59 protein-coding genes, 1 tRNA gene and 1 riboswitch (1 of these 61 cut by a window edge) are annotated in these 52,301 nt (G+C 73.7%); of the genes, 25 read left to right on the top strand and 35 right to left on the bottom strand.

Annotation, left to right across the window (positions count from 1 at the left end):
• Positions 1 to 212: 212 nt before the first annotated feature.
• The 10 genes from RDV89_RS15375 to RDV89_RS15330 all read left to right on the top strand — a co-directional run bounded on the left by RDV89_RS15375 (position 213) and on the right by RDV89_RS15330 (position 9,849).
• A complete protein-coding gene (locus RDV89_RS15375; protein WP_315734246.1) occupies positions 213 to 608 on the top strand; it encodes a TOBE domain-containing protein in 396 nt (131 codons plus the stop codon).
• Positions 609 to 640: 32 nt separating this feature from the next.
• On the top strand, positions 641 to 1,399 hold the full coding sequence (gene modA / locus RDV89_RS15370; protein WP_315734244.1) for a molybdate ABC transporter substrate-binding protein: 759 nt from the start codon (positions 641 to 643) through the stop codon (positions 1,397 to 1,399).
• A complete protein-coding gene (locus tag RDV89_RS15365; protein ID WP_315734242.1) occupies positions 1,396 to 2,238 on the top strand; it encodes an ABC transporter permease in 843 nt (280 codons plus the stop codon). The genes modA and RDV89_RS15365 overlap by 4 nt, the downstream gene beginning before the upstream one ends.
• Complete coding sequence (locus tag RDV89_RS15360; RefSeq protein ID WP_315734240.1) at positions 2,235 to 3,239, top strand: ABC transporter ATP-binding protein; 1,005 nt, start codon at positions 2,235 to 2,237, stop codon at positions 3,237 to 3,239. Before RDV89_RS15365 ends, RDV89_RS15360 begins: the two co-directional genes overlap by 4 nt.
• A 29-nt stretch (positions 3,240 to 3,268) precedes the next feature.
• On the top strand, positions 3,269 to 4,315 hold the full coding sequence (glpX, locus tag RDV89_RS15355; RefSeq protein WP_315734238.1) for a class II fructose-bisphosphatase: 1,047 nt from the start codon (positions 3,269 to 3,271) through the stop codon (positions 4,313 to 4,315).
• A 37-nt stretch (positions 4,316 to 4,352) separates the two neighbouring features.
• On the top strand, positions 4,353 to 5,297 hold the full coding sequence (locus RDV89_RS15350) for an alpha/beta fold hydrolase (protein ID WP_315734236.1): 945 nt from the start codon (positions 4,353 to 4,355) through the stop codon (positions 5,295 to 5,297).
• A 248-nt stretch (positions 5,298 to 5,545) separates the two neighbouring features.
• Positions 5,546 to 6,859, top strand: a complete 1,314-nt coding sequence (locus RDV89_RS15345; RefSeq protein WP_315734234.1) for an extracellular solute-binding protein — start codon at positions 5,546 to 5,548, stop codon at positions 6,857 to 6,859.
• Positions 6,856 to 7,800, top strand: a complete 945-nt coding sequence (locus RDV89_RS15340) for a carbohydrate ABC transporter permease (RefSeq protein WP_315734233.1) — start codon at positions 6,856 to 6,858, stop codon at positions 7,798 to 7,800. The genes RDV89_RS15345 and RDV89_RS15340 overlap by 4 nt, the downstream gene beginning before the upstream one ends.
• A 5-nt stretch (positions 7,801 to 7,805) precedes the next feature.
• Entirely contained in the window at positions 7,806 to 8,651 is an 846-nt protein-coding gene (locus RDV89_RS15335; protein ID WP_315734231.1) for a carbohydrate ABC transporter permease, read from the top strand.
• 4 nt (positions 8,652 to 8,655) lie between these two features.
• A complete protein-coding gene (locus tag RDV89_RS15330) occupies positions 8,656 to 9,849 on the top strand; it encodes an ABC transporter ATP-binding protein (protein WP_315734229.1) in 1,194 nt (397 codons plus the stop codon).
• A 53-nt stretch (positions 9,850 to 9,902) separates the two neighbouring features.
• On the opposite strand, the gene RDV89_RS15325 is transcribed toward RDV89_RS15330, so the two are convergent.
• The 8 genes from RDV89_RS15325 to RDV89_RS15290 all read right to left on the bottom strand — a co-directional run bounded on the left by RDV89_RS15325 (position 9,903) and on the right by RDV89_RS15290 (position 16,518).
• The gene (locus RDV89_RS15325; RefSeq protein ID WP_315734227.1) at positions 9,903 to 10,559 is read right to left on the bottom strand and encodes a DUF1707 SHOCT-like domain-containing protein; all 657 of its coding nucleotides are present in this window, start codon (positions 10,557 to 10,559) and stop codon (positions 9,903 to 9,905) included.
• Positions 10,560 to 10,605: 46 nt separating this feature from the next.
• On the bottom strand, positions 10,606 to 12,300 hold the full coding sequence (thiC, locus tag RDV89_RS15320; RefSeq protein WP_315734225.1) for a phosphomethylpyrimidine synthase ThiC: 1,695 nt from the start codon (positions 12,298 to 12,300) through the stop codon (positions 10,606 to 10,608).
• Positions 12,297 to 13,148 carry a bifunctional hydroxymethylpyrimidine kinase/phosphomethylpyrimidine kinase gene (gene thiD, locus RDV89_RS15315; protein WP_315734223.1) on the bottom strand — a complete coding sequence of 284 codons (852 nt, stop codon included), beginning with the start codon at positions 13,146 to 13,148 and terminating at the stop codon, positions 12,297 to 12,299. Before thiD ends, thiC begins: the two co-directional genes overlap by 4 nt.
• Positions 13,145 to 13,798 carry a thiamine phosphate synthase gene (locus RDV89_RS15310; RefSeq protein WP_315734221.1) on the bottom strand — a complete coding sequence of 218 codons (654 nt, stop codon included), beginning with the start codon at positions 13,796 to 13,798 and terminating at the stop codon, positions 13,145 to 13,147. Before RDV89_RS15310 ends, thiD begins: the two co-directional genes overlap by 4 nt.
• Entirely contained in the window at positions 13,795 to 14,568 is a 774-nt protein-coding gene (locus tag RDV89_RS15305; RefSeq protein ID WP_315734219.1) for a thiazole synthase, read from the bottom strand. The genes RDV89_RS15310 and RDV89_RS15305 overlap by 4 nt, the downstream gene beginning before the upstream one ends.
• Complete coding sequence (gene thiS, locus RDV89_RS15300; protein WP_315734217.1) at positions 14,565 to 14,789, bottom strand: sulfur carrier protein ThiS; 225 nt, start codon at positions 14,787 to 14,789, stop codon at positions 14,565 to 14,567. The genes RDV89_RS15305 and thiS overlap by 4 nt, the downstream gene beginning before the upstream one ends.
• Complete coding sequence (locus tag RDV89_RS15295) at positions 14,756 to 15,886, bottom strand: FAD-dependent oxidoreductase (protein ID WP_315734215.1); 1,131 nt, start codon at positions 15,884 to 15,886, stop codon at positions 14,756 to 14,758. Before RDV89_RS15295 ends, thiS begins: the two co-directional genes overlap by 34 nt.
• Complete coding sequence (locus tag RDV89_RS15290; protein ID WP_315734213.1) at positions 15,883 to 16,518, bottom strand: thiamine phosphate synthase; 636 nt, start codon at positions 16,516 to 16,518, stop codon at positions 15,883 to 15,885. The genes RDV89_RS15295 and RDV89_RS15290 overlap by 4 nt, the downstream gene beginning before the upstream one ends.
• A riboswitch (TPP riboswitch) is annotated at positions 16,517 to 16,627 on the bottom strand. (Overlaps the previous gene by 2 nt.)
• Positions 16,628 to 16,707: 80 nt before the next feature.
• Here RDV89_RS15290 and RDV89_RS15285 point away from each other — a divergent pair.
• A complete protein-coding gene (locus RDV89_RS15285) occupies positions 16,708 to 18,435 on the top strand; it encodes a fumarate hydratase (protein WP_315734211.1) in 1,728 nt (575 codons plus the stop codon).
• 4 nt (positions 18,436 to 18,439) lie between these two features.
• Here RDV89_RS15285 and RDV89_RS15280 read toward each other — a convergent pair whose 3' ends face one another.
• Both RDV89_RS15280 and RDV89_RS15275 read right to left on the bottom strand, forming a co-directional pair.
• Complete coding sequence (locus RDV89_RS15280; protein ID WP_315734209.1) at positions 18,440 to 19,015, bottom strand: DUF1990 domain-containing protein; 576 nt, start codon at positions 19,013 to 19,015, stop codon at positions 18,440 to 18,442.
• A gap of 9 nt (positions 19,016 to 19,024) precedes the next feature.
• Entirely contained in the window at positions 19,025 to 19,462 is a 438-nt protein-coding gene (locus RDV89_RS15275; protein ID WP_315734207.1) for a DoxX family protein, read from the bottom strand.
• 59 nt (positions 19,463 to 19,521) lie between these two features.
• On the opposite strand from RDV89_RS15275, the gene RDV89_RS15270 reads away from it, so the two are divergent.
• The 3 genes from RDV89_RS15270 to RDV89_RS15260 all read left to right on the top strand — a co-directional run bounded on the left by RDV89_RS15270 (position 19,522) and on the right by RDV89_RS15260 (position 22,170).
• On the top strand, positions 19,522 to 20,184 hold the full coding sequence (locus RDV89_RS15270) for a spermidine synthase (protein ID WP_315734205.1): 663 nt from the start codon (positions 19,522 to 19,524) through the stop codon (positions 20,182 to 20,184).
• Between the two features lie 68 nt (positions 20,185 to 20,252).
• Complete coding sequence (locus RDV89_RS15265) at positions 20,253 to 20,750, top strand: DUF3592 domain-containing protein (RefSeq protein WP_315734203.1); 498 nt, start codon at positions 20,253 to 20,255, stop codon at positions 20,748 to 20,750.
• A gap of 16 nt (positions 20,751 to 20,766) precedes the next feature.
• On the top strand, positions 20,767 to 22,170 hold the full coding sequence (locus RDV89_RS15260) for a class II fumarate hydratase (RefSeq protein WP_315734201.1): 1,404 nt from the start codon (positions 20,767 to 20,769) through the stop codon (positions 22,168 to 22,170).
• On the opposite strand, the gene RDV89_RS15255 is transcribed toward RDV89_RS15260, so the two are convergent.
• The 5 genes from RDV89_RS15255 to RDV89_RS15235 form a co-directional block, all read right to left on the bottom strand.
• Complete coding sequence (locus RDV89_RS15255) at positions 22,115 to 24,313, bottom strand: heavy metal translocating P-type ATPase (protein WP_315734199.1); 2,199 nt, start codon at positions 24,311 to 24,313, stop codon at positions 22,115 to 22,117. The genes RDV89_RS15260 and RDV89_RS15255 overlap by 56 nt on opposite strands.
• Before the next feature lie 4 nt (positions 24,314 to 24,317).
• Entirely contained in the window at positions 24,318 to 24,596 is a 279-nt protein-coding gene (locus tag RDV89_RS15250; RefSeq protein ID WP_315734197.1) for a DUF1490 family protein, read from the bottom strand.
• A gap of 113 nt (positions 24,597 to 24,709) precedes the next feature.
• Complete coding sequence (locus tag RDV89_RS15245; protein ID WP_315734195.1) at positions 24,710 to 25,402, bottom strand: aggregation-promoting factor C-terminal-like domain-containing protein; 693 nt, start codon at positions 25,400 to 25,402, stop codon at positions 24,710 to 24,712.
• Positions 25,403 to 25,542: 140 nt separating this feature from the next.
• Positions 25,543 to 26,883, bottom strand: coding sequence for an RNA 5'-3' helicase PhoH2 (phoH2, locus tag RDV89_RS15240; RefSeq protein WP_315734193.1), 1,341 nt, complete (start codon positions 26,881 to 26,883; stop codon positions 25,543 to 25,545).
• A 303-nt stretch (positions 26,884 to 27,186) separates the two neighbouring features.
• Entirely contained in the window at positions 27,187 to 27,966 is a 780-nt protein-coding gene (locus RDV89_RS15235; protein WP_438823286.1) for an isoprenyl transferase, read from the bottom strand.
• 122 nt (positions 27,967 to 28,088) lie between these two features.
• On the opposite strand from RDV89_RS15235, the gene trhA reads away from it, so the two are divergent.
• From trhA to RDV89_RS15220, 3 genes are all read left to right on the top strand, one after another.
• Entirely contained in the window at positions 28,089 to 28,853 is a 765-nt protein-coding gene (gene trhA, locus RDV89_RS15230; protein WP_315734191.1) for a PAQR family membrane homeostasis protein TrhA, read from the top strand.
• Between the two features lie 91 nt (positions 28,854 to 28,944).
• Positions 28,945 to 29,667, top strand: a complete 723-nt coding sequence (locus RDV89_RS15225; RefSeq protein ID WP_315734189.1) for a hypothetical protein — start codon at positions 28,945 to 28,947, stop codon at positions 29,665 to 29,667.
• A gap of 45 nt (positions 29,668 to 29,712) precedes the next feature.
• A complete protein-coding gene (locus RDV89_RS15220; protein WP_315734187.1) occupies positions 29,713 to 30,180 on the top strand; it encodes a PaaI family thioesterase in 468 nt (155 codons plus the stop codon).
• 12 nt (positions 30,181 to 30,192) lie between these two features.
• Here RDV89_RS15220 and RDV89_RS15215 read toward each other — a convergent pair whose 3' ends face one another.
• Genes RDV89_RS15215 through RDV89_RS15205 form a run of 3 tightly spaced genes read right to left on the bottom strand, consistent with a single transcriptional unit; the run spans position 30,193 to position 32,677 of the window.
• On the bottom strand, positions 30,193 to 30,837 hold the full coding sequence (locus RDV89_RS15215; protein WP_315734185.1) for a class I SAM-dependent methyltransferase: 645 nt from the start codon (positions 30,835 to 30,837) through the stop codon (positions 30,193 to 30,195).
• The gene (gene truA, locus RDV89_RS15210) at positions 30,830 to 31,663 is read right to left on the bottom strand and encodes a tRNA pseudouridine(38-40) synthase TruA (RefSeq protein WP_315734183.1); all 834 of its coding nucleotides are present in this window, start codon (positions 31,661 to 31,663) and stop codon (positions 30,830 to 30,832) included. Before truA ends, RDV89_RS15215 begins: the two co-directional genes overlap by 8 nt.
• A gap of 9 nt (positions 31,664 to 31,672) precedes the next feature.
• The gene (locus tag RDV89_RS15205) at positions 31,673 to 32,677 is read right to left on the bottom strand and encodes a PfkB family carbohydrate kinase (RefSeq protein ID WP_315734182.1); all 1,005 of its coding nucleotides are present in this window, start codon (positions 32,675 to 32,677) and stop codon (positions 31,673 to 31,675) included.
• Between the two features lie 57 nt (positions 32,678 to 32,734).
• On the opposite strand from RDV89_RS15205, the gene RDV89_RS15200 reads away from it, so the two are divergent.
• Positions 32,735 to 33,091 (top strand): GntR family transcriptional regulator, encoded by a 357-nt coding sequence (locus RDV89_RS15200; RefSeq protein WP_315734180.1) that lies wholly within the window; start codon positions 32,735 to 32,737, stop codon positions 33,089 to 33,091.
• Between the two features lie 3 nt (positions 33,092 to 33,094).
• Here the strand turns inward: RDV89_RS15200 and RDV89_RS15195 are convergent, their stop codons facing one another.
• The 9 genes from RDV89_RS15195 to RDV89_RS15155 form a co-directional block, all read right to left on the bottom strand.
• Positions 33,095 to 33,328, bottom strand: coding sequence for a hypothetical protein (locus tag RDV89_RS15195; RefSeq protein WP_315734178.1), 234 nt, complete (start codon positions 33,326 to 33,328; stop codon positions 33,095 to 33,097).
• An 88-nt stretch (positions 33,329 to 33,416) separates the two neighbouring features.
• Positions 33,417 to 33,995 carry a 50S ribosomal protein L17 gene (gene rplQ, locus RDV89_RS15190; RefSeq protein ID WP_315734176.1) on the bottom strand — a complete coding sequence of 193 codons (579 nt, stop codon included), beginning with the start codon at positions 33,993 to 33,995 and terminating at the stop codon, positions 33,417 to 33,419.
• A gap of 106 nt (positions 33,996 to 34,101) precedes the next feature.
• Positions 34,102 to 35,118: a DNA-directed RNA polymerase subunit alpha gene (locus RDV89_RS15185; protein ID WP_315734174.1), complete on the bottom strand. Its 1,017-nt coding sequence runs from the start codon at positions 35,116 to 35,118 to the stop codon at positions 34,102 to 34,104.
• Between the two features lie 127 nt (positions 35,119 to 35,245).
• Positions 35,246 to 35,854, bottom strand: a complete 609-nt coding sequence (gene rpsD / locus RDV89_RS15180) for a 30S ribosomal protein S4 (RefSeq protein ID WP_315734172.1) — start codon at positions 35,852 to 35,854, stop codon at positions 35,246 to 35,248.
• A gap of 32 nt (positions 35,855 to 35,886) precedes the next feature.
• Positions 35,887 to 36,294 (bottom strand): 30S ribosomal protein S11, encoded by a 408-nt coding sequence (gene rpsK, locus RDV89_RS15175; protein WP_163772483.1) that lies wholly within the window; start codon positions 36,292 to 36,294, stop codon positions 35,887 to 35,889.
• 62 nt (positions 36,295 to 36,356) lie between these two features.
• Positions 36,357 to 36,731: a 30S ribosomal protein S13 gene (rpsM, locus tag RDV89_RS15170; protein ID WP_315734168.1), complete on the bottom strand. Its 375-nt coding sequence runs from the start codon at positions 36,729 to 36,731 to the stop codon at positions 36,357 to 36,359.
• Positions 36,732 to 36,903: 172 nt separating this feature from the next.
• A complete protein-coding gene (gene rpmJ, locus RDV89_RS15165; protein ID WP_315734166.1) occupies positions 36,904 to 37,017 on the bottom strand; it encodes a 50S ribosomal protein L36 in 114 nt (37 codons plus the stop codon).
• Between the two features lie 31 nt (positions 37,018 to 37,048).
• Complete coding sequence (gene infA / locus RDV89_RS15160) at positions 37,049 to 37,270, bottom strand: translation initiation factor IF-1 (protein WP_179429549.1); 222 nt, start codon at positions 37,268 to 37,270, stop codon at positions 37,049 to 37,051.
• A gap of 265 nt (positions 37,271 to 37,535) precedes the next feature.
• On the bottom strand, positions 37,536 to 38,639 hold the full coding sequence (locus tag RDV89_RS15155) for an LLM class flavin-dependent oxidoreductase (RefSeq protein ID WP_315734161.1): 1,104 nt from the start codon (positions 38,637 to 38,639) through the stop codon (positions 37,536 to 37,538).
• A gap of 127 nt (positions 38,640 to 38,766) precedes the next feature.
• Here RDV89_RS15155 and RDV89_RS15150 point away from each other — a divergent pair, with 127 nt between their 5' ends.
• From RDV89_RS15150 to RDV89_RS15135, 4 genes are read left to right on the top strand one after another with little or no spacing between them, the layout of a single operon-like run.
• Positions 38,767 to 39,075 (top strand): STAS domain-containing protein, encoded by a 309-nt coding sequence (locus RDV89_RS15150; protein ID WP_315734159.1) that lies wholly within the window; start codon positions 38,767 to 38,769, stop codon positions 39,073 to 39,075.
• Positions 39,076 to 39,101: 26 nt separating this feature from the next.
• On the top strand, positions 39,102 to 39,518 hold the full coding sequence (locus tag RDV89_RS15145; protein WP_315734157.1) for an ATP-binding protein: 417 nt from the start codon (positions 39,102 to 39,104) through the stop codon (positions 39,516 to 39,518).
• On the top strand, positions 39,515 to 40,813 hold the full coding sequence (locus tag RDV89_RS15140; RefSeq protein WP_315734155.1) for a PP2C family protein-serine/threonine phosphatase: 1,299 nt from the start codon (positions 39,515 to 39,517) through the stop codon (positions 40,811 to 40,813). The genes RDV89_RS15145 and RDV89_RS15140 overlap by 4 nt, the downstream gene beginning before the upstream one ends.
• A 9-nt stretch (positions 40,814 to 40,822) precedes the next feature.
• Positions 40,823 to 41,827, top strand: coding sequence for a cobalamin B12-binding domain-containing protein (locus RDV89_RS15135; RefSeq protein WP_315734153.1), 1,005 nt, complete (start codon positions 40,823 to 40,825; stop codon positions 41,825 to 41,827).
• On the opposite strand, the gene RDV89_RS15130 is transcribed toward RDV89_RS15135, so the two are convergent.
• The 7 genes from RDV89_RS15130 to eno all read right to left on the bottom strand — a co-directional run bounded on the left by RDV89_RS15130 (position 41,797) and on the right by eno (position 46,448).
• A tRNA-Leu gene (locus RDV89_RS15130) sits at positions 41,797 to 41,870 on the bottom strand. The two genes, RDV89_RS15135 and RDV89_RS15130, sit on opposite strands and share 31 nt — an antisense overlap.
• 47 nt (positions 41,871 to 41,917) lie before the next feature.
• Complete coding sequence (locus RDV89_RS15125; RefSeq protein WP_315734151.1) at positions 41,918 to 42,490, bottom strand: peptide deformylase; 573 nt, start codon at positions 42,488 to 42,490, stop codon at positions 41,918 to 41,920.
• On the bottom strand, positions 42,487 to 43,005 hold the full coding sequence (locus RDV89_RS15120; protein ID WP_315734149.1) for a glycine cleavage system transcriptional repressor: 519 nt from the start codon (positions 43,003 to 43,005) through the stop codon (positions 42,487 to 42,489). The genes RDV89_RS15125 and RDV89_RS15120 overlap by 4 nt, the downstream gene beginning before the upstream one ends.
• Before the next feature lie 22 nt (positions 43,006 to 43,027).
• Complete coding sequence (locus tag RDV89_RS15115; protein ID WP_315734147.1) at positions 43,028 to 43,942, bottom strand: Ppx/GppA phosphatase family protein; 915 nt, start codon at positions 43,940 to 43,942, stop codon at positions 43,028 to 43,030.
• The gene (locus RDV89_RS15110; RefSeq protein ID WP_438823285.1) at positions 43,939 to 44,511 is read right to left on the bottom strand and encodes a DUF501 domain-containing protein; all 573 of its coding nucleotides are present in this window, start codon (positions 44,509 to 44,511) and stop codon (positions 43,939 to 43,941) included. The genes RDV89_RS15115 and RDV89_RS15110 overlap by 4 nt, the downstream gene beginning before the upstream one ends.
• The gene (locus tag RDV89_RS15105) at positions 44,508 to 45,110 is read right to left on the bottom strand and encodes an FtsB family cell division protein (RefSeq protein ID WP_315734145.1); all 603 of its coding nucleotides are present in this window, start codon (positions 45,108 to 45,110) and stop codon (positions 44,508 to 44,510) included. The genes RDV89_RS15110 and RDV89_RS15105 overlap by 4 nt, the downstream gene beginning before the upstream one ends.
• A 60-nt stretch (positions 45,111 to 45,170) precedes the next feature.
• Positions 45,171 to 46,448 carry a phosphopyruvate hydratase gene (gene eno / locus RDV89_RS15100; protein WP_315734143.1) on the bottom strand — a complete coding sequence of 426 codons (1,278 nt, stop codon included), beginning with the start codon at positions 46,446 to 46,448 and terminating at the stop codon, positions 45,171 to 45,173.
• A gap of 140 nt (positions 46,449 to 46,588) precedes the next feature.
• Between eno and RDV89_RS15095 the strand changes: the two genes are divergently transcribed.
• Together RDV89_RS15095 and RDV89_RS15090 are read left to right on the top strand one after the other, a co-directional pair.
• Positions 46,589 to 47,236 carry a nucleoside triphosphate pyrophosphohydrolase gene (locus tag RDV89_RS15095; RefSeq protein WP_315734141.1) on the top strand — a complete coding sequence of 216 codons (648 nt, stop codon included), beginning with the start codon at positions 46,589 to 46,591 and terminating at the stop codon, positions 47,234 to 47,236.
• Positions 47,233 to 47,868, top strand: a complete 636-nt coding sequence (locus RDV89_RS15090) for a DUF2867 domain-containing protein (RefSeq protein WP_315734139.1) — start codon at positions 47,233 to 47,235, stop codon at positions 47,866 to 47,868. Before RDV89_RS15095 ends, RDV89_RS15090 begins: the two co-directional genes overlap by 4 nt.
• On the opposite strand, the gene mfd is transcribed toward RDV89_RS15090, so the two are convergent.
• Positions 47,834 to 51,433: a transcription-repair coupling factor gene (mfd, locus tag RDV89_RS15085; protein WP_315734137.1), complete on the bottom strand. Its 3,600-nt coding sequence runs from the start codon at positions 51,431 to 51,433 to the stop codon at positions 47,834 to 47,836. The two genes, RDV89_RS15090 and mfd, sit on opposite strands and share 35 nt — an antisense overlap.
• A gap of 333 nt (positions 51,434 to 51,766) precedes the next feature.
• Between mfd and RDV89_RS15080 the strand changes: the two genes are divergently transcribed.
• A protein-coding gene (locus tag RDV89_RS15080) for an HNH endonuclease signature motif containing protein (RefSeq protein WP_315734135.1) crosses the window boundary here: on the top strand, positions 51,767 to 52,301 show its start. It continues 626 nt past the right edge of the window; 535 of the gene's 1,161 nt are visible here — the first part of the coding sequence; it begins with the start codon at positions 51,767 to 51,769; its stop codon lies beyond the right edge, outside the window.

The following is a 52,301-nucleotide window of genomic DNA, read 5'->3' as shown; positions in this document are numbered from 1 at the left end:
ATCCGACGACAGCCCTACACCCGCCCCGCACCACCGGCAGGCCCGCCGACACCACCTCGCCGGGCCTACCGGCACGCCCAGCCCCTGCGCGTACCCCCCCCCCCCCCGACCACTGCCATCAGATCGCGCATCTGCGTCGCACAACATGCCCGACACCCGCGCCTGCGGTATCTCTGTCCGCACTCGCCCGCAGATGCGGCACTATTACGCCCATGGACACGTATCGCGTCGCCGAGGCGGCCACCCTGCTCGGCGTCAGCGACGACACCGTGCGTCGCTGGATCGACCAGGGTCGCCTGAGCGCCCGCAAGGACAGCGGCCGCACGGTCGTCGACGGCCCCGAGCTCGCGGCGTACGCCCGGCAGCTCACCGAGGCGGACCACGCGGCCGACGCGCGCGCCACCTCGGTCAGCGCCCGCAACCGCCTGCCGGGGATCGTCACCCGCGTCGTCGCCGACCGCGTGATGGCGCAGGTGGAGATCGCCTGCGGGCCGTACCGCGTCGTGTCCCTGATGAGCGCCGAGGCGGCCACCGAGCTCGGGCTCGAGCCCGGCGCCCGCGCCGTCGCCTCCGTGAAGTCGACCAGCGTCGTCGTCGAGCGTCCGTGAACCGTCCCGCCCCCAGGAGCACCGTGCCCACCATGCGTACCGCCCGCGCCCTCGTCCCCCTCGCCCTCCTCCTCCCCCTGGCCGCCTGCGGCGGTGGGGAGGACGCCGCCGGCGACGGCGACGAGCTCTCGGGCACCATCACCGTGTCGGCGGCGGCGTCGCTGACCGGGACCTTCACCGAGCTGGCCGAGCAGTTCCAGGACGAGCACCCCGACGTCGAGGTCGAGCTGGTCTTCGACTCCTCCGGCACGCTCGCCGACCAGGCGAACGAGGGAGCGCCCGGCGACGTGCTCGCCACCGCGGACACCGCGTCCATGGAGCGTGCGGTCGACGCCCAGGCCGGGTCGCCGGTCACCTTCGCGACCAACGACCTCGTGCTCGTCGCGCCGATCGACAACCCGGCCGGCATCGCCGACCTCTCGTCGCTGGACGACCCGTCGGTCACCTACGTGATCTGCGTGGAGACGGCGCCCTGCGGCGGCCTGGCGCAGGAGGCCCTCGAGGAGGCCGGCATCACCAACGAGCCCGCGAGCCTCGAGCCCGACGTCAAGGCCACCCTGTCGCGCGTGGTCGCGGACGAGGCCGACGCCGGCCTGGTGTACCGCACCGACGCGCTCGCGGAGGAGGATGCCGTCGTGAGCTTCGACCTGCCGACGCCCCTGGCCACGGAGTACCCGATCACCCGCCTCGACCAGAGCCGGAACCCCGACGCCGCCCAGGCGTTCATCGACCTCGTCCTCTCCGAGGTGGGCAGCTCGGTGTTCTCGGAGGCTGGCTTCGGCACCCCGTGAGCACACGGACCACCATCCGCACGACGAGCCGGTCCGTCCTCGGCCGGCCGCCGGCCCTCCTGTGGGCGCCGGCGGCCGTCGCCGTGGTCTTCCTCGTCCTGCCGCTGACGACGCTGCTGCTCGCCACGCCGTGGGGCACGTTCTGGCGCGACCTGACGGACCCCGACGTGCTCGCGGCGCTGCGTCTCAGCGCCCTGACCTCGGGCGCCACCGTGCTCGTCTGCATCGGGCTCGGAACGCCGCTGGCCTGGGTGCTGGCGCGGGTCCCGTTCCGCGGCCGCGGGCTCGTGCGGGCCCTGGTCACCGTCCCGCTCGTGCTGCCGCCCGTGGTAGCCGGCGTCGCGCTGCTGACCGCGCTGGGGCGCAACGGCGTGGTCGGCGGCCCCCTGCGCGAGCTGACCGGGGTGACCTTCCCGTTCACCACGACCGCGGTGGTCATCGCCCACACGTTCGTCGCCCTCCCGTTCTACGTGATCAGCGTGGAGGGCGCCCTGCGCAGCGCCGGCGAGGCGTACGACGAGGTCGCCGCAGGCCTCGGCGCCACCCGCTGGTACGCCTTCCGCCGCGTCACGCTGCCCCTCGCCCTGCCCGGCGTCGTCGCCGGGGCCGTGCTGGCCTGGGCCCGCTCGCTCGGCGAGTTCGGGGCGACCGTGACCTTCGCCGGCAACTACCCGGGCATCACCCAGACGATGCCGTCGCGGATCTACTCCGTCTACCTCGACGACCCGGAGGCCGCCCGGACGCTCGCGGTGATCCTGCTGCTGGCCTCGGTCGGCGTCCTCGCCCTCCTCCGCAACCGCTGGCTCTCGACCGGTACGGGCCCGGGGGCCGTCGCGTGAGCGGCCTGCGCGCCCGGCTGCACGTGCCCGGCCGGCTCGACGCCGAGGTGCTCGCCGAGACGGGCGACGTGCTCGCCGTGGTCGGCCCCAACGGCGCCGGCAAGACCACCCTGCTGCGCAGCATCGCGGGCCTGCTGCCCGGCAGCGGCGACGTCGAGGTGGCCGGCCGCTCCTGGACGCACCCGCCGCTGCTGCCCCGCGACCGGCGGGTCGGGTACGTCGTGCAGGGCCAGGCCCTGTTCCCCCACCTCAGCGCGCGCGAGAACGTCGCCTTCGGCCTGCGTGCCCGCGGCGCGCCCGCCCGCGAGGCCCGCGCCCGCGCCGAGGCCGAGCTCGAGCGCCTCGGCGTCGGCCACCTCGCGGGACGACGTCCCGGCGCCCTCTCGGGCGGTCAGGCGCAGCGCGTCGCGATCGCCCGCGCGCTCGCCACCGATCCCGACGTGCTCCTGCTCGACGAGCCGTTCGCGGGCCTCGACGTCGGCGTCGCCGCCGCGCTGCGCACGGAGCTGGCCCGCCACCTCGCCGACTTCGCCGGGGTCGCCCTGCTGGTCACCCACGACGCCGTCGACGCGCTCACCCTGGGCACCCGGATGCTGGTGCTGCAGGACGGCCGGGTGGCCCAGAGCGGTACGCCCGTCGAGGTCGCCGCGCGGCCGCGCACGGACCACGTGGCCCGCCTCGTCGGGCTCAACGTCCTGCGCGACGGCGAGTCGCTGATGGCCTTCCGCCCCAGCGCGGTCGTGCTGGCACCGAGCGAGCCCGTCGGGTCGGCCCGCCTGCGCTGGCGGGGTCGCGTCGAGCAGCTGACGCCGCACGGGGACGAGATCCGGGTGCAGGTGCTGACGCCCGACGGGGTCCGCGTGCTGGCCGACGTCACCGCGGCGGCCGCCGCCGAGCTGCGCCTGGCCCCCGACGTGGCGCTCTGGGCGGCGGCCAAGGAGACCGCCGTGACGCGCTACCCGGCGGCCCCGGCTCCCCGGGGGCCGGTCCAGTCCGGCTGAGCGGGGCGACCGGACGCTACGATCCGGCCATGGCGACTGACCCCTCCGTGGTTTCCGACCAGCCCGACCACCTGCGCGTCGAGCCCGAGGCTCCCGACCGCAACCTCGCGCTCGAGCTCGTCCGGGTGACCGAGGCGGCCGCGATGGCGGCCGGCCGCTGGGTCGGGCGGGGTGACAAGAACGGCGCCGACGGCGTGGCGGTCAACGCGATGCGGGTGATGATCTCCAGCGTCGGGATGAACGGCACCGTCGTGATCGGCGAGGGCGAGAAGGACGACGCCCCGATGCTGTTCAACGGCGAGCAGGTCGGCAACGGCACGGGCCCCGAGTGCGACGTCGCGGTCGACCCGATCGACGGCACGACGCTGACCGCCAAGGGCATGTCGAACGCGATCGCCGTGCTCGCGGTCGCGCCGCGGGGCTCCATGTACGACCCGTCGGCCGTCTTCTACATGGAGAAGCTCGTCACCGGGCCCGACGCCGCCGACGTGGTCGACATCCGGCTGCCGGTCGCCGAGAACATCGCCCGCGTGGCCAAGGCCAAGAAGTCGGCCGCCGAGGACGTCACCGTCGTGCTGCTCGACCGCCCGCGCCACGAGCAGATCGCCTCCGAGATCCGCGCGACCGGGGCCCGGATCAGGTTCATCACCGACGGCGACGTCGCCGGCGCCATCGCGGCCGCGCGCGTCGGCTCGGGCGTCGACCTGCTGCTCGGCGTCGGCGGCACCCCCGAGGGCATCATCACCGCCTGCGCGATCAAGTGCCTCGGCGGCACGATCCAGGGCCGGCTGTGGCCGACCTCCGACGAGGAGCGCCAGCGCGCCGTCGACGCCGGCCACGACCTCGACCCCGACAACGTGCTGACGACCGACCAGCTCGTCACGGGCGACGACTGCTTCTTCGTCGCCACCGGCATCACCGACGGCGACCTGATGAAGGGCGTGCGCTACCACGGCGGCGGCGCCGTGACGGACTCCCTGGTGATGCGCTCGCGCAGCGGCACCATCCGCCAGGTCAGCTCGGAGCACCGGATCGACAAGCTGCAGGCGTACTCGGCCATCGACTTCGAGCGCTGAGCCCGCGCGTGGGGGCGGCGTGGTCATAATCGGGCGCATGTCCGAGACCGACGCCGCCGGCACGCCGTCCGACCTCGCCGCGGTGCGCCGCTCCGAGGAGCTGTTCGCCCCGGTGCGGGCCGACCTCGAGCTCTGCTACCAGACGTACGGCGACGCCGCCGACCCCACGATCCTGCTCGTCATGGGGCTCGGCGGGCACATGACGTGGTGGCCCGACGGGCTGTGCCGCCGCCTCGCGGCGGCCGGCTACCACGTCGTGCGCTACGACAACCGTGACGTCGGCCGCTCCTCGCGGGTGCGCGAGCGGATGTCGAAGACGACGGTCGTGCAGGCCTTCCTCGGCCGGCCGGTCCGCACGCCGTACACGATGAGCGACCTCGCCGAGGACGGCGTGCTGCTGCTCGACCACCTCGGCGTGGACGCGGCGCACGTCGCCGGCGTGTCGATGGGCGGCATGATCGTGCAGACGATGGCGCTCGAGCACCCCGACCGCGTCCGCTCGATGACCTCGGTCATGTCGACCACGGGCAACCGACGCGTCGGGTGGCAGCACCCGCGGCTGCTGCCGACGCTGATCGCGCCGCGACGCCCGGACCTGGCGGCCTACATCGAGAACACGCTGCGGATGGCGCGCCTGATCGGGTCGCCGAAGTACGCCGAGAGCCCCGAGGCGATCCGGGCCCGCGCCGAGGAGACCCATTCCCGCGGGGTCAGCGGCGCCGGCATCCTGCGCCAGATGGGCGCCATCCTGACCCAGCCGGACCGGACGAAGGCCCTCGGCGCGCTGACGATCCCCGTGGCCGTGCTGCACGGCCGGCAGGACCGGATGGTGCACGTCTCCGGCGGCCGCGCGACGGCCGCCGCGGTGCCCGGTGCGCAGCTGACCGTCGTCGACGGCATGGGCCACGACCTGCCCACCGCGCTGCTCGACACCTACGCCGCCACGATCCTCGGCGCGGCCCGGCGCGCGGAGGCTCCCTGATCCGGGTTTGACCGCCTGACCTCGGGGTACAGGCGCTGGGCCTTCACGACGTCGGGGGCGCGGACCGCCGGATACTCCGGGGGTCCTGCGCGCGCCGCCGGCTCCATCGTTAGAGACGTACGTCACACTGAGCACGTTCGATAGCAGGTCGACGAAGGGTCCACACCGAATTCGCTGGTGCTGGACAAAGTCACGGCGAGGGGTCTAGACCTTAGGGCCCTACAACTCGATGGGGAGGAGTGGCGCACATGCGCGGGCCACGACGGGGTCTGTGGAGGCCCCTCGGCGTCGCCGCAACGATCGTGCTGGCAGCGAGCACCTTGAGTGCCTGCAGCGAGTCCGGCAAACCGACGCTGAACTGGTACATCAACCCCGACGGACAGGACACGTTGACGTCGCTCGCGGAGCAGTGCTCCACGGACGAGTACGACATCGCGATCCAGCTGCTCCCGACCGGAGCCACCGACCAGCGCACGCAGCTGGCACGCCGTCTGGCGGCGAACGACTCGACCACCGACCTGATGAGCCTCGACCCGGTCTTCGTGCCGGAGTTCGCGAACGCCGACTGGCTCCTCGAGTTCGAGGGCGACGCCGCGGACGCCGTGGTCGACGACGACGTGCTCGCCGGACCGGCCGACACGGTCCAGTGGGAGGACAAGATCTACGCCGCTCCGCAGTGGGCGAACACGCAGGTGCTGTGGTACCGCGAGTCGCTCGCCGAGGCGGCGGGCATCTCCGACGCCCTGCAGGAGGGCACCGCGACCTGGTCGCAGGTGATCGACGCCGCAGCGCAGAACGACGGCACCGTGGGCGTCCAGGCCGACCGCTACGAGGCGTACATGGTCTGGATCAACGCCCTGGTCCAGGGCGCCGGCGGCGACATCGTGAGCGACACGGAGGCCGGGGTCGACGCCCAGGTCGACATCGACTCCGACGCCGGTCGTGCGGCCGCCGAGGTGGTCGCCCAGCTCGCCGGCTCCCCCGCCGCCCAGTCGGACCTGTCCGTGTCGCGCGAGGGCACCTCGCTCGGCGCGATGTTCCCCGACGGCGGCGCCGGCGAGTTCATGACGAACTGGACGTTCGTCTACAAGAACTACGAGCCGAACGACACCAACGGCTTCACCGACGAGCAGTTCGCCGACCTCGCCTGGGCGCGCTACCCGCGCACCGTCGAGGGCGAGGAGTCGAAGCCCCCGGTCGGCGGCATCGACATCGGTGTCGGCGCGTACACGGAGCACCCGGAGTACGCCCTCGAGGCCGCGCAGTGCGTCACCACGCCGGAGGCCCAGCTCGCGCTCGCGGTCAACGACGGCCTGATGCCCGCCCGGTCCTCGGTCTACGAGGAGCAGGAGCTGGTGGACGCCTACGACCCGACGCTGCTGACGCTGTTCCGCGAGAGCATCGAGGACGGCGGGCCGCGTCCGAAGAGCGCGTTCTACAACCAGATCTCGGGGTCGGTGCAGAGCACGTGGCACCCGCCGGCGGACGTGGACCCGGAGCGCACCCCGGAGCGCTCGGCCAACTTCATCCGTGACGTCCTCGGCGGAAAGGCGCTGCTGTGAGCACCACGACGGCGCCCGCGGGCGCACCCGCCTCCCGCAAGGACAAGGCGAAGGCCAGCGACCGCGCGGTCGCGGAGAACCGGCTCGGGCTCAAGCTCGTCCTGCCGGCCCTCGTGGTCATGCTGTTCGTCACCGCGTTCCCGATGCTGCAGGCCCTGTGGCTGTCCCTGTCGAACTACGCCCTGACCGCGCCGGACGACCGGTCGTTCGTGGGCGCGCAGAACTACGTCACCGCCCTGACGGACCCGCTGTTCTGGCGCACGATGCTGGTGACCGTGGCGATCATGGTCGTCACCGTGTTCTTCGAGCTGGTGATCGGCTTCGTGTTCGCCCTGGTGATGCACCGGGTGATCTTCGCCCGCGGCATCATCCGGACCTCGATCCTGATCCCCTACGGCATCATCACCGTGGTCTCCGGCTTCGCCTGGCAGTTCGCGTTCAGCGGCACCAACGGCTTCGTCAACGCGTGGCTGCCGTTCGTGGAGGACAACTTCAACTGGTTCGGCGAGCAGTTCCCGGCCCTGGTCGCGATCTGCGTCTCCGAGATCTGGAAGACGACGCCCTTCATGTCGCTGCTGCTCCTCGCGGGTCTCGCGCAGGTCAGTGAGGACATGGTCGAGGCGGCGAAGGTCGACGGCGCCACGTGGTGGCAGCGGCTGTGGCGGGTGATCCTGCCGAACATGCGGGCCGCGATCATGGTCGCGATCCTGTTCCGCGCGCTCGACGCCTTCCGCATCTTCGACAACATCTTCGTCATGACCAACGGCGCGGTGAACACCGAGTCGGTCTCGTTCCTCACCTACCGACAGGTGATCGAGCAGTTCCAGATCGGCATGGGATCGGCGCTCTCGGTGCTGCTGTTCCTGTCGGTCCTCATCATCGCGTTCGGCATCGTCAAGCTGTTCCGCGTCGACCTGGCCCAGGCCCGAGGAGAGGGGTGACAACGATGGGGAACACACCGCTGCGCAAGATCGGCGTCGTCGTCGGCGCCGCCCTGATCCTGATCTGGTGCCTGCTGCCGGTCGCGTGGATCATCTCGCTGTCGTTCAAGTCGCAGGACGCCATCACCAACGGCTCGCCGGGGTTCTTCCCGGCCGAGGGCGGCTTCGCCGGCTGGGACAACTACGTCGCCGCCTGGGACAACGAGCAGTTCCGCCGCGCGATCTTCAACTCGATCGGCATCTCGCTGATCGCGACCCTGCTCTCGGTCATCGTGGCCACGCTGGCGGCGTACGCCATCGCGCGCCTCGAGTTCAAGGGCAAGAAGCTCGTGCTGTCGACGGCGCTGGCCATCGCCATGTTCCCGGTGGTCTCGCTGGTCGGCCCGCTGTTCGACATGTGGCGTGCCGTCGGGCTCTACGACACCTGGCCCGGCCTGATCATCCCGTACATGTCCTTCACGCTGCCGCTGGCGATCTGGACCCTGTCCGCCTTCTTCCGGGAGATCCCGTGGGAGATGGAGCAGGCCGCCCAGGTCGACGGCGCGACGTCGTGGCAGGCGTTCCGCAAGGTGATCGTGCCGCTGGCGGCGCCCGGCGTCTTCACGGCCGCGATCCTGACGTTCTTCTTCGCGTGGAACGACTTCGTCTTCGGCATCTCGCTGACGTCGACGGAGGCCGCCCGCCCGATCCCGGCGTCGCTGTCGTTCTTCGTCGGCAGCGACCCGTTCAACCGGCCGGCGTCGCTGCTGGCCGCCGGAGCCGTCATCGCGACGGTCCCGATCATCGTCATCGTGCTGTTGTTCCAGCGCAAGATCGTCGCCGGTCTCACCTCCGGCGCAGTGAAGGGATGAGCTCGTGGCCGGCATTCAGATGAACAACATCGTCAAGAAGTACGGTGACGGCTTCCCCGCCGTCAACGACGTCTCGATCGACATCGCGGACGGCGAGTTCGTGATCCTCGTGGGGCCGTCGGGATGCGGGAAGTCGACGCTGCTGCGCATGATCGTGGGCCTGGAGGACATCACCTCCGGCGACATGATGATCGGGGACAAGCGGGTCAACGACCTCGCTCCGCGCGACCGCAACCTCGCCATGGTGTTCCAGAACTACGCGCTCTACCCGCACCTCAGCGTCTACGAGAACATCGCGTTCCCGCTCCGGCTGGCCGGCGCCTCCGACTCGGAGGTCGACCAGAAGGTGCGCGACGCGTCGAAGACGCTCGAGCTGGACGAGCACCTGGAGCGCAAGCCCGGCAACCTGTCGGGTGGTCAGCGCCAGCGCGTCGCCATGGGTCGCGCCATCGTGCGCGACGCCGACGCGTTCCTCTTCGACGAGCCGCTGTCGAACCTCGACGCGAAGCTGCGCGGGCAGATGCGCACCGAGATCGCGCGGCTGCAGAAGAAGCTGGGCATCACCACGGTCTACGTCACCCACGACCAGACCGAGGCGATGACCCTGGGCGACCGGGTCGCGGTGCTCAAGCGCGGCGTGCTCCAGCAGCTCGCCACCCCGCGCGAGCTCTACGAGAACCCGGGCAACCTCTTCGTCGCCGGCTTCATCGGCTCGCCGCCGATGAACTTCCTGCCGGCGGAGGTCGACGGGACCTCGGTGAAGCTGCCGTTCGGCACGGTCCAGATCCCCGCGGAGAAGGCGGAGAAGGCCGCGGGCAAGGGGCTGCTGATCGCCGGCATCCGGCCGGAGGCGTTCGAGGACGCCGCGCTCGTCGACGCCTCGAAGGTGGCCGACGGCTCGACGTTCCGCGCCAAGGTCGAGGTCGTCGAGTGGCTGGGCAACGAGACGTACGCCTACCTGCCGTTCGAGGCCCCGCCGGAGGTCCAGAAGCAGCTCGCGCAGCTGGAGAAGGACCTCGACGGCGACTCGCTGCGCACGCAGCTGGTCATCACCCTCGACGGCGCCAGCCGCGTCAGCGAGGGCGACGAGGCCGAGATCTGGGTGGACACGTCGAAGCTGCACCTGTTCGACCCCGCCTCGGGCGAGAACCTGACGGTCGACCGCGCCCACGCGGGCCGGATCGTCGGCGACGCCTGACGGCGACGACGCACCGACGACGGCCGCGTCGTCACCGGGAGCGGCTCAGGGGCTCAGCCCTTGAGCCGCTTCCGCTTCTTCTCCCCCGGCATCGGCTTGCGGGTCACGGTGACGCCGCCCATGAAGGCGACGCCCTTGACCCGCACGGTCGGCGAGCTCGCGTCGAGCTCGGGGTCGACCTTGTCGCGGCTCTGCTCGAAGCCGCCCATGATCCCGATGCCGTCGACGACCACGTTCGTCCACGCGTTCACCGTGATGTCGATGCCACCCATGATCGTGTTCGCCTGGATGACCACCTCGGGCGCGCCGAAGCGCGCCTCGCGCAGGTCGATCTCGGCGCCGCCCATCAGCGTGAAGACGGAGTGGGAGTCGCCGACCTCCCAGACGCCCTTGCGCACGACGCCGCTCATCACCGCGACGCTCGTCGGGTGGTGCGGCGCGAACGGCACGGGCCCGCCGGGGCCCTTGGCGAACGAGACCGGCGAGGGCGCCGGCGGCGGCATGACGAGACCGCCGGGGCGCGGCGCCTCCCCCGGCAGGTCGGCGAGGATCGGCACGAGGTCGGCGTACACCTTCGCGCCGTACGTCGCCTCGAGGCGCTCGTCCAGCTCGTCGGGCTCGAGGCGTCCCTCCCCCGCGGCGTCCCGGAGCAGCTCGGCCACCTGGTGGCGGTCGGCGTCGGAGATGCGCAGCTGTGCCGGTTCCGTCATGAGAGTCAGCCTATGCCCGCCGACGGGCCCGACGTACTGACGGACGTCACGACCTCGGCGCTTCGCTCTCGACGTACACGGTGCCGCCGAGCTCGACGAACTCCGCGGCCTTGCGCCGCATGCCCTCCTCGGCGCCGAAGCGTTCCCGGACGTCCTGGCTGATCCGCATGCTGCAGAACTTGGGGCCGCACATGGAGCAGAAGTGGGCCGTGCGCGCCGCGGGCGCCGGAAGGGTCTCGTCGTGGAACGCCTGGGCCGTGACCGGGTCGAGGGACAGCGCGAACTGGTCGTCCCACCGGAACTCGAAGCGCGCCCGGCTGAGCGCGTCGTCCCAGTCGCGCGCCCGGGGGTGACCCTTCGCGACGTCGGCGGCGTGCGCGGCGAGCTTGTAGGTCACGACGCCGGTCTTCACGTCGTCGCGGTCGGGCAGCCCGAGGTGCTCCTTCGGCGTGACGTAGCAGAGCATCGCCGTGCCGTGCTGGGCGATGGTGGCAGCGCCGATCGCCGAGGTGATGTGGTCGTAGCCCGGCGCGACGTCGGTGGCGAGGGGACCGAGGGTGTAGAACGGCGCGCCGTCGCACCACTCCTGCTGGAGCCGGACGTTCTCCTCGACGAGGTCCAGCGGCACGTGGCCGGGCCCCTCCACCATCACCTGCACGTCGTGCTCCCAGGCCCGCCGCGTCAGCTCGGCCAGGGTCCGCAGCTCGGCCAGCTGGGCCTCGTCGTTGGCGTCGGCCAGCGAGCCCGGGCGCAGGCCGTCGCCCAGGCTGAACGAGACGTCGTAGGCGGCGAAGATCTCGCACAGCTCGTCGAAGTGCGTGTAGAGGAAGTTCTCCTCGTGGTGGGCCAGGCACCACCCGGCCATGATCGAGCCACCGCGCGAGACGATGCCCGTGACGCGCGCCGCGGTCAGCGGCACGTGGCGCAGCAGCACCCCGGCGTGGACCGTCATGTAGTCGACACCCTGCTCGCACTGCTCGACGACCGTGTCGCGGTAGACCTCCCACGAGAGCCGGTCGGCCTCCCCGTCGACCTTCTCCAGCGCCTGGTAGACCGGCACCGTCCCGATCGGCACGGGCGAGTTGCGCAGGATCCACTCACGGGTGGTGTGGATGTCGTCGCCGGTCGAGAGGTCCATGACCGTGTCGGCGCCCCAGGTGACCGCCCAGGTCAGCTTCTCGACCTCCTCGGCCACCGACGAGGTGACCGCGGAGTTGCCGATGTTGGCGTTGACCTTCACCAGGAAGCGGCGGCCGATCACCATCGGCTCCGCCTCGGGGTGGTTCACGTTGAGCGGGATGATCGCCCGGCCGGCCGCCAGCTCGCTGCGCACCAGCTCGACGTCGCAGCCCTCGCGGGCGGCGGCGTAGCGCATCTCGGGCGTCACGAGGCCGCGCCGGGCGTACGCCATCTGCGTCACTGCACGCCCCTCGCTCGCGCGGCGCGGCCGGCGTGCCGTGCCGCGCCACGCGGCGCTGGCGGCGCCGCGACGCAGGGCGGCGCGACCGTCGTCGAGGAGGGCCGTGGGGCGCCCGTCGTACGCCGCGGTGTCGCCGCGCGCGTCGAGCCAGGGCGTGCGCAGCGCCGGGAGACCGACCTCCGGGTCGGAGCCGGGGCCGGTGGTGCAGTAGCGGTCGAAGGTCTCGCCGTTCGTGAGGGCGACCCGCGTCACGGGCACGCGGAGGTCGTCGGGACCGGCCGGGACGAGCACGCGGGAGTGGGCGGGGTGGACGGGGTTCATCGGTCTCCTCCTGGGTGGGTGGGGGCGGACGTGTGCGCGACGGGACCGCGGCCGGCGCCGAGGCGCCAGGCGCGGGACCGCTCGAGGCGGGCGGCGGTGTACGACGCGGCGTCCTCGACCGCGGCGACGAGGTCGGCCGGGTCGTGGTGGCCGGGGCGGGCGGGTCCCCCGGCGAGGCGCGCCGCGAGGGCCGCGGCGAACGTGCAGCCCGAGCCGTGGTCGTTGCGGGTGTCGACCCACGGGTGGACGGCACGCGTCGCCGGCCGGCCGGGGACCGCGACGTGGTCGATGCACCGGTCGGGGGCCGCCCCCGGGGCGGGCCCGCCGGTGAGGACGACCGCGCAGCCCCGGTCGGCGAGGTCGGCCGCGAGCAGCGCCGGCGGCGTCGCGTCGCTGGGGTCGAGGCCGAGCAGAGCGCGGGCCTCGTCGAGGTTCGGGGTGACGACGGAGGCGTGCGGGAGCAGGTCGCGGTAGGCCGCGGCCACGTCCCGGTCCCCCAGCACCGCCCCGGAGGTCGCGACGAGGACGGGATCGACGACCAGCGGCCGTCCCGGCCGCGCCGCGAGCCGCTCCGCGACGAGCCGCACGGCGCCCGGTGAGCCCAGCATGCCGGTCTTGACCGCGGCGACGGGGAGGTCGCCGAGGACGGCGTCGACCTGCGCCGCGAGGAACGCGAGGGGCGGCACGTGCACCGCGCGCACCGCCGTCGTGTCCTGCGCGGTGAGCGCCGAGACCGCCAGCGCGCCGTGGTGGCCGTGGTCGGCGAAGGTCGCGAGGTCGGCCGCCACCCCCGCCGCGCCCCCGGAGTCGGTGCCCGCCACGGTGAGGGCGACCAGCGGCGTGCTCACCGCGCCCCCTCGACGGCGCGCAGGAGGGCACGGACGGTCGCGGCCGGGTCCGCGGCGCGCATCACCGCGCCCATCACCGCCACGCCGTCGGCGCCGGCCCGGACCGCGGCCGCCGCGGAACCGGGCTCGACCCCGCCGAGCGCGAGGACCCGGGTCGGCGAGCCGGCGCAGGCGCGGGCGGCCCCGGCGTACGCCTGCGGCGGGAGGGGCGGGCCGTGGCCCGGTTTGCTGGCGGTGGCGGCGAAGGGCGAGAGGGTCACGTAGGCCGCGCCGGCCGCGACCGCGGCACGCACCTCGGCGGGGTCGTGGCAGGACCGCCCGTGCGGGCCCCCGCCGTCGGGGACGGACTGGTGGGCGGCGAGGTGCACCCCGTGGGCCCCGGGGAGGAGGGTCCGGGCGCTGAGCACGTGGAGGGCGGGCGCTGCGCGTCCCGGGTCTGCGCGCCCGGGCGTCTCGAGCAGCCGGGCGACGAGCGCGGTGCGGTCGACGTCCGACAGGTCGAGCTCGCGGACCACCACCGTGCGCAGGCCGGCGACGACGCACGCGCGCACGGTCCGGACCAGGTCGCGGCCCGGGCGCAGCTGCGACCGGTCCGTCAGCAGCACGACGTCGGTGCTCGGCACGGGCGAGCCGTCGGGACCGCTGCTCACGTGCCCACCCGGCCCGTCAGCGGGCTGGAGGGGCGGGCGACCCCGCGACGCGGGATCCGGCCGGCGCCGGCGGCGAGGTGCCCCGCCTCCACGGCGAGGCGCAGGGCACGGGCCATCGCGACGGGCTCCGCGGCCCGCGTCACCGCGCTGGCGGCGAGCACGGCGTCGCAGCCGAGCTCGAGCGCCAGCGCGGCGTCGCTCGCGGTGCCGACCCCGGCGTCGAGGACGACGGGCACCTGCCCGGCCACGGTGGCGACCAGGCCCTCGATCGCGTGCGGGTCGAGGACGCCGAGGCCCGAGCCGATGGGCGACCCCAGCGGCATCACCGCCACGCACCCGGTGTCGACGAGGCGGCGGGCGACGCCGGGGTCCGCGGTGGTGTACGGGAGCACCGAGAAGCCGGCGCGGACCAGCGTGTCGGCAGCGTCGAGCAGCTCCACGACGTCCGGCAGCTGGGTGCGGTCGTCGAGGACCACCTCCAGCTTCACGAGGTCGGTGCCGAGCGCCTCGCGGGCGAGCTCGGCGGTGAGCACCGCCTCCCGGGCGGAGCGGCACCCCGCCGTGTTCGGGAGCAGCACCTCGCCGCGGGCGCGCAGAGTCGAGAGGAGCCCCCCGGACCCGGTGCCCGATGCGCGCCGCATGCTGACGGTCACCAGGCCGGGGCGGGCGGCGTCGAGCACCGGGCCGAGCAGGTCGGGTCGCGGGAGCCCGCCCGTGCCGAGCAGGAGGCGGGAGCGCAGCGGGACGCCGCCCAGGACCAGTCCGCTCATCCGCCCTGCACCGCCGTCACGACCTCGACCACGGCGCCGTCGCGCAGGGCCGTGGTGGCGTGGTCGGCGCGCGGCACGACGATGCCGTCGACGGCCACCGCGCAGCCCTGCAGGTCGCCGGACCGGGGGTCCAGGAAGGCGTCGAGGAAGTCCTCGACGAGGCCGGCGACGGTGGTGGCCGCCGTGGTCACGGGCGCTCCGTTGAGGACGAGGTCGGGCACGGGGTCGCTCCTTCGGTCGGTGGGCGGAGCCGGGCGGGGTCGAGGGCGGGCTCGACCCGCCCCGTCTCCAGGTGGTCGGCGACGAGCGCCGCGGTCAGCGGCGCGAGCAGGACGCCGTGGCGGAAGTGGCCCGCGGCGAGGACGACGCGGGGTGCGGGTGCCACGTCGGTCGCCGGCGCTGCGCCCACGAGCGGGAGGTGGTCGGGCGTCGCCGGACGGTCCCGGGCACAGGCCTCGACCAGCTCGGCGCGCTCGACGGCCGGCCACATCGCCCGGGCGGCGTCCAGCAGCCGGCCGACGCCGCCGACCGTCACGACCGGGGGCGCGTCGTGCTCCTCGCTGGTCGCGCCGACGACCACCTCGACGCCCGTGGTCGCTCCCGGACCGGGGGTCGTGCCCGACGCGGCGGCGGCCCGTGGCACGAGGTAGACGGGCTCGCCACGCACCCACCCCCGCACGACGCGACCGGGCGGGTCGTCGCTGCGCACGCGGAGGATCTCGCCGCGGACCCCGCGCACCAGCTGGTCGTAGGGCGCCGGGAGCCGCGCCCCGGTCGCCAGCACGACGACGTCGGCGGTCGGTGGACCGGCGGGGACCTGGGGCAGCACGGGCACGCGCTCGCGCAGGGCGGTCACGACGGCACGCGGGTCGACGGCGTGGTCGTCGGCGAGCAGCGCTCCGCCGGCGACCCGGCCGAGACCCGGCTCGGCGTCACGCACGGCGCGCGCGTCGAGGACGTCGACGCCCCGTCCCAACGAGCCGAGCACGGCGGCCTGCCTCTCGACCTCCTGCAGGTCGCCGTGGTCCAGACCGACGAGCAGCGTCCCGGTGGTGCGCAGCGGCACCCCGAGCCTGCGGGCGTACGCCGGCCACAGCCGCGCGCCGCGCACCCCGAGGTCGAGCAGCGCGCCCTCGCCCCACCCGACCTCGCAGGCGGGGGTCAGCATCCCGGCGGCGGCGTGCGACGCACCCGAGCCGGGGGCGGGGTCGACGACCGTCACGTCGTGGCCGCGACGCAGCAGCTCCTCGGCCACCGCGAGGCCGACAATGCCGGCGCCCCGGACGAGGACGCGCAGACCCGTGCGTGCCACCGTCATGCCAGCGCGGCGAGCAGCTCCTCCGCGGCGGCCACGGGGTCCGGCGGGCGCCAGACCGCACCGATGACGGCGACCCCGTGCGCGCCGGCCGCCACGACCTCGGCGGCCGTGCCGGCGTCGATCCCCCCGATCGCGAGCAGCGGCAGCAGCCCGCTCGCCCGCGTCACGGCGGCGACGCCCAGCGGCTCGGGGAGCCCGGTCTTCGAGGTGGTCGGGTGCACGGGCCCGAAGCCGGCGTAGTCAGCGCCCGCCTCCAGGGCGCGCGCCACGGCGTCCCGGTCGCGGCACGTCGCACCGACGAGGAGGTCGTCCCGTCCGCTCGCGTCGGCGATCCGACGCGCGTCGTCGACCGCGAGGTCGTCCGCGCCGAGGTGGACCCCGTCGGCGCCGGTGGCCAGGGCGACGTCGAGCCGGTCGTCGACGGTGACGCACGCGCCGTGCGGGCGCACCGCCGCGAGGGCGAGGCGCGTCAGCGCGACGAGCTCACGGGTGGTGGCGGCCTTGGCCCGCACCTGGAAGCCGTCGACGCCGGCTCGGGCGAGGTCCTCGAGGCGGGAGAGGTCGTCGGCGGGGCCGACCAGGAGGGTCAGACGCGGCACTCCGGCGGCCGCGTCGCTGCGAACAGCAGACACGAGATGCGCTCCTCACTTCCTGCGCCGGCATGACCCGGATCAGGTTCGACGGTCGGAGCGGCATCAGCCCCATCTCAGCCCACTGCCGTGGACTCCCGTGGTGGATGCCGAGGACCGTAGCACGCACGCCCCCCAGGGAAGGCAAGCCTTAGCGCAGCCCCCCGGTCGGGCAGGTCTAGCGTGACGCCCGTGACCACCGCAGCGACCCCCGCCGGGGCAGGTCCGGGCGACCTCGGCGACGACTTCCGCTACTCCGACCTACTGCCGATCGGGCCCGACACGACGCCGTACCGGCTCGTGACGACCGAGGGCGTCTCGACGTTCGAGGCCGGCGGCCGCACGTTCCTCCAGGTCGAGCCGGAGGCGATCCGACGCCTGACCGCCGAGGCGATGCACGACATCTCGCACTTCCTGCGCCCCGCGCACCTCGCGCAGCTGCGGCGGATCATCGACGACCCCGAGGCCAGCGGCAACGACCGCTTCGTGGCGCTCGACCTGCTGAAGAACGTCAACATCTCGGCCGGCGGCGTGCTGCCCATGTGCCAGGACACCGGCACGGCGATCGTGATGGGCAAGAAGTCCGAGGGCGTCCTGACCGGGGCCGACGACGGTGAGTCGATCAGCGCGGGCGTCTACGACGCGTACACGCAGCTCAACCTGCGCTACTCGCAGCTGGCGCCGCTGACGACCTACGAGGAGAAGAACACCGGCACCAACCTGCCGGCGCAGATCGAGATCTACTCGACGCCGCAGACCTCGGGCAAGCCGGAGTACAAGTTCCTCTTCATGGCCAAGGGCGGCGGCTCGGCCAACAAGTCGTTCTTGTTCCAGGAGACGAAGGCGATCCTCAACCCGAAGCGCCTGCTGGAGTTCCTCGACGAGAAGATCCGCTCGCTCGGCACGGCGGCGTGCCCGCCCTACCACCTCGCCGTGGTGATCGGCGGCACCAGCGCGGAGTTCGCGCTCAAGACCGCGAAGTACGCCTCCGCCCACTACCTCGACGAGCTGCCGACCGAGGGCTCGATGAGCGCCCACGGCTTCCGTGACCTCGAGCTGGAGGAGGAGGTCTTCAAGCTGACGCAGGGCTTCGGGATCGGCGCCCAGTTCGGCGGCAAGTACTTCTGCCACGACGTGCGCGTCGTGCGGCTGCCGCGCCACGGCGCCTCGTGCCCGGTCGCCATCGCGGTCTCCTGCTCTGCCGACCGACAGGCCCTCGGCAAGATCACGCCCGAGGGCGTCTTCCTCGAGCAGCTCGAGACCGACCCGGCGCAGTACATGCCCGACGCCGGCACGGCCGAGGACATCGAGGGCGGCGAGGTCGTCGCCGTCGACCTGAACCGGCCGATGGGCGAGATCCTCGCCCAGCTCTCCCAGCACCCGGTCAAGACGCGCCTCTCGCTCACCGGCCCGCTCATCGTGGCGCGTGACATCGCGCACGCCAAGATCCAGGAGCGCCTCGACGCGGGCGAGGAGATGCCCGACTACCTCAAGGACCACCCGGTCTACTACGCCGGGCCGGCCAAGACGCCTGACGGCATGGCCTCCGGCTCCTTCGGGCCGACGACCGCGGGCCGGATGGACTCCTACGTGAAGTCCTTCCAGGCCGCCGGCGGCTCCATGGTCATGCTCGCCAAGGGCAACCGCTCGAAGCAGGTCACCGAGGCCTGCGAGACGCACGGCGGCTTCTACCTCGGCTCGATCGGCGGCCCCGCCGCCCGTCTGGCGCTCGACTGCATCCGCAGCCAGGAGATCGTCGAGTACCCCGAGCTGGGCATGGAGGCGGTGTGGAAGATCGAGGTCGAGGACTTCCCGGCCTTCATCGTGGTCGACGACAAGGGCAACGACTTCTTCACCGACCCGTCGGGTGCCGTGACCGTGCCGCTGTCGGGGATCCGGGTGCGCTCGCGCGAGAAGTGAGGCGCTAGACCTCGCCCCGGACCTCGAGCGAGCGCAGGTAGCGCTCGACGACCCGCTGCTGGACGTACGCCGTCACCGGGCCGCCGAGGCGAGCCCACCGGGTGGCGGGGCGCGAGAACGCGCTCACCCGGAAGCGGACCACGCCGTCGTCGGCCAGGGTGAGGACGAACGCCTCCTCCCCCGCCTCGGGGTGCCCGGGCAGGGTGCCGTAGGCGAAGCCGGCCCGCCGCTCGTCGTCGACGACCGCGACCACGCGCGTCGGCGCGGCGACCGCGAGCCGGCCGCCGAGCAGGCGGGCGGCCCCGAGGTGGACGACCGCGACGGTACCGACCCGCAGCGCCGGGCCGTCCGCGAGGACCCGCAGGCCCGAGCGTCGCTGCACCTGCCAGTCGTCGAGCGCCGCACGGGCGGCCGCGAACGCCTCCGCGCCGTGGCCGACGACCCGCGCGCGGTGCAGGGAGGCGTACCCCTCCACGTCGGGCGCGCCCTCCAGGCTCCGTCCGACGAGCGACGCGTCGTAGGTCAGTCCGCGCAGCCGCAGGACGGCGGCACGGTCGGTCGGCAGCTCGTCGGACGACATGCGTCGAGCCTAGGCACGCCCCCGGTCGGCGAGCAGCGCGTCGAGCGAGAACCGGCCGGCCCCGACGGCGCCGACGAGCAGCGCGCCCAGGCCGATCACGGCGACCAGCTCCCAGCCGCCCTCGGCGGCCAGGACGGTGGTGCCCCGGTGGGCGAACCAGAAGGCACCGGCCATCACGGACGCGACCAGCACGGCCACGACGGGCGTCAGCAGACCGAGGACGAGGAGCAGACCGCCGCCGATCTCGACGGCCGCGGCGAAGGTGGCGGCCGGTCCGGCCGCGGGCACGCCCATGGCGTCGAACCCCTGGCCGGTGGCCTCGAGACCGTCGGTGCGGACCTTCTGCCAGCCGTGGGCGACGAGGACGACGCCGAGCCCGATCCGGGCCGCCACGAGCGCGAGGTCGCGCAGCAGGGGCGGGGCGGGCAGCACGAGACGACGAAGCACGGGAACCTCCGAGTAGGTTGACGTTTCAAGCGCCGACGCTACCCGTACGCTCAACCCCCGTGGAGCAGACCGGGACCGTCGCCAGCGCCACGTCGGAGCGGGGCGAGGTGGTGCTGCGTCGTCGCGACGACGGCGCCCACGAGCTGCGCGTCAACGGCGTCTTCGTGATGGACACGCTCGAGACGACCAGCGAGCGCCTCCTGGCCGAGGCGGCGCTGGCGGGGTGCTCCTCGCCCCGCCGGGTCCTCGTCGGCGGTCTCGGCCTGGGGTTCACCGCCCACGCCGTCCTCGCCGACCCCCGCGTCGAGCAGGTCGACGTCGTGGAGATCGAGCCCGCGGTCGTCGCCTGGATGCGCGACGGCACCGTGCCCCACGGTCCGGCGTACCTGGCCGACGAGCGGCTGCGCGTCGTCGAGGCCGACGCCGCGGTGGCGATCGAGGAGGCCGCGGACGAGGCGTACGACCTCGTGCTCCTCGACGTCGACAACGGTCCCGCGAACCTGGTGCACGGCCCGAACGCCGCGCTCTACACCGCTCCCGCCCTGGAGGCGGTACGCCGTGTGCTCGCGCCGGGCGGGACGGTGGTGGTGTGGTCCGCGGCCCGCTCGGACGACCTCGACGCGGCGCTGCGCGAGGTGTTCGGGACGGCCGGGAGCCGCGAGGTCGCCGTGCCCGACCACGGCCGGGTCGGGTCGTACTGGCTGCACCTGGCCTCCCGGTGAGGGCCCGACGGGGCGAGCGGTCGGTCCGGCCGGCCGCGCGGGTGCGCGCGGCGGGCACCCTGCGCTCGATGGGGTTCTGGGCAGCGACCCTGGCCTGCCTCGGCCTCGTGGTGGCGCTGTTCGGGATGGGGGTGGGCGTCGTGCTCCACGACGACCTCCGCGCGCACCTGACCGGGCGTACCCACGAGGTCGTCGCCACCGTCGACGAGCGCGTCGACGGCCCGACCCGCTGCGGGCGCCGCAGCGTGGGCGTGCGACGGCACTACGACGTCACGTGGACCGCCGACGGGGCCGTGCAGGAGGGCCGCTACTCCAGCTGCCGCGGCCTGCTGCGGCCCGGCACCGAGCTGACGGTCTGGGTGCCCGACGACGGCGAGCACGCCGTCCTGGTCGACGGGCGCGTGCGGGTGCGCACCGACCCGCCCTGGGACACCTACCGATGGGCGGTGTGGCTGCCTGCCGGCCTCGGCGCGCTCGGCGCGCTGGCGGGGTTCCTGCGCCGCAGGGACCGCGACGTGCCCCACCTCGTGGACGAGGCGGCCGGAGGATCCGCGCCACCGCGGTAAGGGTAGCCTCACGAGCATGACTGCTCCCGAGGTCGACAGCACAGAGTTCCGCACCGAGCACGACTCGATGGGCGAGGTGAAGGTCCCCCGCGACGCCCTCTGGCGCGCGCAGACCCAGCGGGCGATCGAGAACTTCCCCATCTCCGGCACGACGCTCGAGCGCCGCCACGTCCAGGCGCTCGCGCTGGTCAAGGCGGCCGCGGCCCGGGTCAACACCGACCTCGGCGTGATCAGCGCCGAGCAGGGCGCGGCCATCGCGGACGCCTGCGCCACGATCGCCTCCGGCGAGGTCGACGAGCACTTCCCCCTCGACGTCTTCCAGACCGGGTCGGGCACGAGCTCCAACATGAACACCAACGAGGTCGTCGCGTCGCTCGCCGACCGCGCCGGCGTGACCGTGCACCCCAACGACCACGTGAACGCGAGCCAGTCCAGCAACGACGTGTTCCCGACCTCGATCCACGTGGCGGCCACGCTCGCGGTCGTCGAGGACCTCGTGCCGGCCCTCGGGGTCCTGGCGACGTCGCTGGAGGCCAAGGCGCGCGAGTTCGCCGGGCTGGTGAAGTCGGGCCGCACGCACCTCATGGACGCCACGCCCGTGATGCTCGGCCAGGAGCTGGGCGGGTACGCGGCCACCGTGCGCTACGGCGTCGAGCGGCTCGAGGCCGTGCTGCCCCGGGTCCGCGAGCTGCCGCTGGGCGGCACCGCGGTCGGCACGGGCATCAACACGCCCGCCGGCTTCGCGGCCGCCGCCATCGCCGGCCTCGCCGAGGCGACGGGTCAGCCGTTCACCGAGGCCCGCGACCACTTCGAGGCGCAGGGCACCCGCGACTCGCTCGTGGAGCTGTCCGGGGCGCTGCGCACCATCGCGGTCGGTCTGACCAAGATCTGCAACGACCTGCGCTGGATGAGCTCGGGCCCCACGACCGGGCTGGCCGAGATCCACCTGCCCGACCTGCAGCCGGGCAGCTCGATCATGCCGGGCAAGGTGAACCCCGTGCTGCCCGAGGCCACCCTCATGGTCTGCGCGCAGGTGATCGGCAACGACGCCGCGATGACGGTCGCCGGGCTGTCCGGCAACTTCGAGCTCAACGTGATGCTGCCGGTGATGGGCCGCAACGTGCTCGAGTCGGTGCGGCTCCTGTCGACCAGCTCGGTGCTGCTCGCGGAGCGCTGCGTCGACGGGATCACGGCCGACGCGGAGCGGATGCGCCGCTACGCCGCGTCCTCGCCGTCGGTGGTCACGCCGCTGAACAAGTACATCGGCTACGAGAACGCGGCCAAGGTCGCGAAGAAGGCGCTCGCCGACGGCGCGACCATCCGCGAGACGGTCGTGGCGATGGGCTACGTGGAGCGGGGCGAGGTCACCGAGGAGCAGCTCGACGCGGCGCTCGACCTGGAGTCGATGACCCACCCGTGAGCGGTTCGACGCGGTAGCGGGTCACCCGCGAGGAGTTGGCCACGACCGCGATCGACGACGCGTTGTGCAGCACCGCCGCGAGCACCGGCGAGAGGCCACCGCCGGCGCTGACGGCCAGGCCGACCGCGTTCACGGCGATCGACATGCCGTAGTTCTGCCGGATGACGCCGACGGCTCGACGCGACAGGTCGCGCAGGTCGAGCAGACGGTGCAGGTCGTCACCCACGAGGGCGACCTGCGCCGTCTCCAGCGCGACGTCGGTGCCGCCGAGACCCATCGCGACCCCGACGTCGGCCAGGGCCAGCGCCGGGGCGTCGTTCGTGCCGTCGCCCACCATCGCGACCGTGTAGCCCTCGGCGCGCAGCGCCGCCACCACGTCCTGCTTCTCCTCCGGCAGCACCTGGGCGCGCCACTCGACGATCCCCAGCTCGGCCGCCACCGCGGCCGCCGTCGCGGGGTGGTCGCCGGTCAGCATCACGATGCGCTCGACGCCGTCGGCCCGCAGTGCCGCCACCACCGCGCGCGCCTCGGGGCGCACGGTGTCGCGCAGGCTCACCAGACCGGTCAGCCGCCCGTTGACCGCGAGCAGGAGCGGGGTCTCGGCCTCGTCCTGCAGCTGGCGGACCCAGCCGGCGGCGTGCTCCCCCACGCGTACGCCCTCGCGCTCCAGCAGCGCCTCGTTGCCCAGCAGCAGCGTCCGGCCGTCCGCGCGCGTGCGCATCCCCAGACCCAGCAGCACCTCGCACTCCTCGTGCGGCGGGATCGCGATGTGGCGCTCCTCGGTCGAGCGCACGACGGCCTGGGCCAGCGGGTGCCGCGAGTGGATCTCGGACGTCGCCACGTAGGCGAGCACCTGCTCGGGCTCCCAGTCGTCGACGAAGGAGACGACGTTGGTGACCACCGGGCGTCCCACGGTCAGGGTGCCCGTCTTGTCGAAGACGACCGCGTCCACGCGGGCCGCCGCCTCGAGGTGCGACCCGCCCTTGACGAGGATGCCGCGGCGCGCGCCGTTGCCGATCGCCGCACTGATCGCCGTCGGCGTGGCCAGGCCCACCGCGCACGGGCAGGCGACCAGCAGCATCGTCATCGCCCGTCGGACGTCGCGCGTGACGAGGAAGGTGAGACCCGCCAGTGCGAAGGACGCGGGCACGAAGCGGCGCGAGAAGCCCTCCCCGACCGTCTGGATCGGCGCCCGGTCCTCCTGGGCGGCCTCGACGCGCGTGATGATCCGTCCGATGGCGGTGTCGCGACCCACCGCGGCGGCGCGCACCACGACACGACCCTTCATCAGCACGCTGCCGGCGTGGACCACCGCACCGGCCGCGACCGCCACGGGCAGGGTCTCGCCGGTGATCGCGGACTGGTCGAGCACTCCCTCGCCCTCGAGGACCACCCCGTCGACCGGGACCGCGACGTGCTCGTGGACGACCACCTCGTCGCCGACCTCGAGCGTGTCGATGTCGACGAGGGTCTCGGTGCCGTCCGCCGCCCGCACCCACGCGTCCGCCTGCGTGCCGCTGAGCAGGTCGCGGATGGCGTTGCGGGTGCGTCGCAGGGTCAGGTCCTGCAGGTACTCCCCGATGTTGAGCAGCCACAGCACGGTCAGCGCGACCACGTTCTCCCGCAGCACCAGGCTCGCGAGCGTGGCGGCGGAGACCAGGGCGTCGGTGCCGGCCGCGCGGTCGCCGCGCAGGCTCCGCAGGCCCCCGCGCAGGAAGGGGTAGCCGGTGAAGATGGTGACCGCGGTGGCGAACGTGCGCGACGTCGGCCCGAGGACCGGCGGGCGCCGGACCACGTAGCGGCGGCCGCCGAGCAGCAGCAGGGCGAGGCCGCCGACGACCATGCGTGTCAGGTCGCCGTCGGAGATCTCCGCCGAGCGGGGGCGACGGGCGGGAACCGCGTCGGCCGGCGTGTCGACACCCGTCCGGACCGCCCGGCGGACCGCGTCGAGGTCGCACCGGCCCGGACGGAACCAGACCACGACCGCTCCCGTGCGGGGGAAGGCGTGCACCGCGCGCACCCCGGGCACCGCGTCGACCGCGTTCTCCACCGCGACGGCTCGCGCGTCGCAGCGGCGCAGTGCCGGGACGGCGTAGCGCACGCGCCCCGCGGCCGCGGCCAGCGCGACCTGGCGGACCGTCACCGGCTCAGTGCTCGTGGTCGTGGCCGCCGAGGTCGGCGCCGGGCGGCGGCACCTGCTCCCCCACGCGCTCGCGGGCCTCGGCGACGATGTCGCCGGTCGCGAGACGGACGCGCTCGGCGCCGGCCTCCAGCCGGCGCTTGCCGCGCAGGCCCAGGGCCACCGTCCCGACGGCGCCCTCGCGCACGGCGCCGGAGTCGGCCGCCTTCTTCACCCCGTCCCAGGCGGCGGCACCGACCAGACCGGTGACGAGCGTGGATCCGACCTTGCCCAGCAGAGCGAACATCCTGCACCTCCGTGTCGTGACCTCGGGCCAGCATAACGAGAAGCGTTCTCAACTCGCATGAGCGGGCCCGTCCGGGGCACCACGACGCGGCGGGACCACCGACGCGGCGAGGCTCAGTACCAGTTGTTGGCCTGGCTGTGCGCCCAGGCCGAGCAGGGGGTGCCGTAGCGGTCCTCGATGTAGCCGAGTCCCCAGCGGATCTGGGTGACCGGGTTGGTCTCCCAGTCGTCGCCGGCCGAGGCCATCTTCGACCCGGGGAGCGACTGCGGGATGCCGTAGGCCGACGAGGTCGGGTTGTCGGCGTCGACCTGCCAGTTCGACTCCTTGGTCCACAGCGAGTCCAGGCAGCTCCACTGGTCCTGGCCGAAGCCGAACTCGGTCAGGAGCATCCGGCCGACGTCGCGCGGGTCGAGGTCGGAGGCGTCCTCGCTCGCCGCGAGCGCAGGACCGGACTCGGTCGACAGGGCGACGACCTTGGTGGGGTCCGTCTCCGCACGGGAGTCGGAGCGCGACGTCGTCTCGCCGCCGCGGTCGGCCACGAGCTCGTCGACCCGGGCGGCGGAGCCGTCGGCCTGCGCCGCAGCGGTGTCCGCGACGGAGCCCGACGCCAGCTGCGCGGCGCCCGCCTCGTCGGCCACGCTGCCGCTGAGCACCCCGCCGCCGACGACGGCACCCGTCGTCGCGGCGGCCACCGACGTCATCACGACGGTGGTGCGCAGGGCCTTCGCGGGGTCGACCGGGAGGACGGCGCGGCCGGGGGCGCGGTGCTTGGCGCGACGGTGCTTCGGCTGGGGCTTCTTCGACAAGGCTCGGTCTGCTCGCTTCGGGATCGGGGGTAGACCGCAGGCCAGGGTGCCGGACCTCGCGGCGCGAGGCAAGCCGGCGTACCAGGGCCCGGATCGCCCTGGTACGCCGGCCCGTGCTCGTGCGCGGGCCGCGACCCGACTCAGACGGTCACGTTCTCCAGCATCTCGGTGACCAGCGCGGCGATCGGCGAGCGCTCCGAGCGGGTCAGCGTGACGTGGGCGAACAGCGGGTGGCCCTTCAGCTTGTCGACCACCGCGACGACCCCGTCGTGGCGGCCCACGCGCAGGTTGTCGCGCTGCGCGACGTCGTGGGTCAGGACCACCTTGGAGTTGGCGCCGATGCGCGAGAGCACCGTCAGCAGCACGTTGCGCTCCAGCGACTGCGCCTCGTCGACGATGACGAACGCGTCGTGCAGCGAGCGACCGCGGATGTGGGTCAGCGGCAGCACCTCGAGCATCCCGCGGTCGAGGACCTCCTCGATCACGTCGCGCGAGGTCATCGCACCCAGGGTGTCGAAGACCGCCTGCGCCCAGGGCGACATCTTCTCGCTCTCGCTGCCGGGCAGGTAGCCGAGCTCCTGGCCGCCGACGGCGAACAGCGGCCGGAACACGACGACCTTCTGGTGCTGGCGGCGCTCGAGCACCGTCTCCAGCCCGGCGCACAGCGCCATGGCCGACTTGCCGGTCCCCGCCCGCCCGCCGAGCGAGACGATGCCCACCTCGGGGTCGAGCAGCATCTCGAGGGCGACGCGCTGCTCGGCGGAGCGGCCGTGGACGCCGAACGCCTCGCGGTCCCCGCGCACGAGGTGGATCCGCTTGTCGACGCCGACCCGCCCGAGGGCGGTGCCGCGCTCGGAGAGCAGGACGAGGCCCTGGTGGCACAGCAGGTCCTGGCCGACGGGGCCGTTCCCGAGGTCCGGCAGGTCGGTCACCCCGACGTCGTACAGCTCGTCGAGCACCGAAGCCGGCACCTCCAGCTCGGCCATCCCCGAGTACCCGACCTCGGAGTCGCTGACGGCCTCGCCGCGGTACTCCTCGGCGTTGAGGCCGACCGCTGACGCCTTGATGCGCAGCGGCAGGTCCTTCGACACCAGCGTGACCGCGTTGCCCTCGTCCGCGAGGTTGCGGGCGACGGCCAGGATCCGCGTGTCGTTGTCCCCGAGCCGGAAGCCGGACGGCAGCGACTGCGGGTCGGTGTGGTTCAGCTCCACCCGGATGGTGCCGCCCACGTCCCCGATCGGGATCGGCGCGTCGAGACGGCCGTGGGTGACCCTCAGCTCGTCGAGGGCGCGCAGGGCGGTGCGGGCGAAGTAGCCCAGCTCGGGATGGTGACGCTTGCCCTCCAGCTCGGTGATGACCACCACCGGGAGGACCACCTCGTGCTCGTCGAAGCGTCGCAGCGCGCCGGGATCGGCGAGCAGCACGCTGGTGTCGAGGACGTAGGTGCGGACGGACGTAGCGCGCGTCGGGTTCGAGGCCACGGTCTACCCCTCACGAACCGGCACGCGCACTCCTCGCCCGGTCCTAGCTCCTGCAGATGGACGCAGGCGTCACCCGAAGACGGGAGTGCCCGCCTCCTGCCGCGCGGCAGCCACGCCGTGCGGTGCGGTCGTGAGTTCTCACGCTCGGGCCTCCTGGTACGGCGGGCTTCCCCACCCGCCGATGCGGTGAAGGTACTCCCGCACGGTGCCGCGACACGGCAGGACGCGCACCCCGTGTGTGAATGCTGTGTGACGAGTCGCGGAACGCCGCGACGGGCACCGCGGCCGGGACGGCCGCGCCCGTCAGCGGCCGTGGCGCCGCTCGCGCTGGGCGTACGCCCGCACCGCGCGCAGGAAGTCGACGCGGCGGAAGTCGGGCCACAGCGCCTCGCAGAAGTAGAACTCGCTGGCCGCGCTCTGCCACAGCAGGAAGCCGCCGAGGCGCTGCTCGCCGGAGGTGCGGATGACGAGGTCGGGGTCGGGCTGACCACGGGTGTAGAGGTGCGCGCTGATCGCGTCGACGTCCACGCCGGCGGCGATCTCCTCGACCGAGAGACCGCGGTCCTTGCCCTCGAGGATCAGCGAGCGCACGGCGTCGGCGATCTCGCGCCGCCCCCCGTACCCCACCGCGACGTTCACCAGCAGGCCGTCCACGTCGGCCGTGGCCGCCTCGGCGGCCTTGAGCCGCTCGCGGGTGGCGGTCGGCAGCAGGTCGAGCGCGCCGACGGGGTGCAGGCGCCAGCGGCGCTGGTCGGCCAGGCTGTCGACCGCGTCGGAGATGATCTCGAGCAGCGGCTCGAGCTCGGAGGCCGCACGGTTGAGGTTGTCGGTCGAGAGCAGCCACAGCGTGACCACCTCGACCCCGATCTCCTCGCACCAGCCGAGCAGCGGCTCGATGTTCGCGGCGCCGGCCCGGTGGCCGTGCGCGGTGTCCGCCCCGACCGCGCGGGCCCAGCGGCGGTTGCCGTCCAGCATCACGCCGATGTGGGCCGGCAGCCGCGCCGTGTCGAGCCGGCGCGCGAGCCGCGCCTCGTACGCGGGGTACAGCGCACGGCGTGCGACGGACTTCCAGCTGCGGGCCACCGGAGGATGCTAGCGAGGTCGCCCGCCCGACGCCCGCCTGCCCGGTGCGCGCGGACCGGGGCCGTGGCGGAACTCTCGTCCTCGAGCACCGCGACCCGACCGTCCGGACGTAGGCTGGGCCCATGAACGCTCCCACCCAGCGTCTGCGCGACGGCGTGCACGACCTGCGCGAGGCCGCCAGCGAGCGGGTCGACGCCGCCGGTCGCCAGGTCCGCGACGCCCTGGGCGAGATCAAGCCGAAGCTGCGCGGCTGGCTGCACCTCGCGACCGCGCCGCTCACGCTCGCGGCCGGCATCGTCCTGGTCGCCCTGTCCCCCGACACGCTCACCCGGGTCGGCTCGGCCGTCTTCACCCTCTCGGCCCTGCTCCTGTTCTCCGTCTCCGCGATCTACCACCGCGGCACGTGGTCACCGCGGACGTGGCAGTTCCTGCGCCGCTTCGACCACTCGAACATCTTCCTGCTGATCGCGGGGTCCTACACGCCCTTCACCCTCATGCTGCTCGACGGCTGGGAACGGATCACCCTGCTCACCGTGGTCTGGTCGGGCGCGCTGCTGGGCGTGGCCCTCAAGGTGTTCTGGGCCGGCGCCCCGCGCTGGCTCAACGCCCCGATCTACATCGCGCTCGGCTGGGCGGCCGTGTTCTTCATCCCGAGCTTCGCGAGCGGCGCGACGGCGCAGTACGGCGCCGGGATCGGGATCGCGACGTTCGTCCTCATCTGCGTGGGCGGCGGCCTCTACACCCTGGGCGGCGTCGTCTACGGCGTGAAGCGGCCGAACCCCTCGCCCCGCTGGTTCGGGTTCCACGAGGTCTTCCACACCTTCACCATCCTCGCCTTCGTCACCCACTACGTGGGCGTCTCGCTGGCGACGTACGCCCTGCGCTGAGGCCCACGCGTCGTCGCGTGGTGTGACCAGCGGCGCGCCGCAGTTGCGCCATTCGGGTGCGCCGCGGTGCCCTGCGGTGGTGTCATCAGTCGTGACCACTCACTTCGACCGCGTCGGCGCCGCCCAGGTGGTGCTCGACCTGTGGCGGTCGGCGCTCGCACCGACGGTGCGTCGGTGGTCGCTGGTGGTCTCCGCCCCGGACCTCCTGGAGGTCACCCACGACGAGATGGCCGTCTACGACGGCGGCGGCGCGCTGGCCCCCTTCCTCGCCGTCCAGGCCGTCGACCGTGGCATCGATCCGCAGGCGGTCGTGGGTCCGCTGGCCGACGCCGTGCGACCCGTCCCCGGCGAGGTCCCCCTCACCTCGGCCACCGACGCGCTGCTCGCGCTCGTGGGCGGCCCGCGCGCGGTCAACGAGCGCCTGCGCCGCACCGCGTACCGCACCCGCGTCCGGCCCACCGGCGCCACGGTGCTGCCCGCCGAGCACGCCGAGATGCTCGCCGCGCTCGCCGGCAACCCCGCCTACGACGCCGTACGCACCGCGCTGGCCGCCGACGCCCCCTGGGGGCTGGCGGCCTGGGTGAGCAGCGAGACGGTGCTGTGGCACGTGCAGGCCTGGACCGCGACGACCCGCCACGGCGGCGCCGTGCTGGCGCTGCCCGACGGGGCCGAGCTGGCCGTGCACTGCTTCACCGAGGTCGAGCCCGCCCCGCTCACGCTGGCCGACCCGACGTACGCCGCGATGGGCCGCGCCTTCGCGCTCACGCTGCGCGAGCTCGGCCTCGGCGGCCTGGTGAGCGCGCCCGGCCTCTGACGGCCGCGCACCCCACGACGGCCCCGCCTCTGCCAGGGTGGGCCCGTGACGACGAGCCTCCAGGACCGCTACTTCAGCGCCATGAACTGCTTCGGCTGCGGCCCGGCCAACGAGTCGGGCCTGCGGCTGCGCAGCTTCGCCCCGACGGGCCAGGGCGAGCACGGCGACCTCACCACCGCCCGCTTCACCCCCTGGCCGGCGCACGACAACGGGCTGGGCTTCCTCAACGGCGGGATCATCGCGACGCTCCTCGACTGCCACTCCGCCGCCGCGGTGGTGCACACGGCGCACGAGCGCGGCTGGCCCGCGGACGAGGGCGTGCCGCTGCCCTACGTGACGGCCGGCCTCGACGTCCGCTACCGCCGCCCGGCCCCGCTGGCCGCGGAGGTGACGCTGCTGGCCGAGATCGTCGACGCCTCGCGCGACGTGGTGACGGCGCGGGTGCGCCTCGAGCACGACGGGAAGGTACGCGCGGAGGCCGAGGCCGAGTGGCGGCGCTGGCGGGCGCGCTGAGCCCGCACCGTCTCAGCCCGTCGCGTCCCCGCGGCGCACCTCGAGCACCCGGAACCCCTTGGCGGAGGCCAGCCGCGTCGTCGGCCAGCCCTGCTCGCCGAGCCACCGCTGCAGGGAGTCGGCGCCGAGGTTGCGCCCGACGACCAGCACCGCCCGACCGCCGGGCGCCAGCCGCGGCAGCCAGGTCAGCAGCAGCTCGTGCAGGGCCGCCTTGCCGATCCGGATCGGGGGGTTGGACCAGATCTCGTCGAACTCCGCGTCCGGGTCCACGGCGTCCGGCGTGCGGGCGGTGAACCGGGCCTCCAGCCCGAGCGCCGCGGCGTTCTCGCGGGCCAGCAGCAGCGCGCGCTCGTTGACGTCGACCGCGGTCACCTCGACGCCCTCGACGCTCGCCGCCACGGCGAGCCCGATGACGCCGTAGCCGCAGCCGAGGTCCAGGACGCGGCGCACGTCCTGCGGCGGGTCCGTCTCGCGGAACAGCACCGCGGTGCCGACGTCGAGCCGCCCCCGGGCGAACACCCCCGAACCCGTCACCAGGCGGAGGTCGCGTCCCCACACCTCGACCTCGACCGGCTGCCGCGTGAACGGCGCCGTGGGGTCGGCCGTGAAGTAGTGCTCGTCGGCGGGAGCCGTTCCGTCCGTCCTCGGGTCACCCACGGGTCCGCACCTTCCTGGTCTGCTCGGCGCGCAGCGCGAGCTCGGCGTCGTCGGGGTAGCCGACCTCCTCGAGGACCAGCCCGTGCGCGTGGACGACCTGCACCGAGGGGTCGCGGACACCGGCGGTCAGCACCGCGTGCGCCCACCCGGGCTCGCGCCGCCCCTCACCGACGGCCAGCAGGCAGCCGACCAGCGCGCGCACCATGTTGTGGCAGAACGCGTCCGCCCTGATGGTGCCGACGAGGATGCCGTCCGGGTGCCTCGCCCAGTCCAGGTCGAGCAGGGTGCGGATCGTCGTGGCCCCGGGTCGCTTCTTGCAGAACGCCGCGAAGTCCTGCTCGCCGACGAGCTGGGCGGACGCGGCGTTCATCCGGTCCTCGTCCACCGGCTGGCCCCAGGCCAGCACGTGACGGCGGGTCAGCGGGTCGACGAGATCGACCCGGTCGGCGATCCGGTACGCGTAGCGACGCCACACGGCCGAGAAGCGCGCGTCGAAGCCCTCAGGCGCGGTGCGGGTGCTGTGGACGCGCACGTCGGGCGGCAGCACGCCGTTGAGCTTGCGCGTCAGCGCCGTCACGGGGTCGGCGTCGCCGCGACCAGCGGAGGCGAGCACCGTCGCGTCGTCGAGGTCGACGTGCACCACCTGGCCCCGGGCGTGCACGCCGGCGTCGGTGCGCCCGGCCACCACGACGGTCGGCGGCTCCGTGACGCGCAGCAGCCGGGCGAGCGCGGCCTCCAGCTCCTGCTGGACCGTCCGCAGCGCGGGCTGGCGGGCCCAGCCGTGGAAGTCGGTGCCGTCGTAGGCGAGGTCGATCCGCAGGCGCACCCGCAGATCCTACGAGCGCACCCGGTCGCCGACCTCGGCGAGGTACGGCGGGTCCGCGCCGGGTCGCGAGACCGTCAGGGCCGCGGCGCGCACGGCGTACGCCAGGGCGCCCCGCAGCTCGTCCGCCCCGAGCGCCGCGAGCCGCTCGCGGGTCCCGGCGCCGACCACGTCGAGGTCCCACAGCGCGCTGACGAACGCCGCCGCGAGGGTGTCGCCGGCGCCGATGGTGTCGACGACCCCGAGGTCCGTCACCGCGGGCACGGCCACGCGCCCGGCCGAGGCGTGGCACTCCGCGCCCTCCGCGCCGCGGGTGACGACCACCAGGGCCGGCCCCAGGTCGCGCAGGTGCCGCACCGCGTCGGCCTCGGCCAGGTCGGGCCAGAGCGCCGCGAGGTCCTCGTCCGAGGCCTTCACCACGTCGGCCTCGGCGACCAGCGCCTCGACGCGGCCGATGACGTCCGCGCCGGTGCCGGTGATGGCCGGGCGGGCGTTGAGGTCGTAGCTGACGAGCGCCTCGCCCCGGTGCGACCGCACCGTCTCGAGCACGCTCTCGCAGCCGGGCGGCAGCACGGCGGCGATCGAGCAGGTGTGGACCCAGCCGACGGCGCCCTCCGGAACCGCCACGGGGCCCAGGCGCCACTCGAGGTCGAACTCGTAGGTCGCCGCTCCCCCCTCCCCCAGCAGTGCCACCGCGGACGAGGTGCGTGCGATGGTCTCGGGGTCGGCGGCCAGGCGTACCCCGTCGCGTCCCAGGTGCGCGGCCAGGATGCCGCCGAGGCGGTCGTCGGCCATCGCCGTGGCGAGCCACGAGCGCCGGTCGAGGCGCGCCAGTGCGACCGCCACGTTCGCGGCCGAGCCGCCCGCCCGCTCGTGCTCGGCGCCTGCGGCGTCGCGCACCACGTCGACCAGCGCCTCGCCGACGACGAGCACCGCCCACGGGACCGGCTCGGGGGCCGGCTCGGGGATCGGCTCGGGCGTCGGCGGGTGCTCCGGCTGCTGGGCGTGCGCGTCCACGGGCCCACCTCATCACACCGGCGGGCGGACCCGCCCGGATGGCCTAGCGTGGCGCCCGTGCTGACGCCTCCCGACCCGAGCCTGGACACCCCTCCGTTCGAGCAGCTGCGGGGCCAGGTCGCCCGCGCCGTCGCGGACGGGTCGCTGGCGCCGGGCGAGCGCCTGCCCACCGTGCGGGCACTGGCCGCCGAGCTGGGCGTGGCCACGAACACCGTGGCGCGCGTCTACCGCGAGCTCGAGCAGGACGGGGTGGTCGTCACCCGGGGGCGGGCCGGCACCTTCGTCGCCGAGTCCGGTGCGGGCGACGCGGACGCGGACGCCGCGCTGACGGCGTACGTCCTGGCCGCACGTCGCGCGGGGCTGGCCCGTGCCGAGGCCGTGCGGGCGCTGGAGCGCGCCTGGGACCCGACCTGAGGCTCAGGCGTCCCGGACCAGCCCCTCTCCGCCCGACTCCTCCGCGGCGGCGGCGACGTCCGGGGCGTCGGTCGTGGGAGCCACGTCGTCGGCCGGCGGGGTCGGGTCCGCATCGGGGTGGCCCGGCCGCGGCTCGGTGCCCGCCACGTGCTGGCCCGCCTCCGCCTCGCGGGCGCTGCCCTGGGTGGTGGGCTCGTCGGTGCTCAGCTTCTCGGCCGGGGCCTTCTCCTCGCTCATCGCCCCACCGTAGGCACCCCGGACAACGCCGACGGCCCGCCACCCCTCGCGGGGTGACGGGCCGTCGGTGCGTGCGGGTGAGGGAGGCTCAGGCCTTCTTCTCGTCCTCGGCGGACTCGGTGGTCTCCTCGGCGGCGTCCGTGGACTCCTCCGTCGACTCCTCCGTGGTCTCGTCCGCGGCGTCCGTCGTCTCGGTCGACTCCTCGACCTCGTCCGCGGGCTCCGCCACCGGGGCGGCCGGGCCGGAGGCCGGCTTCGTGACGGCCTTGGCCACGTACGCCTCGGTCACGAGCTCGATGACCGCCATGGGAGCGTTGTCGCCCTTGCGGGGGCCGAGCTTCGTGATCCGGGTGTAGCCACCCGGGCGCTCCGCGAAGGTCGGCGCGATCTCGGTGAAGAGGACGTGCACGATGCCCTTGTCACGGACGGTCTTGAGGACCTCGCGACGCTGGTGCAGCGAGTTGACCGCGTCGTCTGCCTGCTCGGCCTTGTGGGCCTTGACCGCCTTGGTGATGAGCTTCTCCGCGACGGGGCGCAGCGTGCGCGCCCGCGACTCGGTCGTGACGATCCGGCCGTGCTCGAAGAGCTGCGAGGCCAGGTTCGACAGGATCAGACGCTGGTGCGCGGGGCTGCCGCCGAGGCGGGGACCCTTCTTGGGGGTGGGCATCAGTTCTCTCTCTTCTCCCCGGCCGTGCGAGGTACCGGGGTAGACGGCGCAGCGGGCGCTGCGCAGGGTGGGCTCGGGCGGCCGGTCGGCCGCCCGAGCGGGTGGATCAGTACTGCTCGTCCTCGACGAACGTGTCGTCGTCGTCGTCGCCGTAGGCGGCGAGAGCGGCCTGCGGGTCGAACCCGGGCGCGCTGTCCTTGAGGGACAGGCCCATCTCGACCAGCTTGGCCTTGACCTCGTCGATCGACTTCGCGCCGAAGTTGCGGATGTCGAGGAGGTCCTGCTCCGAGCGGCTGATGAGCTCACCCACGGTGTGGATGCCCTCGCGCTTGAGGCAGTTGTACGAACGGACCGTCAGCTGCAGGTCCTCGACCGGGAGGGCGAGGTCCGCGGCGAGCTGCTCGTCGACCGGCGAGGGGCCGATGTCGATGCCCTCGGCCTCGACGTTGAGCTCGCGGGCCAGGCCGAAGAGCTCGACCAGCGTCTTGCCGGCCGACGCGATCGCGTCGCGGGGCTGGATCGACGGCTTGGTCTCGACGTCGATGATCAGCTTGTCGAAGTCGGTGCGCTGCTCGACACGGGTGGCCTCGACCTTGTAGGTCACCTTCAGCACGGGGCTGTAGATGGAGTCGACCGGGATGCGGCCGATCTCGTTGTCCGCACCCTTGTTCTGCACGGCGGAGACGTAGCCGCGGCCGCGCTCGACGACCAGCTCCATCTCGAGCTTGCCCTTGTCGGACAGCGTCGCGATCTTCAGGTCGGGGTTGTGCACCTCGACACCGGCCGGCGGCGCGATGTCGGCGGCGGTGACGTCACCGGCGCCGGACTTGCGCAGGTACATCGTGACGGGCTCGTCGTGCTCCGAGGAGACGACCAGGCCCTTCAGGTTCAGGATGACCTCGGTGACGTCCTCCTTCACCCCCTCCACGGTGGAGAACTCGTGGAGGACGTTGTCGAGCTTGATGCTGGTCACGGACGCCCCGGGGATCGAGGACAGGAGCGTGCGACGCAGCGAGTTGCCGAGCGTGTAGCCGAACCCCGGCTCGAGCGGCTCGATGACGAACCGCGAGCGGAAGTCGCCGACAACTTCCTCCGTGAGGGTCGGGCGCTGAGCGATGAGCACTGTGTGATTCCTTTCCGGACCCACCCACCATTTGACGGGTCCGAACGACGTGGAACGTGGGACGAACGAGGACGAACGCCGGCGCGGGGCAGTGGTCGACCGACCACCCGCCCCGCACCGGACAGTGTCACTTCTTCGAGTAGAACTCGACGATCAGCTGCTCCTGCACGGGCACGTCGATCTGCGCACGGACCGGGCGCTGGTGCACCAGGATCCGCATGCGGTTCGGGACCGCCTCGAGCCACGCCGGCACGACGCGCTCGCCGTGCGTCTCGCGCGCCACGATGAACGGGGTCATCTCGAGGGACTTCTCCCGCACGTCGATGATGTCGTACTGCGACACCTGGAACGACGGGATGTTGACCTTCTTGCCGTTCACCAGGAAGTGGCCGTGGCTCACGAGCTGGCGGGCGTGGCGGCGCGTGCGGGCGAAGCCGGCGCGGTACACCACGTTGTCGAGACGGCACTCGAGCAGCTCGAGCAGGTTGTCACCCGTCTTGCCGGTGCGGCGCGAGGCCTCGACGTAGTAGTTGAAGAACTGCTTCTCGAGGATGCCGTAGGAGATGCGGGCCTTCTGCTTCTCCTGCAGCTGAGCGCGGTACTCGCTCTCCTTGACGCGCGCGCGGCCGTGCATGCCGGGCGGGTACGGGCGACGCTCGAACGCGGCGTCGCCACCGACGAGGTCGACACCGAGACGGCGCGACTTCTTGGTCATGGGGCCGGTGTAACGGGCCATGGGTCAGTCTCTCCTTGGTCTCTGGTGTCGGGTCAGACGCGGCGGCGCTTGGGCGGCCGGCATCCGTTGTGGGGCTGCGGCGTGACGTCCTGGATGGTGCCGACCTCGAGGCCGATCGCACCCAGGGACCGGATCGCCGTCTCGCGGCCCGAGCCCGGACCCTTGACGAAGACGTCGATCTTCTTCATGCCGTGCTCCATCGCCCGACGACCAGCGGCCTCGGCGGCCATCTGGGCCGCGTACGGCGTGGACTTGCGCGAGCCCTTGAAGCCGACGGTGCCGGCAGAGGCCCACGAGATCACCGCGCCCGTGGGGTCGGTGATGGTGACGATGGTGTTGTTGAACGTGCTCTTGATGTGAGCCTCGCCGGCGGCGACGTTCTTCTTCTCCTTGCGGCGCACCTTCTTGGCACCGGCCGCAGCGCGTCCCTTGGGGGGCATGCGTTATCTCCTGAAAGTTCTGGTGAAGTGAGTGGAGGAGGGCAGCGATCCCGACGCGGGGATCAGCGAGCCTTCTTCTTGCCGGCAACCGTGCGCTTCGGACCCTTGCGGGTGCGGGCGTTGGTCTTGGTGCGCTGACCGCGGACCGGCAGGCCCATGCGGTGGCGGCGACCCTGGTAGCTGCCGATCTCGATCTTGCGGCGGATGTCGGCCTGGACCTCACGGCGGAGGTCACCCTCGAACTTGTAGTTGGCCTCGATCTCGTCGCGGAGCTTCACCAGCTCCTCGTCGCCGAGCGTGTGCACGCGGGCGTTCGGGTCGACCCCGGTGACGGCGAGGATCTGCTGGGCGCTCGTGCGCCCGATGCCAAAGATGTAGGTGAGTGCGATCTCGATGCGCTTGTCGCGCGGGAGATCGACACCAACGAGGCGTGCCATGTGGCGTTTCCCTTCGGATGCACAGAGGTGTCGGTCGTGTCGCGTCCGGTGTCTTCCCGACGGGTGTCGGGCACCGGCTCCGGCCTCTGCTCCGGAGGTGCATCCCCCGCTGGTGCGGGTTGAGCGAACACGGTGGGGTGCTGCTGCTGGTGGGCCCGGGGGCCCGGGCGCGTCAGCCCTGACGCTGCTTGTGCCGCGGGTTCTCGCAGATCACCATCACGCGGGAGTGGCGACGGATCACCTGGCACTTGTCGCAGATCTTCTTGACGCTGGGCTTGACCTTCACGGAGGAGGTCCTTTCGGGGTGTGTCGGCTGGTCACTTGTAGCGGTAGACGATGCGGCCGCGAGTCAGGTCGTACGGCGACAGCTCCACCACCACGCGGTCCTCGGGGAGGATCCGGATGTAGTGCTGGCGCATCTTGCCGCTGATGTGGGCGAGAACCTTGTGCCCGTTGCTGAGCTCCACACGGAACATCGCGTTGGGGAGAGCCTCGACAACCGAGCCCTCGATCTCGATGACGCCTTCCTTCTTGGCCATGTCCTCACATTCCGTCGCGCCGGGATGCACCCGGTCTGATTCGTTCGTGATCGTGCTTGCTTCTCGCCTACCGTGTCGTGCACCGGTCGCCCGACAGGGGCGTCCGGCCGGCCCGGGAACCTCCTGCCCCGCGAGCGGGGCAGTGGACCTCGTGCAGCCGCCCGTGGACCTCATCCCGGACGAGCCGGGCAGCCGCGAGGCACCACGAAGCAGACCCACGTTGGGCCGACGCACCAGTCTAGGGAAGCGCCCCCGCAATTCCTAATCACGCCGCGAGCAGGCGCAGCGTCTCCTCGCGTGCGGGCGAGGTCGCGGGGTCGGTGCCCGCGACGGCACCCGCCACGGGGTGCACCATCACCTCGTCGACCCCGAAGCCCGCGGCCAGCTCGGCGATCCGCCGACGAGCCCCGACCGGCTCGTCGACCACCCAGCGCTCGAGCATGGCGTCGGCGAGGGCGGCGTGCGACTCCGGCAGGTCGACGGCCTCGGCCTCCTCCACCAGCAGCTGGGCGGCCAGCGGCTGGCCGGTGCGCAGCGCGAGCATCATCAGCTGGTTCGGGCGTGCCCGCCGCTGCGCCTCCTCGCGGGTCTGCGCGACGACGGCGTTGACCGTCAGGAAGGTGCGCGGCTCCGCCAGCTCGGGCGAGGGCCGGAAGCTCGACCGGTAGAGCTCCAGCGCCCGCTCGGTCCCCTCCCCCGTGAAGTGGTGGGCGAAGACGTACGGCAGCCCCTTCTGCGCCGCCAGGCTCGCCGAGTAGTCGGAGGAGCCCAGCAGCCAGGCCGTCGGCACCGACGTCGCCTGCGGTGTCGCACGCAGCGCGTGCGTACGCCCGGCGGCACGCAGGCCGACACCGTCGGGCTCCATCATCGCCAGGACGTTGTCGACGTACTCGGCGAAGCGGGACACGCCCTCGTCGTCCGCGCCCGCCGGGCCGCCGTGGCGCAGGGCCCAGCTCGTCACCGGGTCGGAGCCCGGGGCGCGGCCGATGCCCAGGTCGATCCGGCCGGGGAAGGCGGCCTCCAGCAGCGCGAACTGCTCGGCGACCACCAGCGGGGCGTGGTTGGGGAGCATCACGCCGCCGGACCCGAGGCGGATCCGCTCGGTGGCGGCCGCGAGCATCGCGATCAGGACCGGGGGGTTGGTCGCGGCGACGGCCGGCATGTTGTGGTGCTCGGCGATCCAGTACCGCTCGTACCCGGTCGCGTCCGCGACCCGGGCGAGCGCTCGCGACGCGGCGACGGCGTCGCCGGAGGCCTGGTCGGAGCGCACCGGCACGAGGTCGAGGACGGACAACCGCGGCGTACCGGGCGACGGCGGCGCGGACGGGTCGGAGGGGCGGGAGGAGGGCGACGTGGCTTCGGTGGACATCGGTCGGCACAACGCCCCACCGGCGTCCGACATTCCCTCACCCGACCGGGTGAGCAGGGCCGACGTGCGGACACGGTGGCCGGACGGGCCGCCGCACGCTCACCCATCCTGAACTACCATCGCTCCCGTGACCGAGACCTCCTTCTCCGCGACGACCGAGTCCGACAGCCTGCTGCTGTCGGGTGACATCGACGCCGCCGACCACCGCGCGCTGAACGAGCTGATCGACTCCGCGAGCAAGGGCTTCACCGAGAGCCTCACCGTGGACCTGCGCGGCGTCACGTTCCTGCCGAGCATCATCGTGGGCGTGCTGGCCCGCGCCACGGTGCTGGCGAAGAAGAACGGCGCGCGGATCACCCTCGTCGCCGCGGAGGGCAGCGTGCCGCAGCGGGTGCTCACGGTCTGCAAGATCCCCTTCCAGCAGGTCGACGCCTGACGTCGCCCGAGGTCCCCGAGGTCACCGTGGTCGCCACCCCCGCCCCCGAGCCGGTCGAGACCGGCTGGCACGCCGTCGAGCTCCCGCACTCCGACGACGCCGCCCGGAGCACGTGCGCGGTGATCCGTGACGACCTGGCGGCCCTGCACCTGTCGCCCCGCGCCCTCAACGACGCGATCATCGTGGCCGGCGAGCTGGTCATCAACGCCGTGGAGCACGGCACGGCGAGGGCGGACGGCACCATCAGCCTGCTCTGGAGCCTCGCCGAGGAGCACCTGGTCGTGCGCGTCGTGGACGCCGGCTGCGACGGCGAGATCACCGTCGGCGCGCTCAGCTCCGACGGCCTGCGCGGGCGCGGCCTCGCGATGGTCGCCTCCATCTGCGACGAGTGGTCCGTCAACCGCGCCGCCGGCACCACCATCACGGCGAGGATCCCGCTGTGAGCACCCTCTCCGACGCCGGACGCGGCTACCGGCGCGACCACGAGGCGCTGCTGGCGCAGCTCGGCGAGGTCCTGGGCTCCGTGCACCGCCCGACCCGCGCCCTCGAGCTGCTGGTCGACGCGTTCGTCGACACCGTCGCCGACTTCGCCCAGGTCGCCCTGCGCGGCGGCCAGGGCTGGATCGCCGTCGGGCGCACCGCGGGCCACCAGGTCGTCGGTGTCGACGACCACGCCGTGGGCCGGCGCCGGGCGGAGGCGATCCGCGACCTGCTCGCCCGCCGCACCGCCGAGCACTGGGTCCTGCCGCCCGACACCCCCGAGCGGATCGAGGTCCTCGGCAACCTCTTCGGCGCCACGCCGCTCGTCGAGCAGCTCGACTCGCTCGACGCCGTCTCGCTGCTGCACGTGCCGCTCGTGGCGCGCGGCCGAGCGCTCGGCATCCTCACCCTCGCGCGTCGCGGTCCCGAGGACTTCACGCCCGAGGAGATCGGCGCCCTCGAGGACGTGGCCGGTCGCGTGGGGACGAGCCTCGACGTCTCGGTCGTCGTCGCCGACAACCGGCACGTCGCGTCCGTGCTGCGCACCGCACTGCTGCCGCCACCCCTGCCGTCGGCGCACGACCTCGACGTCGCCTCCTACAACCGCGTCGCGCAGGAGGACGTCACCGTCGGCGGCGACTTCATCGACCTGCACGGCACCGACGAGGACCTCACGATGCTGCTCGGCGACGCCGTCGGCAAGGGCGTGGCCGCCGCCGTGGCCGCCAAGCGCATCCGCTCCTCGGTGCGCACCGCCGCGCTGGTCGACCGCTCCCCCGACCGCGTGCTCGACCTGACCAACCGGGTCCTGGTCACCGAGGTGACCTCCCCCATCGAGAGCTTCGCGACCGCGGTGTGCGGGCGGCTGCGGCGGCTCGAGGACGGGGCGTACGACGTCACCCTCACCAACGCGGGCCACCCGCCGCCGATCATCCTGCGTCGCAGCGGTCGCCTGGAGTACGTGGAGTCCCACGGTCCGGCGCTGGGCGTCTTCGAGGACGCGGAGTACGGCAGCAGCACGCACCGGCTCGAGATCGGGGACATCCTGGTCTGCTACACCGACGGGATCACCGAGGCCCGCGGTCGCGCCGACATGTTCGGCGAGGACGGCATCGCGAACGCCCTGGCCGGCCTCGGCGGTGCCCCGAGCAGCGCGGTCGTCGAGCGCCTGGCGATGAGCGTCTCGTCCTTCATGGGCGTGGACTCGCTCGACCGCGACGACGCGGCCATCCTGGCCGTCCGCCCGACCGGGGTCTGAGCCCGCCGGATGATCGACACCGCCGCGCGCGAGGGGTACTGGGACGCGGTCGCCACGAGCGACCCCCTGCGTGCAGGCCGGGTGGCCGCCGACCTGGTGGCCTCGGGCACCCCCCTGCCCACCGTCCTCGACGACCTCGTCGCCGCCGCCCAGCTGCGCGTCGGCGACCTGTGGGCCGCCAACGAGTGGAGCGTCGCGCGCGAGCACGCCGCGACCGCGGTCGGCGAGCACGTGGTCCGCCGTCTGCGCCGCGACCTCGAGGCGCAGGCCACCGCCCGCCGCACCGGCGCCCCGCTGCTGATGGTCTGCGCCGAGAAGGAGTGGCACGCCCTGCCGGCTCTCCTGCTCACGACCCGTCTGGAGCACGCGGGCCACCGGGTCGTCTACCTCGGCCCCGACGTCTCCACCACCGCGCTGCAGATCGCGATCGACGAGCACAACCCGCGGGCCACCCTCGTGAGCGCCTCGCTGTCCTCGTCGCTGTTCTTCGCCCGCCGCCACGTCGAGACGTCCACGTCGGTCGGCGTTCCCGTGGTGGTCGGGGGCGCGGCCTTCGACCCCGGCGGGGTGCGGGCACAGCGGCTCGGCGCGACCGCGCACGCCGCCTCCGCCTCCGTGCTCGCGCGGCGCCTGCCCGACCTGCCCGCCCGGGTGCGTCCGGCGCCACCCCTGACCAGCGACTCCGCGCGGGAGGCGTACGCGCTGGTGCCCGGTCTCTCCGTCGTCGCCGAGGCGCTGGTGAGCCGCGCCCGCGACGGCGGCAGCGGCGCGGCCGTCGTCGCGGTGGCCGACCAGGTGCCGCACCTGCTCGGCACGCTCGTCGCGGCCCTGCTCCTCGACGATCCGGCGATCATGGCGGAGGGACGCTCGTGGCTGCGTGCGGTCGCGGAGGCCCGCCCCGGCGCCGCGGCCGCGGTCGACCGGCTCTGGGAGGAGCTGGGGCGGCACGTGCGGGACTTCCCGCAGGCCTACGACCTGCTGCGTGCCCCCGGTGAGACTCGAACTCACAACTGACCGTTTTTAAGACGGTCTCCTCTGCCGGTTGGGATACGGGGGCCCGGGCCCGAGGCTACGGGCGTCGGCGGTGCTGGACCGGGGGCAGGCTCACAGGTAGGTCTTGCGCTGGTAGATCGCGTGGGCGCCCGCGACCCGGTCCAGGAAGAGCAGACCCTCGCAGTGGTCGATCTCGTGCTGCAGCGCGCGGGCCTCGAAGGCGTTGGCCACGACCTCGACCTCCTCGCCCGTGCCGGGCACCTGACCGCGCACGACGATGCGGGAGGGCCGCTTCACGTCGCCGGTCAGGTCGGGCACCGACATGCAGCCCTCGCGGGCCTTCTCGTTGCGGCTCGAGGACACCACGACCGCGTTGCACAGCACGAAGGTGCCGTGGTGGTCGCGGGTCTTCGGGTGCTCGGAGACGTCGACGCAGAACACCTTGGCGCCGACACCGACCTGCGGCGCGGCCAGGCCGACGCAGCCGGGGCTGACGCGCATCGTGGCCACCAGGTCGGCCGCGAGCCGGACGGTCGCGGGATCGGTCGGGTCGACCTCGGCGCCGACGCTCGAGAGCACCGTCGCGGGCGCGCGCACGACCTCCAGCACCGTCCCGTCGACCCCCAGGTCGGCCTCGGACCAGGCGGCGACCGTGGGGTTCACCGCCGTCGGGGTCTCGCTCACAGCTCGTCGGCCTCCGCGGCCCGCAGGGTGACGCCGACACCGAGCCGGTCCGCGACCTCGGCGAGCACGGCGCGCAGGGCCTCGACGTCGACGTCGGTCGGGAGGTCGACCTCGGCGAGCAGGACGTAGAGGTCCCCGGACAGGCGGGTGGTGAGGTCCGTGACGTTGCCGCGCGCCTGCGCGACGGCGCCGACGACCGCGGAGACGATGCCCGGGCGGTCGCCGCCGTGCACCGCCAGCAGGTACGGGCTGCCGGAGGCCGCAGCGCCCTCGTCCGCCGGCACCTCGCGCACCGTCACGGTGAGGGTGCCGTCGTCGGCCAGCGGCAGGAGCGCGTCGGCGATGCGGCCCTCGGTCGCACCGCCCGCGCAGATCAGCGTCATCGCGAAGTGGCCGCGCAGGAGCGTCATCGAGGTGTCCTCGATGTTGAGGCCGAGGTCCGCGAGGACGGCGGTGGTCTGCGCGATGATGCCGGGTCGGTCGTGGCCGAGGACGGTGATGGCGTGCTGCGTCACCGGAGCATTCTCGCAGGCGTCGTCACGGCGTCGCGATCGAGGCCGCGATGCCGTCGAGGATGTCCGCCACGGAGAGCGTCACGTGGTCGACGCCGGCGCGCGCGAGCACCCGGTCGAGCACGACCGCACCCGCACCGACCACGTCCGCACGACCCGGGTGCATGGGGCCCAGCGCGCGTCGGGCCTCCACGTCGAGCGCCAGGAGCCGGTCGGCCTGCTCGGCGACGGCGGAGCGGTCCACGACGGCCTGGTCCAGCGCGGCGGGGTCGAACGTCGCGTGCCCGAGCGCCAGCGCTCCGACGGTCAGGGCCGTGCCGGCGACGCAGACCACCTGGGCGGCGCGGGCGACGTCCACCCCGCTGGCGTCGAGCGCCGCCTCCACGTCGCCGACGCAGGCCTCGACCTCGTCGGGACCCGGGGGGTCGGAGTGCAGGTGCCGCTCGTGCAGGCGCACCGAACCGACGTCCATCGAGAAGGCCTGCGTCACGACCACGGCGCCGCTCGCGTCCCGCTCCCCCAGCACGAGCTCGGTCGAGCCGCCGCCGATGTCGACCACGAGCACCGGCAGGCGCGGCTCGGAGCCGAGGTTGCGCACGGCGCCGGCGAAGGTCAGGGCCGCCTCCTCCGCACCGCTGAGCACCTCGGGCTCGACGCCCAGGCGCTCGCGCACCCCCGCCCGGAACGTCGCCGCGTTCGAGGCGTCGCGCGTGGCGGAGGTCGCGCAGAACCGGATCCGCTCGACCGGGTGCTCCGCGAGGATGGACGCGTACTCGTCGAGGGCCTCGAACGCGCGGCGCATCGCCGCGTCGTCGATCCGGCCGGTCGCGTCCACGCCCTGGCCGAGACGCACCATCCGGGCGGTGCGGACCACGGCGGTCGGCGGCGTGCCGACGTAGAGCTTGATGGTGTTGGTGCCGCAGTCGACGGCGGCGATCACGCCGGACCCTCGGCCGCGGCGTCGGCAGCCGGCTCGGCGGGGGCGCCCTCGCCGACGCACGGGCCGCTCGCCCACCAGTCGCCGAGCGCGTCGAGGACCTCGTCGCCCAGCGGGTTGACCCCGCGTCCCTGGGCGAGCGACTGCCCGGCGAGCACGTGGAGGCACTTGACGCGGTCGGGCATTCCGCCGGCGGAGATCCCGGCGATCTCGGGAACGCCGCCGACCTGCGGCTCCAGCTCGGCGCGGGCCGCCAGGTACGCCTCGTGGGCGCGCGCGTACGCGGCCGCCAGCTCGGCGTCGTGGCCGAGCCGGGCCTGCATCTCCTTCATCACGCCGCCGCCCTCCAGCGTCCCGATCCGTGACGCGGCGCGGGGGCAGGTCAGGTAGTAGGTCGTGGGGAACGGGGTGCCGTTCGGCAGCCGCGGCAGCGTCGTCACGACGTCCGGGTTGCCGCACGGGCAGCGGTGCCCGACCTCCGCGATGCCCCGCGGGGTGCGCCCCAGCTGGGCGGCGATGGCGGCCTCGTCCTCGGCGGCCACGGTCGGCGCGTCGGGCTCGGGCGTCGTCACTCGTCTTCCTCCTCGCCGCCCACCGGCGGACCCTCGATCTCCTCGGCAGGCTCCTGCTCCTGCTCCTGCGCGGCGGCCTCCTCGGGGTTGCCCGCCGCCTCCACCGACTCCCAGGTGGTCTCCCACCACGCCGGCGCGACCTCGCGCTCGTCGCCCGCGACCGGCTCGGAGAGCGAGCCGTGGCTGCCCAGCGGCTCGCCGTCCTCGCCGATGACGACGTAGGGGGTCTCCCCCGGCTGCACGAAGTCCAGCCGCTCACGGGCCTGCTGCTCGACGAACGCCGGGTCCTCCCAGCGCCGCTTCTCGCGCTCCAGCGCCCGGATGTCCTCGGTCGTGGTGTCGATCTGGGCGCGCAGGTCGCCCAGGTGCTCGCGCTGGGTCAGGTACGCCCGCAGCGACGAGGCGTACGAGACCGTCAGCACGGCCAGCACCAGCACCAGGATCGCCGCCCGCCCGGTGAACTTCGGGCGGGGACGCCGAGCGGCGGCCGCGGCAGCGGGCGTACGGCGTGCGGACGGGCGGGAGGACGGACGGGACCTGCCCGGCCCGCGGCTGGCCGCGGGCCGGGAGGGCCGCTTGCGGCGACGCTCCTCGGCCATCGTCCGTCCTCTCGCTCGTCGGGTGGTGCTGGGTGGTTGCCGGCTGACTGGCTGGCGCCGTCAGCCGCGGTAGCGCGGGAACGCGCCGGCGCCGGCGTAGCGCGCGGCGTCGCCGAGCTCCGACTCGATGCGCAGCAGCTGGTTGTACTTCGCGACGCGCTCGGAGCGGGCCGGGGCGCCGGTCTTGATCTGGCCGCAGTTCGTGGCGACGGCCAGGTCGGCGATGGTGACGTCCTCGGTCTCGCCGGAGCGGTGGCTCATCATGCAGCGGTAGCCGTTGCGGTGGGCCAGCTCGACGGAGTCGAGGGTCTCGGTGAGCGAGCCGATCTGGTTGACCTTGACCAGCAGGGCGTTGGCCTGGCCGCCGGAGATGCCGCGCTGCAGGCGCTCGACGTTGGTGACGAACAGGTCGTCGCCGACGAGCTGCGTGCGCGAGCCGAGGCTGTCGGTGATGGCCTTCCAGCCCTCCCAGTCCTCCTCGTCGAGGGGGTCCTCGATGGAGACGATCGGGTACGCCGCGACGAGCTCGGCGTAGTAGGCGGTCATCTCCTCGGCGCTCTTGCGGCCGCCCTCGAAGGTGTACGCACCGTCGGTGTGGAACTCGGTGGCCGCCACGTCCAGCGCGAGCACGAGGTCCTTGCCCAGCTCGTAGCCGGCGACGTCGATCGCCTCGGCGATGAGGTCGAGGGCGGCGCGGTTCGACGGGAGCTCGGGCGCGAAGCCGCCCTCGTCACCGACACCGGTGGCCAGGCCCTTCTTCTTCAGCACCGACTTCAGCGCGTGGTAGACCTCGGCGCCGCTGCGCACGGCGTCGGCGAACGTGGGCGCACCGATCGGGGCGACCATGAACTCCTGGATGTCGACGTTGGTGTCCGCGTGCGCGCCACCGTTGAGGATGTTCATCATCGGGACCGGGAGCACGTGGGCGTTGGGGCCGCCGACGTACTTGTAGAGCGGCAGGCCGGCCGACTCGGCCGCGGCCTGCGCGGTCGCCAGGGAGACGCCGAGGATGGCGTTGGCGCCCAGGTCCGCCTTGTTGGGCGTGCCGTCGAGCTCGAGCATCGTCTGGTCGACGAGGCGCTGGTCGTCGGCGTCGATGCCGACGACGGCCGGGGCGATCTTCTCGAAGACGCCGTTGACGGCGTTCTCGACGCCCTTGCCGAGGTAGCGGGAGCCGCCGTCGCGCAGCTCCACCGCCTCGAACGCGCCGGTGGAGGCGCCGCTGGGCACGGCAGCGCGACCGAGCACGCCGTCCTCCAGCAGGACCTCTACCTCGACGGTGGGGTTGCCGCGCGAGTCGAGGATCTCGCGGGCGCCGACGGCGACGATGCTTGCCACGTTGCTGCTCCTGGGTTGGGGCCGGGGTGGGCGAGGGTGGGGTGCCCTCGTGACTGCTGGTCGGCGGTCAGCCTAGCCAAGCCGGGGCCCGCGACGCGTGAGGCCCGGCCGTCGGGGACGGGCCCGTCATGATGGGCACCATGACTGCCACGGTCCCCGACGGTCCGCCGCTGCTCGTGCTGGCGGACGTGATGCGGCGCCTGCGCGCCGAGTGCCCGTGGAAGGCCGGCCAGACGCACCGCTCCCTGGCCCGCTACCTGCTCGAGGAGAGCCACGAGGTCCTCGAGGCGCTCGACACCGACGACACCGTGCTGCTGCGCGAGGAGCTGGGCGACCTGCTGCTGCAGATCTACTTCCACGCGGCCATCGCCGCGGAGCGCGGCGAGTTCGACGTCGACGACGTGGCGGGCGACCTGACGGCCAAGCTGGTGCGCCGCAACCCGCACGTGTTCGGGCCCGCCGGCTCCGGCGGCGACGACCCCTCCGCCCCCTCCGTCCCCTCCGAGGCCCCGGACGCGGCATCGGTGAACGAGGCGTGGGAGGCGGTCAAGGCCCGCGAGAAGCAGCGCGACCGCCTCGACGAGGGGATCCCGCCGACGCTGCCCGCCCTGCTGCACGCCGACAAGGTGCTGGACCGCGCGGATCGCGCCGGGACACCCCTGGCCCCGGCGGTCCCCGGCTCCGACGACGTCGGCGAGCGGCTGCTCGCCGTGGTCGCCGACGCCCGGGCGGCCGGGGTCGACCCCGAGCAGGCGCTGCGCGACGCCGTGCGGCGGCGGCTGCCGTGAGGCGTACGCCCGTCGCTCGCGCGCCCTGGGGCCGCGCGCTGCCGCGACCCACCCGCAGCCGCCGCACCGTCGAGGTCGCGGCGGACCCCGAGGTCGTCACCGCCGTGCTGGCAGCGGCGCCGGCCGGCGCGGAGCCGCGGTGGTACCGCGACGCCGTCCCGCTGCGGTTCCGCGCCGTGCTCGACGGGTGGGTGAGCCAGGTGCTGGGTCCCCCGGCGGGCGCGGCCCCCTCGGCGCGCCCGGACGGCCCGCGGGAGCGGCTGCGGGAGGCCACCGCGGACGACGCGTTCCTGGCGGCCGGAGACCGGGCCGGGTTCTGGGAGGTCGACGACAGCGCGACGACCGCGACGCCCCCGGGCCACCGGCTCGTGCTGCGGGCCGTGGTGCACGCCCCCGGCGAGGTGCTGCTGCGCGCGGTCGTCGCCGGCGTGGCCCACGGGCCGGGTGCTGGGCCCCGCACCCGCGTCACGCTCGACGTCGAGCTGCACCCGCGCGGGCTGCTCGGCGCGCTCTACCTCGCCGCGGACCTGCCGGCCCGCGAGGTCGTCGTCGAGGGCGTGGCGCACGCCCTCGTCGCCGACCTGCGCCGGGCCGGGCTCACGCCGACGCCGCCGCCTGCGGCGGGTCGATGACCTGGTCGATCACCTTCGCGGCCCACTCGAGCAGGGCCAGCCCGGTGATCGGCTTGCCCGCCACGACCGCGGTCTGCGGGCGCGGCACCAGGATGGTGTCGGTGGCGGGCTTGACCAGCGACTTCGGGTACATGCGCTGGAGCCGCACGACGCGCGACTCGGGCAGGGCGACGGGCGCGAACCGTACGTTCTTGCCGGCCAGCGTGACCTCGCGGATGCCCGCGGCGCGGGCGCGGGCGCGGAAGCGGGCGACGTAGAGCAGGCTCTCGACCTCGATCGGCGGCTCGCCGTAGCGGTCCAGCAGCTCCTCGCGCAGCACGTCGACGTCGTCGTTGCTGCGCACCTCGGAGAGCCGCTTGTACATCTCCAGGCGCAGGCGCTCGCTGGGCACGTAGCCGTGCGGCAGGTGCGCCTCGACCGGCAGCTCGATGCGCACCTCCTCCAGCTGGTCGTCGCCGCCGCCCTTGAAGTCGTTGACGGCCTCGCCCACGAGCCGGACGTACAGGTCGAAGCCGACGTCGGCGATGTGGCCGGACTGTTCCCCGCCCAGGAGGTTGCCGGCGCCACGGATCTCGAGGTCCTTCATCGCGATCGCCATGCCGCCGCCGAGGTCGGAGTGCTGCGCCAGGGTGGCGAGGCGCTCGTGCGCGGTCTCGGTGAGCGGCTTCTCGCTGGGGTAGAGGAAGTAGGCGTACGCCCGCTCGCGCGAGCGGCCCACGCGACCACGCAGCTGGTGCAGCTGCGAGAGGCCCAGGGTGTCGGCCCGCTCGATGAGCATCGTGTTGGCGTTCGAGACGTCGAGACCGGACTCGACGAGGGTCGTGCAGACCAGCACGTCGAAGCGCTTCTCCCAGAAGTCGAGCATCACCTGCTCGAGCTGCTTCTCGTTCATCTGGCCGTGCGCGGTCGCGACCCGCGCCTCCGGCACCAGCTCCTTGAGGCGGCCCGCGGCCTTCTCGATCGACTGGACGCGGTTGTGGATGTAGAAGACCTGCCCGTCGCGCAGCAGCTCGCGCCGGATCGCGGCGATCACCTGCCGGTCCTCGTAGGCGCCGACGTAGGTGAGCACCGGGTGGCGCTCCTCCGGCGGCGTGGTGATCGTCGACATCTCGCGGATGCCGGTCACCGCCATCTCGAGCGTGCGCGGGATCGGCGTCGCCGACATCGCGAGCACGTCCACGCTGGTGCGCAGCCGCTTCATCTGCTCCTTGTGCTCGACGCCGAAGCGCTGCTCCTCGTCGACGATGATCAGGCCCAGGTCCTTGAACCGGATGTCGGGGTTGAGCAGGCGGTGGGTGCCGATGACGACGTCGATCTCGCCGTTCGCGAGGCCCTCGAGGACTGCGGAGGCCTCCTTGTCGCTCTGGAACCGGCTCAGCGCCCGCAGGTTGACCGGGAAGCCGCTCATCCGCTCGGCGAAGGTCGAGAAGTGCTGGGTGACCAGCAGCGTCGTGGGCACGAGCACCGCGACCTGCTTGCCGTCCTGCACGGCCTTGAAGGCGGCCCGCACGGCGATCTCGGTCTTGCCGTAGCCCACGTCGCCGCACACCAGCCGGTCCATCGGCACGGTGCGCTGCATGTCGGACTTGACCTCGTCGACCGTGGTCAGCTGGTCGGGCGTCTCCGCGTAGGGGAACGCGTCCTCCAGCTCGCGCTGCCAGGGCGTGTCGGGCCCGAACGCGTGCCCCTGGGTGGCCTGGCGCGCGGCGTACAGCTTGATCAGCTCCGCCGCGATCTCCTTGACCGCCTTGCGGGCGCGGGCCTTGCGCTTGGTCCAGTCCCCGCCGCCGAGACGGTCCAGCGAGGGCGCCTCGCCGCCGACGTAGCGCGTGACCTGGTCGAGCGTGTCGGCGGGCACGTAGAGCCGGTCCGGCGGCGCGCCGCGCTTGGACGCGCCGTACTCCAGCACCAGGTACTCCCGCACCGCGCCGGCGACCTCGCGCTGCTTCATCTCCACGAACTTGCCGACGCCGTGCGACTCGTGCACGACGAAGTCGCCGGCCTTGAGCTCGAGGGGGTCGATCTGGCGCTTGCGGCGCGCCGGCATCTTGCGCATGTCGCGCGTGGACGCCTTCTGCCCCGAGATGTCCTCCCCCGTCAGCAGCGCGACGCGGTTGGCGTCGTCGACGAAGCCCTGCGAGATGGCGCCGCAGCTGACCGTCACGACGTCGGTCGGCGGCAGGTCCTCGACCGCGTCGACGAGGCGGGCGGGCACGTCGCGGTCGGCCAGGGCCTCGACGGTGCGCTGCGCCGGACCGTGCCCGGGGTGGAGCACCACGACCCGGTAGCCGTCCGCACGCCAGCGGGACACGTCGGCGATGGCCTTCTCGACGTCGCCTCGGTAGGCCTCCGCGGGCTGCGCGCCGAGGCTGCGGCTGGGCACGCCCGCCGTGGCGGCGTCCGCGACCGGCGCGGGGTCGCTCGCCGACGGGTCGTCGATGCCGAACGGGCTCATGCTCCACCAGGCCTGGCCGCGACCGAGCGCGTGCTCGCGGACGTCCGCGTACGCCCGGTAGGACGCGGCGCCCAGGTCGATCGGCGCCTGGCCGCCGCTCGCGGCGGCCGCCCACGAGGCCGCGAGGAACTCCTCGCTGGTGGCGACGAGGTCGGCGGCCCGGCGCCGGGCGCGCTCCGGGTCGAGCATGAGGACGTGGGCGTCGGCCGGCAGGACGTCCACCAGCAGCTCGAGCTCGTCGACGAGCACCGGGGCAAGCGACTCCATGCCCTCGACCGCGATGCCCTCCGCCATCTTCTCGGTGAGCTCGCGCAGCTGCGGGTGCGCCTGGCCCAGCGCAGCGGCCCGGGCGCGGACCTCGGGGGTGAGCAGCAGCTCGCGGCACGGGGGCGCCCAGAGCCGGTCGACCTTCTCGAGCGTGCGCTGGTCGGCGACGGAGAAGCTGCGGATCTCCTCGACGTCGTCGCCCCAGAACTCGACGCGCAGGGGGTGCTCGTCGGTCGGCGGGAACACGTCCACGATGCCGCCGCGCACCGCGAACTCGCCGCGCTTCTCGACGAGGTCCACGCGGGTGTACGCCGCGCCCGCCAGGCCGGCGACGACGGACTCGAGCCCGGCGGTCGTGCCCGCGACGAGCTCGACCGGCTCGAGGTCGCCCAGGCCCGCGACCTGCGGCTGCAGCAGGCTGCGCACCGGCGCCACCACGACGGACAGCGGACCGTTCGCCGCGTCGTCGCCCGGGTGGGAGAGGCGACGCAGCACCGCGAGCCGACGACCGACCGTGTCGCTGCGCGGGCTCAGCCGCTCGTGCGGCAGCGTCTCCCAGCTCGGGTAGTAGCCCACGTGCGCCGGGTCGAGGAGGTCGCCCAGCGCGGCGACGAGCTCCTCGGCCTCGCGGGTGGTGGCCGTGACCGCCAGGACGGTGCGGCCGGTGTCGGCCAGACCCTTCACCAGGAACGGACGCAGGGCGCCGGGCCCGGTCAGGTCGAGGACGCGCTCGCTGCGGTCCCTGGCGCCGGCGAGCGCCTCGTCGAGGGTGGGGTCGGCCAGGACGGCGTCGGCGAGGCCGGACAGGTGCACGCGCGGGCTCCTCAGGGTGGTGCGGGGCAACCGGAACAGCGTACGTCGGGCGTCCGACAGGCGCGGCGGGCGCTGGCCCCTCTGGATTACCCGGTTCACCGGGTAACGCTCGACCTAGACCCTGTTTGAACGGGTCCCAAGTCGAGTGAAGCGGCACGAAGTCGGGGTCTCGGCGGCACGCGGTTCGGTCCCTCCACAGCGTGGGCCGACGTGGGGCGGAACTGTCGGTGGTGGGTGCTTGAGTGAGTCCATGGCAGGGGGACCTTCTCGCCGGGATCGGGGCATCCGGTGCTGGCGGCGCTGGCGCGTGCTGATCGTGGGGTCGGGGATGCGCTCGAGCTCGGGCTGCTGACGCTCGGTGAGGTGGACGCGCGGTCGGCTCTGGTGGCTGCGCAGCAGCTGATCAGCCGCGCGTCGGGACTGGTGGCCAAGCTCGCGTCCCGCGCGGACGAGCTGCAGGTGGGTCGGGTGGACGGGTCGCCGTCGACGGCGGTGTGGTTCGCGAACGCGACCGGGACGACGCGGGGTGAGGCGCACCGGGTGGTGCGGGTCGGTCAGTCCGCGGAGAGGTACGTACGTCTGGCCGCGGCCGCCGCAGCCGGCGCCGTGTCGATCGACCAGGCCGACGTCATCGTTCGCGCCCTCGACGCGCTGCCCGATGACATCGACGTCGAGACCGTGGGTCACGCGGAGGCGGTGTTGGTCGAGAACGCGGGCCGGTTCGACGCCCTCGCTCTGCGCAAGCTCGGTAAGCGGATCCTCGACGTGGTTGCCCCCGAGGTCGGTGAGGCGCACGAGGCGCGGTTGCTGGCGGCCGAGGAGCGTTCGGCGATGGCGACGGCGTCGCTGACGTTGCGCGATCTCGGCGACGGCAGGACGTCGATCCGCGGCGTGCTGC

The sequence above is a fragment of the Nocardioides imazamoxiresistens genome (genome assembly GCF_032378595.1).
Classification (GTDB): domain Bacteria; phylum Actinomycetota; class Actinomycetes; order Propionibacteriales; family Nocardioidaceae; genus Nocardioides; species Nocardioides imazamoxiresistens.
Note: the sequence above shows the minus strand (reverse complement) of the source record. Positions and strands in the feature narration are given on the sequence as shown.

Coding starts and splice junctions, on each gene's coding strand:
- RDV89_RS15350 (WP_315734236.1), top strand. CDS start 4,353: ATGTCCGAGACCGACGCCGCCGGCACGCCGTCCGACCTCGCCGCGGTG.
- RDV89_RS15265 (WP_315734203.1), top strand. CDS start 20,253: ATGGGGTTCTGGGCAGCGACCCTGGCCTGCCTCGGCCTCGTGGTGGCG.
- RDV89_RS15305 (WP_315734219.1), bottom strand. CDS start 14,568: ATGAGCGGACTGGTCCTGGGCGGCGTCCCGCTGCGCTCCCGCCTCCTG.
- RDV89_RS15325 (WP_315734227.1), bottom strand. CDS start 10,559: ATGACGGAACCGGCACAGCTGCGCATCTCCGACGCCGACCGCCACCAG.
- RDV89_RS15135 (WP_315734153.1), top strand. CDS start 40,823: ATGATCGACACCGCCGCGCGCGAGGGGTACTGGGACGCGGTCGCCACG.
- RDV89_RS15095 (WP_315734141.1), top strand. CDS start 46,589: ATGACTGCCACGGTCCCCGACGGTCCGCCGCTGCTCGTGCTGGCGGAC.
- infA (WP_179429549.1), bottom strand. CDS start 37,270: ATGGCCAAGAAGGAAGGCGTCATCGAGATCGAGGGCTCGGTTGTCGAG.
- RDV89_RS15155 (WP_315734161.1), bottom strand. CDS start 38,639: ATGTCCACCGAAGCCACGTCGCCCTCCTCCCGCCCCTCCGACCCGTCC.
- rpsK (WP_163772483.1), bottom strand. CDS start 36,294: ATGCCCCCCAAGGGACGCGCTGCGGCCGGTGCCAAGAAGGTGCGCCGC.
- RDV89_RS15195 (WP_315734178.1), bottom strand. CDS start 33,328: ATGAGCGAGGAGAAGGCCCCGGCCGAGAAGCTGAGCACCGACGAGCCC.
- RDV89_RS15335 (WP_315734231.1), top strand. CDS start 7,806: ATGGGGAACACACCGCTGCGCAAGATCGGCGTCGTCGTCGGCGCCGCC.
- RDV89_RS15295 (WP_315734215.1), bottom strand. CDS start 15,886: ATGACGGTGGCACGCACGGGTCTGCGCGTCCTCGTCCGGGGCGCCGGC.
- RDV89_RS15375 (WP_315734246.1), top strand. CDS start 213: ATGGACACGTATCGCGTCGCCGAGGCGGCCACCCTGCTCGGCGTCAGC.
- RDV89_RS15280 (WP_315734209.1), bottom strand. CDS start 19,015: ATGTCGTCCGACGAGCTGCCGACCGACCGTGCCGCCGTCCTGCGGCTG.
- RDV89_RS15105 (WP_315734145.1), bottom strand. CDS start 45,110: ATGGCCGAGGAGCGTCGCCGCAAGCGGCCCTCCCGGCCCGCGGCCAGC.
- rpsM (WP_315734168.1), bottom strand. CDS start 36,731: ATGGCACGCCTCGTTGGTGTCGATCTCCCGCGCGACAAGCGCATCGAG.
- RDV89_RS15250 (WP_315734197.1), bottom strand. CDS start 24,596: ATGTTCGCTCTGCTGGGCAAGGTCGGATCCACGCTCGTCACCGGTCTG.
- modA (WP_315734244.1), top strand. CDS start 641: ATGCGTACCGCCCGCGCCCTCGTCCCCCTCGCCCTCCTCCTCCCCCTG.
- rpsD (WP_315734172.1), bottom strand. CDS start 35,854: ATGGCCCGTTACACCGGCCCCATGACCAAGAAGTCGCGCCGTCTCGGT.
- RDV89_RS15345 (WP_315734234.1), top strand. CDS start 5,546: ATGCGCGGGCCACGACGGGGTCTGTGGAGGCCCCTCGGCGTCGCCGCA.
- thiC (WP_315734225.1), bottom strand. CDS start 12,300: ATGAACCCCGTCCACCCCGCCCACTCCCGCGTGCTCGTCCCGGCCGGT.
- glpX (WP_315734238.1), top strand. CDS start 3,269: ATGGCGACTGACCCCTCCGTGGTTTCCGACCAGCCCGACCACCTGCGC.
- trhA (WP_315734191.1), top strand. CDS start 28,089: ATGAACGCTCCCACCCAGCGTCTGCGCGACGGCGTGCACGACCTGCGC.
- rplQ (WP_315734176.1), bottom strand. CDS start 33,995: ATGCCCACCCCCAAGAAGGGTCCCCGCCTCGGCGGCAGCCCCGCGCAC.
- RDV89_RS15260 (WP_315734201.1), top strand. CDS start 20,767: ATGACTGCTCCCGAGGTCGACAGCACAGAGTTCCGCACCGAGCACGAC.